Here is a 48,336-nt window from a genome sequence, read left to right on the forward strand (position 1 = left end):
ACGGAGCGACACGATCTTGCCCCCCGCAATGCCGATGTCCAGGCGTTCGGCACCGGAGGGCGTGACGACCAATCCATTGGTCAGGAGGAGATCAAACATCGGAGACCTGCGCATTCTTAGTGTCGGGAGAATTAAGGGTGAAAGGTTCGGCGCTGAAATAGCGCGAGGCCAAGGTGACTTTGGCCGAGACACGGGCGTTGACCAGTTGCGAGACGGACACGTCCGCGGCCGCGCTGAGCAGCATCGCGGTCTTCTCCCGCGCCCATTGCCGGTCTGTTTGAAGCAGTTCCAGCATGTCGTCCAAGGCGAGTCTCGCCGCCTCGTCCAGGGTGTCGCCGTCGCCAATGGTGATGACGGAACCGCCGCTGAGGACCACCGGCCGCCGGATCCCGCCATCAGCGTTCGGAACCGCAGTCTTGGGAACGACCGTGCAGGAGAGCCGCACACTGCCTTCAACCTCGACGGCGGTCAGCGAGCACTCGCCGTCGCCCTGTGCCGCGTGCAGATCCCCGGCGTACAGCATCGCTTCGGGCACCTGGACAGGAAGAACGACGGCGGAGCCCGCCGTCACGTCCTTGCAGTCCATGTTGCCGCCGTGGATTCCTACGGTGCTGGAATTCGGGCCTGCGCCGACGGGCGCCACCCCCAGCTTTCCCACCATTGGCTGGACGGGGATGGTGATGCTGCCGTCGAACACCACTTGGCCGTCCACGATCTCCAGCACGTGGCCTGCCCGTCCGAGGCCCCCGGTGAAGCCGCCCCGGCCGGGCATGGTGACCATCGCACCGCGGTTGGCGATCCTGATCTCGTGAATGTCCACGCGCAGCGCGTCGCCGGGATGTACCCCGCGGATGGCAACCGGTCCTGTGACCGGAATGGACAGCTTCTCGTACTCGCCGGTCCCTTCGAAGAGGCTTCCAGTAAGCAGGCTCCGCGCCTCCAGCCAGAAATGCTCGCCCTGGTTGACGGTGAGGACCGGCTCGGCGCTCGCTTCGAAGGACAGCGATGCGTCTTGGTAGCCGGCGCGCGCCAACTCCCGGCCCGGAACTTGCAGCGCCTGGGATTCTTGCATGGGTGTCTCCTCTCAGGACGGGTAAACGGGCGTGGCCCAGTTCTGGTCCGCGGCTACACGTCCGAGGACGGCCTGCCGGTACAAATCCTGGAGGCTGCGGGTGATGTCGCCGGCTGATCCCTTGCCGATGGTGGTGCGGTCCACGGACGCGACGTGGTTGACCTCTGCCGCGCTGCCGCAGACAAAGACCTCGTCCGCCGAATACAGCTCGGTGCGGTCGATGGGGCGGATGTCGACGTCGATGCCCAACTCCGTGCGGGCGAGGTGCAGGACGGTGTCCCGGGTAATTCCCTCGAGAATGCTGTCTGTCATTGGGGGAGTGCACAGCCTTCCCTGGCGGACCATGAACACGTTGTAGCCGGCGCCTTCGGCAACGTGTCCGTTCTCCGTGAGCAGCAGCGCAGCGTTGTAACCGTTGCGCTTGGCTTCCAGCAGCGCGAGCCGGCCGTTCTGGTAATTGGCAATCGACTTCACCCGGGGCGGCATGGACCGGTCCGAGAGGCGGGCCCAGCTGCTGATCTGCACATTCAAGCCCGTGGAACCGAAGTAGTTACCCATGGGAATGGCCGCCATGAATACGGTGGAGGGTCCGGTGTCCTCCGGCTTGCCATCCTTGGAATCGACAAACACCTGGGCCCGCATATGCAGATTGCCACGCAGATCGTTGGCCCGGATAAGCCCCAGCAGCTGATCGCCGAGTTCGCCGATGTCCTGCGGGCCGTCAATCTCCACCACCCTCATGGAATCGATCAGGCGCTTCATGTGGTCGGCCACCCTGAACGCGTACAGCTGCTGCTCGTCCTCGCTCCAGTACGCGCGGAACCCCTCAAAGACTCCGACGCCGTACTTCAGCGAGGTGCTCAGCACATGGAGCCGGGCGTCGGCGTAGTCCACCAGCTCGCCATCGTGGAGCAGGTATTTCACCGGTTGTCTCTGTGCGGGCTGCTGGGTGGCTACTGAGGCTGCTGCTTCTTGGAAGTTGGGCATCGTGGGTTCCGTTTCTCATCTGTTCCGTGGGTGCTGGCGGCGTCGACAGCACCCCAGCTTCATCACGATCGGTACTTGCTCACTATATTGAAGACACTTGAGTGCTGTGTCAATGGCCTGTTTATGGCTGGCCGGGTCATGTGGAGACCATCGAGGGTCTCCTTGACAGGACTATGGAAGACCCGGCAGGAGCACAGTCACTTCCGGTTGGATCCCTGTTTTCCCAGAAAAAGAGTGCAATTCGTCACACTTGACGCTACAGTCCATTTCAATAAAGTGATGAGACTTTGATATGAGCCAGTTGCCGATCAAGGCCCGAGCAGGGAGCTGAACATGCCACAACCACAGGTCCTGAAGCAGGACGATCTTCAATACATTGCGAGTGGACTCATTGCGAGCTTTGGCGTCCACCTCGACCCCGTCTCCATTGCCGGCCGGCTCCACGCGGAGGCCTCATGAGTATCCAAGGTCTTCCGCGCACCTCACCCGGGCTCCGGGCGGTGGCGTGGGCCCGCCGCGGCCAGACCCTCCTGGTCAACCGTTCCAGTCCGATCATGGCTGCCATTGCGATGGTCATCATTGTCGGCCTGCCCCTTATGGCGTTGGTGGCCCCGCTGCCGCACGACCCCATGCGACCGGACACCGATGCGATCGGCATCGCGCCCAACGGGACGCACTGGTTCGGCACCGACGGAAACGGGATGGATATCTTCTCGCGGACCATCGAGGCCGCAAAGCTGGACCTGCCCGTCGCTCTCGCCGCCACAGCACTGTCGCTGCTGGTGGGCGTCCCTCTGGGGCTGTTTGCCACGAGCGGCAGGCTGGGCGAGGCCATCATGCGCGTCATTGACGCCTTCGCCGCACTGCCGATCATCGTGATCGCTGTCGTCTCCATCAAGCTCATGGGCGGCGGGGCAACGGACGTGGTCCTCGCGATCGCTATTGTTGCGGCGCCACGGTTCGTGCGCCTTTCCCGGGCGGCGGCCATGGCCCTTCGCTCGGCGCGCTACGTGGAGGCCGCGGCGGCGATCGGTTGCTCGCCGGTCCGCATCGCGTTTAACCACATTTTCCGCAACGCGTATGGCGTGGTCCTGGTGCAGGCAACACTGACGGCGGCCAACGCGCTGGGAACCATTGCCGCGCTGAACTTCCTCGGCGTGGGCGTGAAGCCGCCGACACCGACGTGGGGAGCCATGATCAACGACGGCGTCACCATGCTGATCCGGGGCGAATGGTGGGCGGCAGCATTCCCCACAGCCGCCATGCTCCTGGCCATCGGCTCACTCAATGTGATTGCCGGAGCAATCGAAACCAAGATCGAGCGAGTGGAGCGGGCACGATGACGACAGGACTTCATGTGCGGGACCTGGTGACGGAGTTCCACTCCCGGGATGGCGTCACGCGCGTCCTCCATGGGATCTCTTTCGACGTCGGCGCCAACGAAATCGTGGGCGTCGTGGGCGAATCGGGATCGGGCAAGTCCACTGTGGTGCGGTCAGTGGTCAAGCTGCTGATGCCGCCGGGGCGCGTCATGGAGGGCAGTGCCGAGTTCCACGGCCGGGATCTGATCCGCCTACCGGAACGGGAGATCCGCCATATCCGGGGCAAGGAAATCGGCTTCGTGGCGCAGAACCCTTTTAGTGCATTGAACCCGGTGGTGCGCATCGAAAAGCAGTTCGCGAACATCGCCAAGGCGCATGGGCTCAAAACTGTCGCCGAATCGCGCGGCCGGGCCCTCGGACTGCTGGCCTCCTCCGGGGTCAACGATCCGGAACGCGTCATTCGCGGCTACGCGCACGAGCTCAGCGGCGGCATGGCCCAGCGCGTGGTCATCGCCATGGCCTTGTACCTCAACCCCCGCTTGGTCATCGCGGATGAACCGACGACGGCGCTCGACCTCACCGTGCAGCGGCAGGTGTTGGACACCCTCGCCCGGCTGACGAAGGAGAGCAGCCGGTCGATGCTGATCGTCACCCATGACCTTGGGGTGGTGGCCAATTACTGCGACCGCGTCCTGGTGATGCACCGCGGCCGCATCGTTGAACAGGGTCCGGTGTCCGATGTGTTCGTCCGGCCCCAGGATCCCTACACCGTCTCTCTGCTCAATTCCGTAGTCCAGCCGAAGGCTATCTCAGTCAGCGCGGCGCGCCTCCCCGTTGGCTCAACCTTTCCCACCGAACTCTCCGAATCCAGGAGCATCTGACTATGCCCATCATTGAATTGAAGGACGTCCGGAAGACGTTCCGAAGTCCGCAGGGACTGCCCGTGGCAGCAGTAGACGGTATTTCTCTTTCCGTCGAACGCGGTGAGACCTTGGGGATCATCGGCGAAAGCGGCTCCGGCAAATCAACCCTTGGCCGCCTCATCCTCAGGCTCAGCGAGGCTGATTCCGGCATGATCCTCCTCGAAGGCGAGGATATCCGTGCGTTGTCGAAGGCGCAGCTGCGGAACCGGCGAAGGCGCTGGCAGATTGTCTTCCAGGAGCCGTTCGCATCCTTGAATCCGCGCCTGACCATCCGTCAGATTGTCGAGGAACCCCTGATTGTCGCGAAGACGTACGGATCCCGGGCCGAGCGCCTGCGACGGGTCGCGGACACGCTGGAAGAGGTGGGGCTCTCGCAGGAATTCCTGAACCGCCGCCCCGCCAACCTCAGCGGAGGGCAGCAGCAGAGGGTGGGCATCGCCAGGTGCCTCGTCACGGATCCCACCTTGGTGGTCCTGGACGAGCCGACGTCGTCGCTGGACCTTACTATCAGGGCGTCCATCCTTCGGATGCTCGCGAAGCTGCAGCTCGCGAGGGGGCTGACCTACGTTTTCGTCTCGCACGACATTGAGACGGTCCGGCACTTCTGTTCCCGCGTAGCCGTGATGCACCGGGGACGGTTCGTTGAAACAGGCACCACCGACGATGTTCTCTCCAATCCGCAGCAGCCCTATACGCAGGCCCTTATGTCCGCGGCAATGCCTCCCATCCCATACGCCCCTGAAGAAAAGGCGGCCATGGCATGATCCGCTACGTCCTGTCCCGCCTCATCATTGCCTTCGTGCTCCTCCTGGGCCTCATTACCCTGAGCTTTGGCCTGGTCTCCCTGCTTCCCGGAAACCCGGCAGTCGCACTGCTTGGCGAATATGCCACTCCGGCAGATGTCGCCCGGATTAATTCCCAGCTGGGCTTGGACAAGCCGTTCTGGGAACGCTATCTGGAGTACATGGGCCGCACATTGAGCGGGGATCTGGGAAATTCTTTCTTCACGGGAAGCCCGGTTGCGGGGGAGATCTGGATCCGTCTGCCCAATACCCTGGTCTACTTGGTTCCTGGCCTCGTGTTGGCGCTGCTCATCGGCATGGGAATGGGCACTCTGGCGGCCTACCGCTATGGGCGGGGAGCAGACAAGGCCTTCACCGCCGGCGTCTCGGTCCTGATGGCCATGCCGGAGTTTGTCCTGGCACTCCTCCTGCTGTTCATCTTCTACCAGCAGCTCCATCTGGCGCCTGCCCCATTGGGCATGCTGTCGAGCGCCGATATTCCGCCACCCAGGGTGACGGGATCCGTTGCAATCGACGCGGTGATCGCCGGGCAGTGGGGAACGGTGCAATCCATCCTCAGCAGGGCCGTCCTGCCCATCATCACCATGGGCCTGTTCTTCGCGGCTCCGTTCGGAAAGACCGTGCGGACTGGCCTCCTCCAGGTCCTGAATTCGCCCCAGATCGAATTCGCCAGGGCCTGCGGACTGAGGCCGTTGCAGGTGTTCCGCTATGCGCTGAGTGACGTACGCGGGGCGTTGATGACGTACATGGTCCTCTTGTTTGCCGCAGCACTCAGTGGCGCGGCCATCGTCGAAAGCGTCTTCTCCTGGCCCGGCGTCGGCGGCTGGTCTCTGGATGGTGTCCTCAAGGGCGACGTCCCTGTCATCCAGGGGTTCGTCCTCATCATGGGTGCTACGAGCCTTCTGGGCTATGTGCTGCTGGACGCCCTCATCACGCTCTTGGATCCCCGCACGCGCAACAACGTCATCCGTGGTGTGAAGAGCCCGTCGAAGGTGCGCCCCGCGGCGGAACCGGCCGTACAGCAGGGGTAAGAACCCGCGCCGCAAGAAAATCCTTGACAACCGCTCAATATTCAATAGATTGAAGTTATGTTCACTACATTGCATTCAGACAAGTTGACGGTCCTTGGCGGAAGCATTCCGCTCGACGGCCGAGTGAGCTGGGTTCCGCAGGGTGCAACAGGATTCCAGCCGTCCAACGCTTACCTCCTGACCGAAGGCTCATCCAGGCTCCTGATCGATTCCGGATTGGCCATCCACGGCAACCAGATCCTTGACGACCTGGCAGGGCTCATCGGCGAAGGCGGGGGAGTGTCCATCTTCTTCACCCGGAGTGAGATGGACTGTGTTTCCAACCTTGAGCCGATCGCCGGCACGTTCGACATCGAGCGGCTCTTCACCGGAGGGGTCATCAATCCCTTCGATGCCTTCGACGACGTGAGCCGTCTGGCGTTGCGGGGACGTCGCCACCAGATCGACGCCCAGCGCACCGAAGAGGGTGACTCCATGGCACGGACGGCCGAGATCGCGATAGCTCCCGGCCGCGTGCTGGAAGTCGAATCGCCCCTACTGCGCCTCCTGCCCACCTTCTGGGGCTGGGACAAGGAAACCGGCACTCTCTTCACCTCGGACACCTTCACCCATGGCGTCATGGACCGGCCGGACGGTCAGCGGATCATCGACTCCACGGTCGAGGACACCACCACGGTGGAACAGGTGGCCAGCCACCTGTATGCGAAATATGAATGGATCCCGCGCTCCACCTGCGAGCCCCTGAGGGAATGGCTCCAGGACAAGTTCGACACCCTTGACCCCGAGGTCATCGCCCCGTCCCGCGGCTGCGTTCTGAAGGGACGCGATGTGGTCCGGCGCCACCTCGATTTCATGCTCGACGCGCTCACCCCGCAGCTGGTTTAGGAGACCATCATGGAAGAACTACTCGTAGAAACAATGAGCAGCGACCTCCCTCGCAGCGTTGCGAACGGCGTCACGTGGATGAGCTCCTGCCTCCCGTTCCACCTGGCGGACCGTGTGATCCATGGCCACAACTCCACCTACCTCGTCCAGGGCGAGCACTCGTCCATCCTGGTCGACACGGGCAACCCGTCCAGCTGGCCCATCATTTCCAGCACGCTCGATGAGCTGTTGGACGGCCGGCAGCTGACCTATGTGTTTCCCACACACCCCGAGCTTCCCCACACCGGAAACCTTCCGCGGCTCGTGGAGAAGTACCCGGACATCCAAGTGGTAGGCGACATCCGCGACTACCACCTCTTCTACCCGCAGATCGTTCCGAACCTCCACGCAAGGGTGCCTGGAGACCGGATCGATCTGGGCGGGCAGGAGTTCATGGTCGTGGAGGCCCTCATCCGGGACCTGCCCAACACCCAATGGGGTTTCGCACCTGGAGCCGGCGTGCTCTTCACCGCCGACGGCTTCTGCTACATGCACCGCCCCGAGCTCGATGACGAAGACCCTGTACACCTCCCGGGCGAATGCGGATTGACCACCGGCGAGCTGCATGTGCCCATCGCCGTCGAGAACGCCGCCTTCTTTACCGGAAGCGCCCTGTACTGGGCCCGCTTCGCCAACGACGCCGACGCAGTCTATGACCGCGTTCTTCATCTTATTGATGAGATCGGCGTCAAATCCGTGGCCCCCACCCACGGCAACTTCATCAGCAACATCCGCGACGTGGAGCCCATCATCCGGGCCGGCCACAAACAGGCTTACCGATACGAAACTGTTCAGCCGTAGCTTCCCCAATAGACGGAGTCACTGTTATGAAACGTTTGCGTTTGCTCACCGGGGGCGCCGCTGTCGCCCTCGCCACATCCCTTGTCGCCTGCGGCGGTTCACCGCAGGCTGCAGTCAACCCGTCCATCGAAAGTGTTGTTGTTGCCGTCGGGGCATTGCCGGACAGCCTCACGCCGTCGCCATGGGGAGGCAGCGCCTCGCACGTGGTGCTGAGCGGACTTGGCTCGCAGCTCCTTGAGTACAAAGCGGGAGTCAGCGACGGCAAGACGTGCCCCACGCCGTCCACGGAATTGTCCGGTCGGCTGGCAGAGAGCGCCAAGCCCAGTTCGGACGGCACAGGCGTTGTGGTCACGCTCCGCAAGCTCACCAGTCAATTCGGGAACACGCTGTCGGCCGAAGACATTCGATGGAGCTTCGATATCGGCATGAAGCGGCAGCCTGTTATGAAGGGCACGCTCAAGAGCAGCGGCTTCAACGTGGACAACCTGGTCAAGGTGATCGACGAGCACACCGTCCAGCTCAACACCAAAGCACTGACCTCGTACACCGAAGAGTCCCTGCAAAACAACCTGTTCTACGTCCACGACAGCACCGAGGCCAAGAAGCACGTCACCTCGGAAGATCCGACCGCAAATGCCTGGCTGTCGAAGAACCTGGCCGATTACAGCGGCTGGAAACTTGAAGAATTCACGCCGGGCGCCTCGCTGACCGTGACGGCTGATCCGACATGGGAAGGTAAGCGCGGGACTGTGAAGCGCGTGGCCGTCAAGGCCGTCCAAAGCACCGCCACCCGCAGCCAGCTGGTCGAATCCGGCGAAGTCCAGGTGGCCAACGGCTTCGAGTACGACCAGTACAAGTCCCTGGAGAAGTCGCCGGGCGTCACTGTCCTCAACTGCGCCAGCCAGACCCGCGACACGATGATGATCAACACAAAGACCGGCCCGCTGGCTGATCCCAAGGTCCGTCACGCCGTCTCCATGGTGATCGACCGTGAAGCACTGATCAAGGGTGCGTATGCCGGCTTCGGCGAACCCGCCGGGTCCATCTTCCCCATGGTCGAGGATTCCGCAATCTACAAGTTCAACAAGGACGAAGCCAAGAAGCTCCTGGCCGAGGCCGGGTATGCCAATGGGTTCCCGATGACGCTCAGCTACAGTGCCACCCGCCCGGGCCCGGTGGCCGCCAAGTCGGCAGTCTTGCTCCAATCCATGCTCAAGGACGTCGGGATCGACGTCCAACTGCAGAACGTGGCCAGCTCGACCGACTTCTCTACGGCGCTGATCGAAGGCCGCTACCAGGCGGTGCTTTACTCCGAACCGATCGTGATCGCCGACCCGGCGTTCTACAGCTACGCCTTCTATGGAACAGGCGCCCCGAGCAACAGCACCGGCTGGTCCAACCCTGAGTTCGACAAGGCTCGCAGCGAACTTGCCGCCACGCCTGACACGGAGGCAGACAAGCGCACCACCCTTCTCAAGAAGATGGCCTCCCTGGTTGACGACGGGGCAGCCATCCTGTCGCTCGTCGAAACCAGGGGAGTGCTCGTCACCAAGACCGGACTGTCAGGGGCCGTGCCTCTGGCCAACGGCCAGATCTACTTCAACGCCCTCGGCCGCTAGACCGCCAGCAGTCCCGCGTGGTGCCGGCCGGCCGACGTCGAATCCGGCCGGCATCACCTCCAAGAAGAAGGAACCTCCCATGATTGAAATCTGCGGAAAGCAGGTCCGCGACACCCTGCAGGAACTGCTCGACCCGGCCACGACCGCCCTTGTGGTGATCGACATGCAAGAAGGTGCCGTGTACGCCGGCGGCGCAATCGGCGACTCCGGCCACGACCTCAGCATGATGCCCACCGTCGCCAAGCGCTGCGGACGGGCCATCGAGTCGGCGCGGAAGAACGGTGTCCCCATCTTCCATATCCGCGTCGAAAATCTGGCCGACGGCGGCAGCTCACCTGCCGCGTGGCTGCGGGCTCTGTACACGGCCGCCAACGGCCGGCCCATTGACCTGGGCAGGCTCAGCCTCAAGGGCGATCCGGCCACGGAGTTCTGTGCCGAGTGCCTGCCCGAAGACGGCGAGGTCATCATCACAAAGCGCCGCCCCAGCGCATTCGTGGGCACGGAGCTGGCGCTCCTGCTGCGAAGCCAGGGCATCGAATCCGTCGCCCTGGTTGGCGTCTCCACCGGCGGATGCGTCGAGGCCACGCTCCGGGACGCCGTCCACAACGACTTCTATGCCGTGCTACTCGAGGACGCTGTCGGCGCTTACGACACCGTCGTCCACGAATCTGCATTGACCGTGATGAGGGCCCGCCACGATGTCTGCACTCTGGACGAGGCAATCGCCGTCTGGGACTCGGCCAGCGCCTCCTAGGTGGGCCGATTCGGATACGAGGAGAGGAGAAGTCGTTGAATCCCCACACAGCCCAGGCAGCGCTCGCCGTTAACGGCGCCCACAGCCTCATCGGAGACCGCATCCATCGTTTGGGGGCAAACATCATCCTGGACGAGCAGGTGAGCTGGTGCCCGCAGGGTATCCGCGTCACGCAGCCCGTCAATTGCTACCTCATCAAAGGAAGCGCCGGCTCGGTGCTCGTGGACACCGGCATCCGGCTCCACGAGGTGGAGATCATCCGGCAGCTGGAAGCGCTTCTCGAACCAGGGGAACGGCTTGGCGTCGTGCTGACGCGGACGGAAATGGAATGCTGCCTGAACCTTCCCGCCATCGAGGCGCGCTTCGACGTCGAGTCCGTCTGGTACACGGGCGGAATCACGGTTCCGAGGACCACGGCGACGCCGCGGCGCATCATGGTCAACCCGGGGACGTCGCTTGAGGTGGAGGTCATGGACGGGCTGACCTTGGAGTTCGTGTCGCCGCTGATGCGGCTCCTGCCGACGCTGTGGATCTTCGATCCCGTCTCCAAGGCGCTCCTGACCTCGGATGCCTTCACACACGGCTCGTACGGCAGCGCAAAGGCGCCGGCCGGTTTGCACAAGTTCCAGTGGTTTGCCGAGGCCGATACCCGCGGCATTGCGCGGGACGTCGCAGAGGTCATCCGCGAACGCCACGTCGAGGCCATTGGACCGGGCTACGGCGAACCCTTTGTTGGCCTGGCCGAATCCGCTGCGGAGGCCACGGCATTGGCCGAGGCCATCAGGAAGGTGGGCATCCAATGAATCCCTACAACCACGGAGAGGAGCCCACCACGGGCCGCGTCCTCGCCGACGGCGTTCACTGGCTGGGCGGCTGCCTGTCGGCCAGCGCTGAAGGCCAGGAAGTCCACTACCACGTCTCGTCGTACCTCGTGATCGGCTCCCAAGCGTCGATCCTGGTGGACACGGGAGATCCGGCGCACCGGGATACGGTCCTGGCGCAGCTGGACCATGCACTGGGCGGGAGGCCACTTGACTACGTCTTCCCGACCCATCCGGAAATCCCGCACGCGGGCAATCTCCCGGTCTTGCTGGCCAAGTACCCCTCGGCTGTTGTTGTGGGCGATGTACGAGACTACGCACTCCATTTTCCGGAGTACAAGGACCGGCTGAGGGCCAAGGCCGCGGGCGAGTCACTGGATCTCGGCGACAGGGAGTTCCGCTTCTTTCCGGCGTACATCCGCGACTTGGAGAACACGCTCTGGGGGTATGACTCGGGTGCACGAATCATGTTCGTCTCCGACGGCTTTTCCTACATCCACGACATACCGGGTCCGGAGGACGAAGACGAGCCGGTACACCTGCCAGGGCAGTGCCGCTTGCTTTCCAGCGAGATGCCGTCGCCCCCCTCGGTGGAGCAGGCCGCCTACGGCACCGGACGCGCGCTCTACTGGACCAAATTTGTCGACGTCGGCAGGGCCTTCCAGTGCATTGAAGACACCCTGGAGTCCTATCCCGCCCTGATGATCGGGCCCGCGCACGGAAATGTTATTGACGACGTCGACAGCATGCTCAGGACCTCACTTGCCGCCCATCGGAAGGTCTACGAAGGACAGGCGTTGTGAAGTGAAGTCTCATCAATCTAATGAACAAGCAAGGAGAAGCCAATGCGGGACCTGATTGGATATGGGGAGAACCCTCCGGTTGTCACGTGGCCGCACGGCGCGAAAGTTGCTGTCTCCGTGGTGCTGAACTACGAGGAGGGCGCCGAGAGTTCCATTGAGGCCGGCGACGAGCGGGACGAGGACGTCTCGATCTTCGGCGGCTGGTCCGCCGACCCCTCGCGGCGCAGCCTCATGAAGGAGTCCTTCTTCGAGTACGGCAGCCGCGTGGGCATCTGGCGCTACCTCGGGATGCTGCGCGAGTACAACGTCCAGGCAACGGTAATGGCCTGCGGTGCGGCCCTTGAACGGAATCCGGACGCAGCCCTGGCCATGGTGCGGGACGGACACGAGATCTGCGCCCACGGCTACAAGTGGCGCGGAACCGTCGGAATGGAGCCGGAGGAAGAGCGGCAGGAGATCCGCAAGTCTCTGGCCGCAGTCGAGGCTGTTTCCGGAGTGAGGCCGGTGGGCTGGTACGTCCGGGAGGGCATCACCGAGAACACTCGGACCATCCTGGCCGAGGAAGGCGTGCTGTATGACTCGAATTCCTACGCAGACGACCTTCCGTACTACGTGCAGGCAGGCCCGAGCCGCCACCTTGTGGTTCCGTATTCGGGCGACACGAACGATGCCCGTTTCTGGGGCAACGGAAGCCTCGGCACGGGAGAGGACTTCTTCAACGTCTTGAAGGACTCGCTCGACTGCCTCCTCATCGAAGGCGAGACCGTGCCGAAGATGATGTCGGTGGGGCTGCACCTGAGGATCGGCGGCCGGCCCAGCGTTGCACACGGAGTGCGTAGGTTCCTCGAATATGCGCTTTCTAAGCAAGGGGTGTGGTTCGCGACCCGCGAGGAGATCGCGCGGTGGTGGATGGAGCACCCGCCTGTACGGGCCGACACTCTGCAGCCCGACACCGTCGCGGCCGAGGCCGCCTTCGAAGGCGCGGCATGATGCGCCCCGGCTCCAGCGGAACAGCCACGGTCAACATCGACCGGCTGGTGCACAACGTCCACGAGCAAGGCTTCACGGCCTTGGACAAGGTTGGGCTCAACGGTCAGCGCGACCAAGGCCTGGTCAGCACGCTCATCTCCCGGGATCTCAGCGGCTCCGACGATATGAGCGTCAGCTGGGGGAAGATCCTGCCCGGTCAACACCACCTGTGCCATCACCACCCGGACGCATCGGAGTTCTACGTCGTCCTGAGCGGAGCACCCATCGTCCATCTCGGGAGCACCAGCTACCGAGCAAAACCCGGCGACGGCATCTATATTCCCCGCGGAACCACGCATGGACTCACCAATGACAGTGAAGAAGACGTGGAGCTCATTGTGGGGGTCAGCAAGCCCGCGGACTGGCAGTTCGTCCCCGACGAGTGACCGCACCGGCACTTTGTCACCGCTCTTTCCCGCGCCACCACCTCCAGGAGGAACCTCCCATGACCCAGGAACCAGCCGCCGCCCTTGAACGCAGCGTCGGTATGATCACTGCCGATCCCACCCCCACTTTGCTGGCCCTCCTAGCCCACGCCACCGTGGACTTCCTGGTCCTCGATGCGGAGCAGACCGGGATCACCGTCCAGCAATGCAGCGATGTGGTGCAGCGACTGGCCGGCTCCGGGGTGAAGGTGGCCGTGCGTGTACCGGATTTGGAATGGAACACGCTCCTGGCCTTCGCCAACACCGGCGTGGCGGAGATCGTGCTGCCGCAGGTGCGGACGGTTGACGAGCTGGAACGCGCCTACGAGGCCACACGCTACGCACCTGAGGGATCACGTCCGCGGCAGGTGACGCCGGCCTCGGCCTTCGGCAGGGACTACTCCTTCGCCCCCGTGATCTCAGTGCTGTTCGAGACAGCGGAAGCCGTGGAACGCGTCAAAGAATTCGTTGGCAGCGACGCGTTCGGCGGGGGCTGGGTGGGCCCTACCGATCTCGCTGCCGACCTCCTTCGGCACGGGGATGAGCGGCCGGAGGCATTGCAGGAAGCCGTCCAGCGAGTTGTGGATGTGCTTGCCAGCGCTGGCTGCAGCATCGGACTTCCGGCACCCGGCATGGCTGCTGCTGCCAGCGTTTTCGATCGCGGAGCAGACCGCTGTGCCGTCTATTGGGAGAAAGAGCTTGCCTCTCTCCTAGCGGGCTACGTCGATCTGCGAGCCGCGTGAGTATCGTCGGCCAAAGCGGTGGGCTCGCCGAATTTAGGACGCCCAAAAAGCCTCCTGCGAGGAGTCATCTTCGATATACTGACGGAAACCCGAGGACTAGTGAAGGAGTCGGCGTGGACGGCACGGACACAGCAAGCAGCGAAGCAACCGAGTCCCTGGAACGCAACTTCTGGATCGCCCACCTCGGAGCCATGATCAAACACCAGCGCCTCGGCCGGTTCACCGTGGAGGAGCTCGCCGAACGCGCAGGTGTCAGCGCCGGGCTCATCAGCCAGATCGAGCGCGGAATCGGCAACCCCTCCTTTGCAACGCTCCTTCGCCTTGCAAACTCCCTCGAACTGCCGCTGGCCAGCATGTTCACGGATCCCAATGAGGGTCAGGACCACATGCTAGTCCGCCGGGCTGACCGCCGCCGCATTGAAATCCCCTCCCAGGGCATCATCATGGAGCAGATCGTTCCCGATTCGGAGCGCAAGCTGGGGGTCCTCAGCATGACCATTCCGGCCAATTTCGACGGCGCCCACGTTCCGCACTCCCATGAAGGCGAGGAATGTGTCATCCTCCAGACCGGCACGCTGGTGGCCACTGTCGGCGGCCAGGACTTCGTACTGGAAGCCGGCGACAGCCTCACCTACGACGCTTCCTACCCTCACTGGTGGAGTAACCACACCAATTCGGCCGCAGTGATGCTAGCAATCTCCACGCCACCGTCCCTCGGCAAGGCGCACTAAGCGTGGGCGTTCCCGGGCCGGGGACGCGGCTGGGAATTCTTGTCCCCTCGAGCAACTCGAACGCGGAGACGCTCACAGCGTCGATCCTTGCGGAGCAGCCGGATCTGGGCGTCCATTACAGCCGGTTCCGCCTCCCGCCGAGCCTTGTTGACACGGTGGACCTGGGTATTCTCGGCGAAGCTCCGGCATTGCTGAAGGACGCCGATCTGCAGGCCATCGCGTTCCACGGCACCTCAGGTTGCTGGACGGGGATCACCCGCGACCGGGCCCTCTGTGCCGAGCTCGAGGCAGTGTGCGGCGCGCCCGCGACGACCGCCTCCGTGGCCGTCGTCGAGGCCCTCGGCGCGTTGTCGGCAACGCGGATCGGCCTCGTCTTTCCGGGCCCTGGATCCATCGCGTCCCAGATACAGCGGGAGTACTCGCTCCACGGCATCGACGTGCAGGCGGTTTCGGTTCCGGAGGAGGTAATGAGCAACCCGGAGATCGCCCGTTTGGGCACCTCCGCCATCGGCGCCATCATGCGCCCGGCATTCGCGCACGGCCTCGATGCCGTGGTGTGCGTCGGCACCAACCTGCGCTCGGGCTACCTCGTGGAGGGGTTCGAGCAGGAGTTCGGCATCCCCATTGTGGACAGCGCCATCGCTACCTTGTGGCATGTGCTTCACCTGGCCGGCGTTTCACGCCCGATCCCTGGGTGGGGTGCGCTGCTCGCAGGGCAATAGCGACGCCGGTGGCCCTACGACGCCGCCGGTGATCCGTCCGTCGTCGTCTGCTCCGTCGTCGCCCGCTTCCAGGCGTTCACGATGTCCTCGCGCGTCGCGAACCAGACCGCCTTGCCGCTCGCATGGGCAAGGAAACGGTCGAGGGCAAAGGCGTACGCCGGCCGTCCGATGAGCCTAGGGTGCAACCCGACACTCATCACCGAGGGCCCGCCGCGGGGGTCGTCGAGCAGCAGCTCCAGTGCGGCGATCAGGTGGTTGCCGAACGATGTTGCGGTGGGGAACTGCTTGAACAGTCCGGAATCGTTGGTGTCGCCCGCGTAGGGCAGTACCGGGAGCCTCGGATTTTCCTGTCCAGAGCCCCAGTGCGGCATGTCGTCGTTAAAGCTGTTGGACTCGTAGGTGAATCCGTTCCCGGCGAGCACTCTGCGCGTACCTGGATTGAGTCCGTCCCGCGAGTACCAGCTCGTGGGGGCCTGGCCAGTACTGGCCTCGATCGCGTCGCGGGAGGCGAGGATGCGACGCTCCTCGGTGCCGTCGTCGAGGTCCGTGTGCGTGTCCCATTGGTGGCCGTGGTCGGCGATCTCGTGGCGGTCGCGGACGAGCGCCGCGGCGATGGCCGGGTTGAGTTGCAGCGCCACGGCGCAGCAGAAGGCGGTGGCCCGGACGTCGTGTTCCCGCAGGATCCGCAGCAAACGCCACACGCCTGCGCGGGAGCCGTATTCGAAGGCTGATTCCAAGGTCAGGTTCCGGGTAGTGGAGGCGCGAGCCGGAATCCAGTGCGCCCCCAGGTCATTGGCGTTGTCTCCGCGGGGGATGCTCCGCTCGGCGCCCTCCTCCACATTGATGACGAGGGAAACGGCCACACGGGCATCGCCTGGCCAGCGGAAATCAGTAGGAGTTTCGCCATATCCGACGAAATCCCGCTGCGTCGGTCGCATTGCCATCAGCTTCTCCTTCGGGGTTCCGACGCCGCACCGTTGCGGCTATAGTGAAGCGAACTTCGATATGATGAAACTAGCCGAGAGGGGAGCGAATGTCCACGCTCATTCGCGGAGGCACCATTGTTAAGGGGTCCGGGGACAGCGTCATCGAGGACGGTGCGGTGGTCATCCGCGACGGCCGCATTGCCGACGTTCTCGACCGCTGGGGTGCAGGCCGGGAGTTTGCCGGCGACGTCATCGACGCCTCGGGTTGCGTCGTGATGCCAGGCCTCATCAACAGCCACACTCACGGAGTGACCCCGGGTGCCCTGTTTCCCAGTGCGGCGCCGGCTTTGACCGCGGAGCGGTGGATGGGCAACCTGGACAGGCACCTCCTGGCCGGAACCACCACCGTCCTGAGCCTCTGTGGCTTCGCGTCCATGGACGATGTGCGCGAGGCCGACCGCCGGCACGCCGTGAACGTGCGGGGCGCCACGACGCACATGCCGCACTGCCTGCAAGCAGCGGCAATGGCAGACGGCCAGGGACTGACGGCCGAGGCCCGTGAACTCACCGTTGAGCGGATGCTCGATGACGGTGCTGTCGCCATCGGGGAGCTGGGCGGAGGGCAAACGCTGGGCGGGGGAGGTCAGGATCTCGTCTATATCCCCGCGGCGATCCACAAGGTTGCCGGGATCCGCATCACCATCGACCAGGCGAGGCGCATCAAGGAAGCAGTGCTGGGCCGGTTCATCGATGCCAGTGCGCTCAACGTGGTTGCCCTGGCCGAGGCGGCCAAGGAGGCCGGACTCGCGGAGGCATTCACCGCATCTCAACTCGCCAAGCTCGTCACGGACTCTGTGATGCCTTCGTTCGTTCCGGCCATCGAGGGGATCCGGGAAGGAGTCCAGGCGGCGGCAAAGTTCGGCGTGCCGGCCATCGTGCACAGCGCCTCGGCCACCGCCGGCGTCCTGCGGGAGCTCATGCTCGAGCTGGACGGCAGCGGGACCACCGTGATTTCCGCGCACGCAAACCACCCCTCCCACACCCCCGACGAAGCTCGCGAGCTGGCCGTCCTGGGCCGGAAAATGGGCTGGCCTGCCGAGGCCTCGGTGTTCGATCTCCTGCACCGCAAACACACCGTCACCACGCGCGAACACTGGGATCTGCTACTTCGGGAACCGGACCTCATCTCCGTCATCGGCACGGACTACGGGCACGACGGCGACCACGACGAGTTGATCACCGCCGTCCAGGACATCGCGGCACACGGACACCGCTCGTTGGCTGGCGCCGTCGCTATGGCGACCTCGGCCGTGGCGGGGCTCATCCCTGGCATCGCTCCTGGAAGTGGGCGGCTTGAGGTCGGCCGCATCGCGGATGTAGTTGTCGCCCGCGCTGACGATTTTCGCGACGTGCGGTTTGTCCTGGTGGACGGCGTCTGCGTGGTTCGGGATGGACAGCTGACACCGGAGGCTCACCGATGAAACAGTCATTGGACCGTTGCCCAGCACTGACCACTGAACAGCTGGTGGTCATTCGCGAGCTGGTGGGCGACGCAATCGCCCGTGAGGACCTACCGGCTCTGGAAGCCGCGTACCGGGACTTCAGGGCCGGGATGGATCAACTGAAGGCGTCCTTCGAACAGCTGACCCGCGCATCGGATCAGGCCGGCGCGCCGCACACGGCGGTGAATCCGTGACCGAACCGTGGGAGCTGGGCGTCGCCGAGGCGGCTGGCCGCATACGACGTCGAGAGCTGTCGGCGGTTGAGCTTCTCGACTCCGTCTTGGATCGGCTCTACGGCACCGAGGACTACGCCCACGCCTGGTCGTACGTGGACGAGCGAGGAGCCCGCGAGGCGGCCCGCCAGGCCGACGGGCAGACTGCTAGGGGTCAGTTCGGCCGCGGCCTCCACGGCGTTCCCCTGGGTGTGAAGGATGTCATCGACGTCCGCGGGATGCCGAGCGAAGGCGGCTCCGACAGCCTGCGGGGGAACGTCGCGAAGGACGACGCCCGCGTCGTGCATCAACTGCGGGCCAGTGGTGCCGTGATTCTCGGCAAACTTCAAACACATGAGTTCGCCTTCGGCCAAGGGAGGCCACCGTCACGCAACCCCTGGGATCCTGAGCGGTACGCAGGTGGCTCCAGCGTTGGATCCGGCGTCGCAGTCGCCGTGGGAAGCATTCCCGGGGCCCTTGGCACGGATACCGGCGGCTCGGTCCGAAACCCCGCATCCGTCAACGGCGTGGTGGGACTCAAGCCCAGTGCCGGCGTCGTGTCTTCCTCCGGAGTCCTGCACGTCAGCCACACGATGGACCATGTCGGGCCGATAGTCCGGTGCGTCGAAGATTGTGCGGCACTCCTTGACGGCATGGTGGAACCGCAGGCGCTGGCCCGGCTCGGAGGACCGGTGTCGGCCCGGATTGGGAACCTGCCTGCTCCGACAAGGCTTGGCGTTGACCGCCGGATGTGGTCTCAATGGGGAGTAACTCCCGGGGTCACGTCCACGGTGGAGAACGCCCTGTCCGTGCTGGCGGACCTGGGGATGGAGGTCGTGGAGCTGCGGCTCCCCGAACTGGACCTGGCCCTGCATGCCAGCGTCGCGATTTCACTCTCGGAAGCTGCGGACCACCACCGGGAGCGGCTGGGGCGTGCCTCCGGGCAGTATCTGCCCGGTACCCGCGTCATGATCGAAACCGGTGCCCTTGTGTCCCGGGACGATGTCCGTCTGGCCCGGCAGGTCCGGACGTACCTCCGAGCGTTCATACCCGAGGCCATGGTCCGCGCCGGCGTGGCCGGACTGGTTTCGCCCACCCTCCCGGCGATCGCACCGTCCGCGTCCTCGATGATCTCGGAGCTCACCGGCTCCACGGGCGAGGACTCCTTGGCAGCTGCCCTGCGCATGCTTTCCGCTGCGAACCTCACCGGTATGCCCGGCGTCAGTCTGCCTTGCGGCTTTGCGAATGGGCAGCCCGTTGGAATGCACATCATGGGACTTGAACACTCCGATGCCACGGTGCTCGCGATCGCTCGTGCTTACGAGAGCGCCACCCAGTGGTGCACGCACGTCCCGGTGCGGGTGCTGCCTGCCGTTACCGGCACGGGAGTCGAGGCGAGCAGGAAGGGCCGTGACACGGGCAACATCCGCGCTTCGGAGCCCGCCCCTAAAGGTGGCTAGTTTGAGGAACTCATTGACTCGACGGTCATCGCGACGCACATGCCAGGAGCAGCATCGTGGCCGCTCAAGCGATAGCTTCAGTGAGGCCGCCAAGTTACCCGGCGCAAGGAGGGGAGCTCAGGTGGGCCTCTAGGAGTGGCTGGAAAGGGTCGAAAAGGGGTGTGTACAAAGTACACGCTTCGGGCTTCGGACTGGGGCGTACCGGGGCCGGATCGGGCCGGACTCCGCATGTTTCCGCGGTTGCCCAGTGCTTGCAAGGGCTGGAATGCAGTTCGAGTCCCACCTCGGGCACGTGTTTTCCCTGTTCAGGGGCTCGTGGGCCTCTGGTGTGCACAAATTGTTCACTGATGGGCCCCTTCAGGGGCCCATTTTTGTTGGTTGGCTGCCTCCTCCCGTGTTTGGGTAGCGGCGTCACTCGTTATCTGTTCATGGCGGGGAGTGCCGCTCACTGCATGACCTGACGCTGCAATCGCTGGGGCGAGGAGTCCGTTTTACTTTTTCGCGTACTGCGGCGGCAGGCCCGAAAGAATCCGTGCTTCGTCGACGTATCGCGCGTGATCGACTCTTTTCCGTGCAGCATGTGGACGTGCTGAAACAGCTGATCGATGAGAAGTAATGAGACGTGCCAGATGGCCCGGCCAGCAGCCCCGCGCCCGACTCAAGTTCCGCCGGCGGTCCTTGGCCGAGGCGCCGACCATCCATTGCATCGTCTCGGAATCCATACCGGCCAAGTCCTCGCCGGCGAGATCCCGTGGATCCGGAACGCAGCCAAGGTCTTCCCAGTTCAGGCCCTGCATGCGATCGGCGTCGGCTCGACAGCAGTCAGGTCTCGTTCCCTGGCCATGCAGCCGATGCTAGCGCGACTACCATGCCTTCGAAAGATCTCAATGCCCCCCTGGACGGGCGTTGGCGTCCACAGGAAATTTTCGAAATTTAGTTGACACATGGAATCTAGAATCTAGACTCTAGAGAAGCGTCCAATGGAGGGCGCAGCAGAGAGGATTTCGATGTCACTTGCACTTGCCGCACTGTCACATGCTCCGTCGTTTGGAAACGTTGACCCGGGCGGGACGATTTTTGCCGAGATCAACGAAGCGATTGCCGGTGTACGGTCCTTCGTCGAGGACTTCGACCCAGACGTCACCGTTATCTTCGGCCCCGATCACTTCAACGGCGTCTTGTACTCGATGATGCCTCCGTTCGCTATTGGGGCTCAGGCAGTCGGCGTGGGGGACTATGGGACCTCGGAAGGTCCGCTCCCGGTCGATTCGGAAGTGGCACGTGAGTTGCACGCGCTGACCATCGCGCAGGGGATCGATATCGCCCGTTCGGAACGGTTGGAGGTCGATCACGGCGTGATGCAGCCGCTGGAATTCCTCTTCGGTGCGGGATTCACCCGTCCGTTCGTGCCTGTTTTCGTCAACGCGCTTGGTAAGCCCCTCACTCCCATGTCCCGTATTCGGATGATGGGTGAGGCGATCGGCCGGGCGGCCCAGCAGCTGGACAAGCGCGTTCTCCTGGTGGCCTCGGGCGGCTTGTCGCATAACCCCCCGATCCCGGTGTATGACGGTTCGCCTGAGCCGATTCAGCAGCGCCTCGTTTCTTATTCGCCGTCGAAGGCGGACCGGGCTGCCCGCGAGGGCAAGATCATTGAGGGCATCCAGGCCATTGCGGATGGCCGCGCCTCGAGTGCACCGCTTAACACTGAATGGGACCAGAAGCTGCTCGACGTGTTCCGTTCGGGCTCCCTGACCGACGTCGACAACTGGGATAACGAGGAGTTCATCGCCGAAGGTGGCAGTGCCGCCCACGAGATGCGGTCCTGGATTGCAGCTTTCAGCGCCCTGTCCACCGCGGGCGACTACAACCTGGTGGTCGATCGGTACTGGCCCGTCCGGACCTGGGGCGCCGGGTTCGGCATCACAGCGGCCATCCCCAACGCAGTATGAGCCAGAAGACAATGTGGGAGCAGATCGCGGATCTGCCCCACACCCTTGAATACGTGCAGGTGGGGGAGTGGAACACCCGCGTCCTGTCCGTCGGCGCGGGGGAGCAGACACTGGTGCTCCTCAACGGCACGAGCGGCCACATCGAAGCGTGGACCCACAACATACGGGTGCTGGCCCAGACGTACCGGGTCATCGGATACGACTATCCGGGGCACGGCTATTCGACGCTCGCCGACGCCGACCTGGAAATCCCAGACTATGAGGCACATTTGCTCGGACTCCTCGACGTCCTCGGACTGGATCGGGTGCACCTCATCGGGGAGTCCCTGGGCGGCTGGATAGCGATCAAGTTCGCTGCGCACCACCCTGAGAGACTGCGAAGCGTTGTCCTCAGTGCACCCGGCGGCCGAATGGTCAGCAACAGCTCGATGGCCCGGGTGAGTCCGGTGAGCCGGAAGGCTGTCGAGGAGCCGACGTACGGGAACGTCAAGGCCCGACTGCAAGTGGTCATTCACGATCCTGAACAGATCACCGACGAGCTCGTCGAGGTCCGTCGGGCCATTTATGGGCGCCCCGGCTTCATCAAGTCAATGGAGCACATCATGGCGCTCCAGGTGCCTGATATCCGGGCGCGAAACCAGGTCACCGAGGAAGATTATGCGGCCATCCCTGTGCCGGCATTGCTCGTGTGGACCGACCACGAGCCAACTGGTGGCGTAGCGACGGGCGAGTCTATGGCGGCAGCAATACCGGACGGTGAATTCGTGCTGATCCGCAACGCCGCCCACTGGCCGCAGTGGGAGGACCCGACCAGCTTCAACGACAAGACACTCGACTTCCTCCGCAGAAAGGCCTGACACAGATGTCGGACATCATCACGGAGATCGCTGGAGATCTCTACAACGCGCGCACACTGCGCACCCCTATCGAGTTTGTGCGCCATCGACTGCCGGACAACGACAAGGATGCGGCCTACCGCATTTCCGAGCTCGTGACGCAGCGGCGGGAAGCCGCAGAAGGCCGCTATCGCGTCGGCCGCAAGGTGGGCCTGACCAACCCGATCGTTCAGCAGCGCGCCGGGGTGGACGAGCCCGACTACGGGATCATCCTCGACAACATGACGTTTGAGTCGCCGATTGAGCGGCCGGCGTCGGCGTACTTCCACCCGAAGATCGAAGCGGAAATTGCCTTCGTCCTGAAGTCCGACATCCTGGATTCGGACCTGGCCTCAGTCGAAGCCGCCATCGATTACGTCACGCCGGCAATGGAGCTGGTGGATAACCGCTACTTCAGCTACAAGATGGGCATCGTGGACACGATCGCCGACAACGCAGCCTGCGAGGGTATTGTCACCGGACCGGTTCGCATCCCCTATGGCGAAATCGACCTCAAGCAGGTCGAAATGGTCCTGTACCGGGGAGAAGAAGAACTGACGCGCGGCATCGGCGGGAACGTTATGGGCGACCCCATCAACGCGATCCAGTGGCTGGCCGAAACCTCCCTCAGGATCGGCAAGCCCCTCCGGGCGGGCGAAATCCTGCTCTCCGGGTCCATTGGGCTGATCGTCGACTGGGACCCCAACGTGACGTACACCGCCAAATATTCACACGGGCTGGGAAGCGTCGTCGCCCTCCTGACGGAGGCCGTCGATGCGTGAGATCACCATGGAAACGCGTGTGGCCATCGAGCAGCTCATCTCGGAACTGCTGTGGCGGCTGGACCACGGCAAGGCTGACACCACGTGGGAGCTGTACACGGAGGACGCAGTCACCACCGGACCGCTCGGGAACATGGATGGCCGGGACGCCATCAAAGCCTGGGGCGAACGCCGCGCGAAGATTACCGGCGTCGTTGGACGACACATCATTGGTGGCATTCGGCTGGCATGGGTGGGTGAAGAACTCCACGGCTGGACGCAGTACATGACGTTCCGGGATTCCTCGGAGAACCCGTTGATGCCCGCCAGCGTAGGCGAATTCCGCGAGGTCTACCGGCAAGCCGACGGCGACTGGAAGATCGCACGGCGCGAGATCGCGCCCATCTTCGGCGGGCTGAACGCCGCCGCCCATGCGAAGCGGCTCGCAGAAAGCACAGCCGAATGAAGTGGGACAGCCGCGGCGGGCAAGCGCCGGCGCTTTTGCACCAGGCGCTTCCGTCCCTGTCGGTGACGGAGTGGGCTCTGGCTGCAGGCTACGACGGCGTCGTCGTGGACCTCCAGCATGGCGAGGTCGGGCTGGAAGCGGCGTGCACAATGTTGCGCGCTGCGCCCCGGGATTCGGCGTACACCTATGCCCGGGTGGGAGGTCTGGATCCGGCCCCCATCCTGCGGCTGCTCGACAGCGGTGCACGCGGGATCATCGCACCGACCATCGAGTCCGGGGAACAAGCGCGCATGCTCGTGGAAGCGACCAAGTATCCGGGGGTGGGGAACCGGAGCCTCGGCCCCAGCCGCCCCAACCTGTACCCGGGCCAGCCCTACACCGAGGCGGGGAACCGCGCGGTGTCTACGATCGCCCAGATCGAAACGGTCGCCGGCGTCGAACACGCGGAAAGTATCATCACCACCCCCGGGCTCGACTCGATCTATATCGGTCCCGCGGATCTCGCAGTCTCCTACGGACTCCCGGGGAGGGGGGACTGGGAGGACGGTCCCGTGCGCGACGCCATCGTGTACCTGTCCACGTTGACCAGGGCGCAAGGCGTCACGCTGGGCATCTACTCAGGATCGAGCGCCTACGCCGCTGACCTCTTGGACCGGGAGCTTGTCGACTACGTCGGCCTCGGCATCGACCTTATCTTCCTGGGCCGCGCGGCTCAGGACTCCATCAAGACCCTGAGGGGTACAAAATGAGCGACCGCAAGGACGTTATTATCATCGGAGCGGGCCCGGTCGGATTGACCCTCGCCAACCTCCTTGGACAGTTCGGCGTGAGCACGGTGGTCCTGGAAGGCCGTGACGAACTCATCGACTACCCCCGTGCAGTGGGCATCGATGACGAGGCGCTGCGGACCATGCAGACCATCGGGCTGGTGGAGAAGGTGCTTCCGCACACCGTCCCGGATCAGAAGATCCGGATCGTCAACGGCGACCGCAAAATCCTTGCGGAGATCAACCCCACCACCCGCGAGTTTGGCTGGCCCCGCAGAAACGGCTTCATCCAGCCCCTTGTCGACAAGGCACTCCTGGAAGGTCTCGCCCGGTACCCGCACGTCGAGGTGCGCTTCGGCAGCCAAGTGAGCGCCTTTGCCTCAGATTCCGACGGCGTGACGGCCACCGTCAGTACCGCGTCGGGCGAAGAACAGGTCACCGGCAGCTACGTCGTCGGCTGCGACGGCGGCAGGTCCATGACCCGGCAGCACCTTGGGCTGGCATTCGAAGGCGAAACGCGGTCGACCCGCGGACTGGTCATCGACGTCGCCAATGACCCCATCGGCACCCCTCATGCGGTTTTTGGCGGGGATCCAAAGCGTGGTTACGCGACACTTAGCCTGCCACATGGAATCCGCCGCTGGGAATTCACGATGTTCGAGGGTGAATCTGAAGAGCTTGCCGAAGACGATGCGTTCGTCTTCGACCTCCTTGCCCCGCACGTGCCCGATCCCGCTGGCCTGAACATCATCCGCCGTCGGGTTTACGCCCACCACGCCCGTGTAGCCGAGAAGTTCCGCGTAGGACGATTCCTGCTGGCCGGCGATGCTGCCCACGTCATGCCGGTGGTTGCTGGCCAAGGCTGGAACTCCGGCATCCGGGACGCGCTGAACCTGGGGTGGAAACTCGCTGCAGTGGTTCAGGGGAAGGCCAGCGACAAGCTGCTCGATTCCTATGAAGGTGAACGGCGTGAACACGTCAAGGCCATGGTGGCGTTGTCGTTGAATATGGCGAACCTCGTCACCGACCACAACAGACTGCGCACGGCGGTCCGCGACATGGCAGCGGCCGTAGTAGACAAGATGCCGAAGGCCCGCGCCCGGCTCAACAGCCAGGGCTACAAACCGATGCCCAAGTACGAGCACGGCGTCGTAGTTCCGTCCGAGCTCCCCACGTGGAAGGCGTTGCCTGATCGGGCGGATGCCCCGCGGGCAGTTGGCACGTTGTTCCCGCAGCCCACGGTCCGGAACGAGGAAGGCCGTTCGGTCCTCCTGGACGACGCCACCGGCCAGGGATGGCGGGTCATCGTATGGAACAACGATCCACGGGCGTTCGTCAGCGAGGCTGAGGCGCAGACGCTGGCAGGTCTCGGCGGAACCCTTGTGCACGCCGTGCCGGCCACGCAGCTGACGTGGGCGAAGGCTGCGGCAGCGCCGGGGGTTCGAGTGGTTGGCGACGAAAGCGGCCTGTTGAAGGCCTGGTTCGATGAGAGGCCCTTCTCGGCGATCGTTGTGCGGCCCGATCACGTGGTGGCCGCCGAGTGCATCGCCCAGGAACTGAACGACGTTCTCAAGAAAGTATTCAGCGTGGCCGACGTCACATTGGACTATCAAAACGCATAATAGGTTTAAGAATGCATAATTCGTTGACAAAGACTTAATCAAGAAATACTGTTGCTGCAACTCGTCAGTACAGGCGGTAGGCGGGAAGGCCCGCGCAGCATTCACTCAAGGGAGAGCGAATCTTATGAACATCAAGACAACCCATGCAGCGGCCGTTGGTGCCATGGCACTTGCCCTGACACTCAGCGGCTGTGCCTCCGGCTCTGTGGACGGCAGCGCCTCCACGGCGGCCGCGAGTGGCTCCGCCGGGCTCACCAAAGTCAACTACGGACTGTTTCCGTCCAGCACCGTTGCAGCGCTCCAGGTTGCCATCGACAAGGGCTACTTCGAAAAGCAGGGCATCGACCTCAAATTGGTCGTGGGTGCGGGCAGCAGCGCGGCACAGTTGCCCGCTCTGGCAACCGGGGAGCTCGACTTCATGCTGGCCAGCCCGGTCACAGCCCTGACGGCAACCACGCAGGGCCTCGATGTCCGCATCGTTGACGGTGTTACCCAGAACGATCCCAAGATCGTGGAAGACTCCACTGCCGTGGTTGTTGGCGCCTCCTCGGGCATCAAGAGCGCCCGTGATCTCGAGGGCAAGAAGGTCTCGGTCAACGCACTGGGCAGCATTGGAGAAATCGGCATCCGTGAAGCCGTCGCCCAGGATGGCGGGGACCCGAAGAAGGTGACGTTCGTCCAGTTATCTTTCCCCGAGGTTGCAGCTCAGATTGAAGCCGGCCAGATTGACGCCGGGATGGCGGGTTCGCCCTTCATGCAGCAGGTGGTGGGCAAGGGCGGCCGGGTGGTCAGCGACTTCATCCATGACACGGGCCTGGGCGCGAATGAACTCGTGACGATCTCCAGTGGCAAGGTCGTGGACGGCAACGCTGACCTGGTGAAGCGGTTCCATGCAGCCATGAAGGAAGCTCTGCCGTTCCTGACTGCGAACAATGACCTGATCCGCGCGGCAATGCCTGCTGCACTCGGCACCGATCCGGCCGCCGCGGCGAAAGCCCAGCTCTCCCTCTACAACGCGGACGTCTCGAAAGAGACCATCCAGTTGTTCGCAGATTTGCTCGTCAAATACGGCATCGTGAGCACCAAGCCAGACGTTGACACGGTGATCTGGAAGCCGTAACCCCGCTGTCGGGGCCGCTCGTCGGCCCCGAATGCCTATTGATCGCAACAACTGAGAGCAGAACAAAACCGTGGAAACGCAAACTCCAACCCTGAGCAGCGTGGCTGTGAGCACCCTGCCCACGCGGGAGCACAGAGTGCGTCGTGCTGCCCGGTGGACTGCTGTCGGGCCCTACGTCCTGGGTGTCACCGGCATCCTCGCCGCACTCATCGTCTGGGAACTCTACTCAGCCTTTGGCCCGGTCAGTCAGCACCACCTGCCACCGCCGTCGGTGGTGCTTCCAACATTCTTCACCAACCTGACCTTCACCCAATTCTGGCTGACCATGGGGCAGACGATGTGGGCGTGGTTCCTGGGGCTCGGCATCGCCACCCTTGGCGGTGTCGCAGTTGGCCTGCTCATCGGATCCAGCAGCTTCCTGCGGTCTGCGACGCACACGACTATTGAGTTCCTCCGCCCCATCCCGGCCGTGGGACTGATCCCATTGGCTGCACTGCTGTTCGGACCGAGAATCGGCGCCGAGCTCATGATCGTCGTTTACGGTTGCTTCTGGATCGTCATGATCCAGGTCCTGTACGGCATCACCGATATCGACAAGGTGGCAAATGACACGGTTCACACTATGCGGATGACATGGCTGCAACGGGTCCGCCACCTCGTACTACCCACGCTTTTGCCATACCTGATGACCGGCATCCGGATCGCGGCCACAGTCGCACTGATCCTCGCGATCAGCTCCGAGCTCATCGTCGGCACGCCGGGGATCGGCCGGGCAGTCGCCCAGGCCCAGCTTAACGACAACCCGCCAGCCATGATCGCCCTTATCCTCACAGCGGGCCTGCTGGGCATCCTGGTAAACCTGATGTTCCGCTTCATTGAGCGCAAAGTGCTCTTCTGGCACAGCTCAGTCCGTTCGGAGGTGGCGGTATGATCGTCTTCAAACGCCTGGGTATGTGGTTCGGCCTGCCGGCCATCCTCATTGTTATCTGGTGGGCGGCTACGGCCCAGGGGGTGAACTTCTTCGTCCCCAAACCAGACAAGCTGGCCAGCACGTTTGACAAAGTGTGGTTCAGCGAAAAGTTCTTCACAGACGTTCTGCCCAGCATGGGGCGACTGTCCATCAGCCTCGTGATCTCCATTGTGCTCGGGGTGGTCGTTGGGATTGCGATTGGGCTCTCACGGAACTTGCGCTGGCTTCTCGAGCCACTGCTCGAATTCATCCGGGCGGTACCCTCAACGATCCTCATTCCCGTTCTGCTACTGCTGATCGGTATCAATGACACGATGAAGGTCACCGTCATCGTCCTCGGCTGCCTCTGGCCCATCCTGCTGAATACTGTGGAAGGCGTGCGGTCCCTTGATGAAGTCCTGACCAATACCGCCCGTGTCTACCGCCTGCGTGGATTCGACCGCATCCGCTACCTCGTGCTGCCGGGCGCCTCACCGCTCATCATGGCCGGCATCCGCCACAGCCTCGCGGTCGGCCTCATCCTCTTGGTCGTCTCGGAGATGTTCGCTTCGACCGACGGCATTGGCTATTCGATTATTAACTTCCAAAACCGCGTCGCGATCCCGGAAATGTGGAGCGGCATCGTTCTCCTGGGAATCATTGGAGTGCTGCTATCGGTAGCTTTCCAAGCGATCCAAAAGCGCGTTTTGAGATGGTACTACGGTCTAAAGGAGGCCTCGAATGACGGCTAACAAGTCGGAAGTCCGACTCAGTGTCCAGCAGTTGCGCAGGGTCTATGGTGTAGGCAGCCGCAACGAAGTAGAGGCCGTACGGTCCCTCACCTTCGATCTGCATGCCGGCGAGTTCGCCTGCCTGGTGGGGCCGTCCGGTTCGGGGAAAACGACGCTGCTCAAATGCATCGCCGGCCTCCTGGACCCCACATCCGGCGACGTGGTGCTCGACGGCCGGCGCGTTGCCGGCCCTGCCGAGGGCATGGCGGTGGTCTTTCAGGAGTACAGCCGCAGCCTGTTCCCGTGGCTGAGCGTTGAAGACAACGTCGAGCTGCCGCTGAAGACCTCCGGGGTGCCCAAGGCTGAACGCAAGGCACGTGTCAGTGAGGCTCTCGAGGCCGTCAGTCTCTCCCACGCGACCAAGAGCTACCCGTGGCAGCTCTCCGGTGGCATGCAGCAGCGCGTCGCAATTGCCCGTGCTGTCGCCTCCAACCCCAGCGTGCTTCTGATGGACGAGCCCTTCGCAGCAGTCGACGCGCAAACCCGCGGCGAGCTCGAAGACCTCGTCCGCGACGTCTGGAAGCGCCTCAATATGACGATTCTCTTTGTGACCCATGATATTGACGAGTCCGTCTATCTTGCGGAGCGGGTGCTGGTGCTCTCGAGTTCGCCGACCATCATCCAGGCCGACCTGCACATTGACCTTCCGGACGTGCGCAGCCAGGCTGACACCAGGTCGCTGCACCGCTTCGGCGAACTGCGCCATCAGGTCTACGAGGAAGTCCAGTTCGCCAAGATCAACCCGGGCGGCGAACGGGCGACGGCCCGCGGGGAGTTGCGTTCATGAGTCCCCGGGCCGGCGCTGACGTCAGCACTAATGGAGCCGTCAAGCCGGAAACGGGCAAGCGCCGCCGGGTCCACCAGTCCACGCCGGAAAATGAACGTGCCATTCTTGAGGCAGTCCTGCAGCTCGCTGTCAAGGTGGGCTACGAGGGCACCACGATGGCTGAGGTGGCCCGCGTCTCCGGTTTGCCGATCGGCTCGGTCTATTGGCACTTTGAAAACAAAGAAGGCTTGTTCGCCGCGCTGATCGACTATTGCTTCGAAAACTGGAAGACGCGTCACCGGGGACCGGAAAACAGGGTCATTCTCCGTACGAGCATCGCCGGATCTGCGGCTAATTCCGCCGACCCGGCGAACGCGCAGGAAGCATTCTGGATCATTGGACTGCTCTTTGCGTTGGAGAAGCGGTTGGCGGGGAACGCTGCACGCCAGAAATACCTGGAGGTGCGCGAGGAGATGTACGAACTTATGGTCCAGGCTGTCACGCCGGGGATCCCCGCTGCAGCCTTGCGGGTGAAACCGGACCTCGCCCGTAAGATCGTCATGCTTGGCCGGGCACTGACGGACGGTTTCTACATATCGGCATCCGCGGGGGACGAGATCGACTTTGCCGAGGCGGCGGAGCTCTCTGCGCTGGCCATGGAGAAGCTCGTCCAGCACTACGCCGACCTCGGGGCTGCGGCGGATCAAGCATGAGCGGTTCGGGCCGGGTGGCCTTGGTGATTGGCGGCGGCCGCGGCATTGCGGCCGCCGCGGTCCGCGCGCTGGCCGGCGATGGGTACCGTATTGCCGCGCTTTCGCCTTCCGGGAGCGCGATGGAGCTGGCCCGCAGCCTGGGCGGGGTTGGAACCAAGGGTTCCAACCGGTCCGTGGCGGACCTAAAGGCCGTCACGGACTTGGCGCTGACCACATACGGACGCATCGACGTCGTGGTTAATAGTTCCGGACACGCTGCCAGAAAACCTGTGCTGGAGATCAGCGATGACGAGTGGGCAGAGGGTTACGAGATGTACCTTCTCAACGTCATCCGCATGAGCCGAATCGTTACCCCTCACATGGTTGCCGCAGGAGGTGGGGTGATCGTCAACGTCTCCACGAGTTCCCCCTTCGAGCCCAACCCCAACTACCCGGTCTCAGGCACGTTCCGTGCGGCGCTGGGTACCTTCACCAAGTTGTACTCCGACGAGTACGGACCTTCCGGAATCCGGATGAACAACGTTCTTCCAGGCTTCACCAAAGAGGATCCGAGCACTGTTCCGGGGGAATGGACCAACCGAATACCTTTGCGCAGGGCTGCCAGTACGAAAGAGGTGGCCCGCGTCATCCGGTTTCTCGCCAGCGAGGAATCCAGCTACATCACAGGCCAGAACATCCGAGTGGATGGCGGCGCGTCCCGCTCCGTTTAGGGGCCGACGCTGAAAGAAAGGTTTTAGCTATGTCACTTGGTGTGATTACCGAAATGGGTTATCTCGCAATGCGGACCCGCGACTACGATGGGTCGCTCGAGTTGGCGACTGACGTCCTCGGTCTGCGCATGACACACAACGACGACAACAGGGCCTATTTGTCCGCGGCGGACCGTCACCACGAGCTCGTCTACGTGAAGAGCGAGGAGGACGGCATTGACCATATTGGCCTTGTCGCCGACAGCCCCGAGGGTTTGGAGATCATCCGAAAGCGCCTTGAGGCCGGAGGGTTTCCGATCCTCACGCGGAGCCCCCTGGAACGGGAAATCGGTGAGGGCTTCGCCGTCCTGGGCCCGGAGGGATACGTCTATCACGTCTATGTCGGCATGAAGGCGTTCCGGCATGGTCCAGCGTCCTTCGGGCCGGACCGCTACGGCCACATCAACATCCACCCCCAGAATCCGACGGCGATGAAGGACTTCCTGGTGGAGTTTTTCGGCTTCAAAGTATCCGACGTCATCGGTAAGGACTTCGGCTATTTCCTGCGCTGCAACCCGGACCACCATGGAATCGCGCTCATCAAAGGACGCGGCACACTGCACCACCACGCGTGGCAGACGCAGTCCGTGGCCGACCTTGGACGACTCGCGGACCGCTTGTTTGCCCGGGGCCGTCGTCTGATCTGGGGCCCGGTCCGTCACGGCGCAGGCCACAACATCGCCGCATACTACGTCGAGCCCAACGGCACTGTAGTAGAGCTCTACACGGACCTTGAGCAGATCCACGAAATTGATCGTCCTCCCATCGAGTGGAGCCAGGACGACCGGACGTGGTTCAACCGGTGGGGCGTCTACAACGGCGAAGATTTCCGCTCACATGGGGTCTTCCCGGTTTCCATGGGCTAGCGGTCGCCGTGCCGTTCCTACTCCTGGGACGGCGCGGCCTCTGCGGCGGCGCGGAATTCAGCGTCTTCAATGATGTCGATGGTCCGCATGTAGTGCTCACGCAGCAGTTTGGTGGCCGTCGGCGCATCCCGCGCGATGGTCGCCTCGAGGATCGCACGGTGCTCGGCCTCGATGTCCCGCGATTGCGCACGCTGATCCGGGGCGGTCCACAGCCGATAAAGGGCGGTGGCTTCACCCAAGGTTGCAGCAAAGTCCTGCAGCAGTGGGACAGAGCAGGGTTCCAGCAACTTTGCATGGAACGCCTGGTGGGCGAGGAACCATTCGGACGTGATGTGGTTCGGATCTTCAGTCCCTCGGCGTGGAGTCCGTTCCAGCCGATGGTGGACAGCGAGGAGGTCGGACTCCCACGTGACGTCGCCTCGCTCGATGGCCAGTGTCAGACCGTATTCCTCCACGCGACAACGGAGCTCGCCCAGGCCACGCAACTCTTCCAGCGTGTATTCCGAGATGAAAAAGCCTCGGTTGGGGCGGAACTGAAGGAGTTTTTCGCCGGCCAATCGCACCATGGCTTCGCGGACCACTGTGGAGCTGGCGCTGTATCGCTTGGTCAGTTCGCCAACCTGCAAGTTGGTACCGGGGGCCCATTGTGCAGCGAAGATATCGGCCCGCAGCATGTCGCGGACCCCCACGCTAATCGTCTCTGCATTCGCTTGTCGTGCCATGGATTAAGACTACACATACGCACTGACCATTTGAAAGTGCGTTATTGACCGGAGAATGCATTCTGCGTACAGTTCAAGCAACACCAAGATTCCCCGACGGCGAATGCCGTCGGCACCAGAAAGGACTTACATGCGCTACGCCAGTTACCTCACCCCGGCAGGACAGCCCACCTGGGGTCTGGAGATCGACGGCCAGCTGTTCGACCTGGGTCCCAGCGGCGTCAATCTTTCTCCTTCGCTTCAGTCAGCGATTGTGGACGGACTACTGGCCACGACGCCGGAATCCGACGGTGCGCCGGTTCAGGAAGTGGAAGGAACCCAGTTCCTCCCCCTCCTGGCTGCGCCCGGCAAGGTGATCTGCATCGGTGTCAACTACCGCAGCCACCGCGAAGAGACGGGGCGGGCAGACGTTGGAAAGCCGACGGTGTTCGCACGTTTCTCCGACACGCTTGCCGCGCATGGAGCCGACTTGCCGATTCCCAGCGAGAGCGACATGTACGACTACGAGGGCGAGGTCGCCTTGGTCGTGGGAGCTCCCGCGGATCACGTCCGCCCGGAGGATGCATTCAAAGTCGTCGCCGGCTACGCCGCGTTTAACGATTTCAGTGCCCGTGACTGGCAGCGCCACACGGGACAGTGGACCCCCGGGAAGAACTTTCCGCTCAGCGGCGCATTTGGCCCTTACTTCATGACTGCCTCCGAGGTCGGAGACGTGACCGAACTCGTCGTTGAGACGAGGGTCAACGGAGAAGTCAGGCAGCGCGCTGCGGTTGCGGACCTCATCTTCGACATTCCCGCGATCCTCGAGTACGTGACGGCATTCACCCCGCTGTCCCCGGGTGACGTCATTGTGACCGGCACGCCCGGAGGCGTGGGACTGTTCATGGAGCCGCCGACGTTCCTCGCCCCGGGCGACGTCGTTGAGGTTGAGGTCGGCAAGCTGGGTACCCTGCGCAACGTTCTCGTCGCCTAAAGATGCGTGACGTTAATGCCATGGACCACTTCGATGTCGCGGTTGTCGGCGCCGGGCCGGTGGGACTGACTGCGGCGCTGCTGCTCGCCGACGGCGGCGCCCGTGTCGCGCTGCTCGACGCCGCCAGCGCGCCGATGGACCTGCCGCGGGCCATCAGCATCGCCGATGAAACCTTTCGGACCATGGACCGTTTGGGCCTTGCCGATGCGCTGAAAGAGGAGTCGCTGCTGGGCACCGGGAGCCGTTATTTCGGATTGAACGACAGGCCCCTTGCCTCGTCGAAACCGGCTCCTTCCCGCATCGGACACCCGGCCAAGTCACAGTTCGACCAGCCGGTGCTGGAAGACCTCCTCTGGACAAAAGCAAGCAATGACGAGCGCATCTCATTTCTCACAGGTGCCCAAGTCAACGCGATCGCCCAGGACAAAGACGGGGTCACCGTCGGTTTTCACTCCGAAGCCGGCGACGGCACCGTGGCTGCCTCATGGCTGATCGGAGCCGACGGCGGCCGCAGTTTCGTCCGTGAAGCCCTGGGCATTGACCTGGTCGGATCAACCCAGGAGGAACGCTGGGTTGTCATCGACCTGCTCAACGTGCCCGAGGACCGCGAGCCCTACGCCGAGTTCCACGGCAACGGGACGCGTCCCTACGTTCTGGTCCCCGGGATCAAGGGGCGGCTGCGCCTGGAGTTCATGCTTTTCGACCACGAAAACGCGGACGAGATGACGTCTCCTGCACAGATTCTTGAGCTGTCCCGGCCCTTCCATCCGCGGGTCGGACCGGAGGATGTCAGGCGCGCCGTCGTCTATGTCGCCCACCAGCGCATCGCGCGTACCTACCGCTCCGGCCGTTCCTTCCTGATCGGTGACGCCGCGCACCTTATGCCGCCCTTCTCCGGGCAGGGGCTAAACGCCGGGCTGCGCGACGCACTCAATCTCAGCTGGAAGCTGTTGGAAGTGCTGCGCGGCGCTGGCACGGACCGCCTCCTGTCCACCTACGAATCCGAACGCCGCACCCATGCAGCGAAAATGGTGAAGGTGTCGCGCCGGACCGGGGCCGTCGTCATGGCTGTGGGCGCAGTGAAGACCAACGTCCGGGACATCGCCTTCCGCACGGTCAGCCTCATTCCCGCCATTCATCGGTATCTGGGCTCAATGCGTTTCATCTCACCGCCCGATTACCGCAACGGCGTCGCCATCAAGGCGGGACGGGACGTCGATCGCCGGTTGGCGGCATCGGTCGGTTTCGCACTGAGCCAGCCGTCGGTGACCGGCCCGGACGGCGCGACGACGCCGCTCGACGCCCATCTGGGCGACGGCTGGTCCCTGTTGACCCTAGAAGCCGTAAGCCCGTCAGCGCACAGGCCGGATCCGTTCTGGTCCCTGCTCGGCGCCCGCCGGCTTGGACTGGCAGGCACGCAGGTTCCGCCGGCTGGGCAAGACAGTGCTCCGCTGCTGCTCGACGCCAGGCGGGTCCTCGCAGTCCCACACCTCGGGAAACCCCACACACTGGTGGTTCGTCCGGATCGCTACGTCGCAGCAGTGTTCACCGACGACAGCGAACAGTCAGTCATCCAAAGTCTGCGTTCGTACGTCAATCCACTCTCACGTCGATAACAATTTCAAGGAGTCACGAAATGCCCAGCATGCAGGAATCGCGGTCCGAAACCGCCCGGTTCGATGATCTCTATTGGGAACCTCGCGCGGACCCCATCGTCGAGGACGATGGCTTTTTGGCGAGGATCATCGCGCAAGCGGAACTTCCCGTGCTGCTCGTCGCGATCGCGGCGGCGCTCGGCGATACGTCGTCACTGAGCACCGACCTGCAACCTCCGCTGAGCCCGGTGGACACCCAACCCCATCCGCACGGTGGCATGTCGGCCGATCAGCAGGAACGCGCAAGGGCGGTGGCGTTGGCCGGGTTGCGCGAGCTCCGGGACAACGGGATCACGACAGTTGATCTGCTCCCGGATGAGATCATCACAGATCTCCTGAGTTTCCTCACGGCGGGGCGTGAGCATTGGTACGGTTCGCTCAAGCATGAGCTTGACCTCGCCGCGGACAAAGGTGGAGCGCCGCAATGGCATTTCAATGACGTAGCTGATGGTCGCGAGTTCCCCGTGCTCATCGTCGGGGCAGGGATCGCCGGTGTAGCTGCGGCACACAGGTATAAGCAAGCTGGGGTGCCCTTTGTCGTCGTCGAAGACGCCCCAATGCTGGGTGGAACGTGGGCCAAGAACTCCTACCCGGGTGTCCGGCTGGACACCCCGACGTTCGGGTATTCGTACTCGTTCGCTCAGCGGGGCGACTGGCCCCACCAGTTTGCGAAGGGAGGGGACGTCCTCGACTACGTCCGCGACGTCGCCGAGCGCGCGGGAATCGTTGAGGATATCGAGTTCTCCACCCGGCTGAACCGGTTGCGCTGGGACGAACGGGCCCGCAGGTGGGCGGCCACCACCCGGGATGCCGCCGGGAAAGAGCAGACCAGGAGCTTCGCGGCCGTCGTGAGCGCTCTCGGTCAGTTGGACCGCCCTCACATCCCTCACTTCGAGGGCATCGACCAGTACAGCGGTGTGACCATGCACTCACAGGAGTGGTCACACGAGGCGGACTACGCGGGAAAGCGCGTGGCCGTTATTGGCACGGGCGCCAGCGCCTACCAGATTGTGCCGGCACTGGCAGCGGACGTTGAGAAGCTGGTGCTGTTCCAGCGCACCGCACCCTGGATGCTGCCGGCACCGAACTATCACGATCGCGTCACCGACGCTTTCACATGGTTGCGACGCAAGGTGCCGCACTACGCCCAGTGGAACCGGCTGTGGGCGACGGTCCAGGGTATCCCCGGCCGCTCGCACACCGTGACGGCAGAGGAAGGCTGGGCGGGCGCACCCTTGAGCGTCTCCCGCAAGAACCATGAGGTCCGGGAGGTGCTGACCGGGCTGCTCGCAGCGCAATTCGCGGAACGCCCGGACCTGCTCGCTCATGCTGTTCCCAACTACCCCCCGGGCGCAAAGCGGATGCTCCGTGACAACGGGGTGTGGGCCGCCGCCCTCAAATCCCCGCACTCAACGGTTGTGACTGCGGGTATCGAACGGTTCTCCGAGCACGGGATCATCGACAATCTTGGCGTGGAGCATGAGGTCGACATCGTCGTTTTCGCGACCGGATTCAAGCCGTCGGACTACCTCGACGAGGTGGAGGTCATCGGCCGCGACGGTGTGGAGATCCACGACTTCTGGAAGGGCGATGCGCGAGCCTACAACGGCATCACGGTTCCCGGCTTCCCCAACTTCTTCCTCATCTACGGCCCCAACGTCGGAGGTGTCGTCGCCGGGAGCCTGCACTTCATGATTGAACGTGCCGTCGAGTTTTCCCTCAAGTCTGTTTACGAGATCCTGCAAAGGGGTGTCTCCGCCATCGACGTGAGGCCCGCGGCCCTGGACCGCTTCGTGGACTGGATCGACGCCGGCAACCGCCGGATGGCCTGGGGGCAACCCTACGTGCACACGTGGTATCAGAACGCGCACGGCCGTGTTTCGCAAGTCTGGCCCTACACGAACGTGGAGTATTGGCAGATTACGGAGGCGGTCAGCGAGAGCGATCACGAGTTTATTGCGTGAACCCCATGCTCAAGATTCCCACAGCTCAAGGTGCCGTGCGCGCGCATCTCCACGCAGGAGTGATCGATGCGCGGGGAGTGCGCTACGGGTCTCCGGGGACTGATCCCCGGTTCGGTGAGATCGAAGCGATTTCGTCAGGCGAAGTACAGAGTCCGCCGATAGCCTTCCCACAGACGCCAGGTATGCTCGACAACTTGCTTGGGCCAGCCCTCAGCGAGCTTGTGCAGCAGGAAGATGCGTTCACGCTTCGGGTCCAGGCGCCGGCGGGTGCCGACGGACTCCCTGTCGTGTTCTTCATTCCCGGAGGGGGCTTCACGACAGGCTCGGGCGAAAGCCGATGGTACGAGTCGCCAACCTTCGTGCGTGACGCGCGCATCGTCCTCGTCACGGTGAACTACCGGCTCGGCGTGTCGGGGCACTTCGGTCCGCTCGGGGACCCGGCAGAGTCCACCAAGCCGGTACGTGATCTCCAGGCCGCATTGGAGTGGGTGCGAGAGAACATCAGCTCCTTTGGCGGGGATCCCGGGAGAACAACGATCGCGGGAGATTCTGCGGGGGCGTGGTACGCATACGCGCTAAGTACCGACCCCCGCATGCGCGGTTTGGCCGCGCGGACCCTGCTGATCAGCATGCCTCGGTTGGCACCGCTGCCCGTGGACATCTGGCTTCGGCATCGGGCGGCCGTCATCGACGCCGTGGGCTCAGAGACGTCTCTGCTGACCGCGCCGGTCGGGGCGCTACTTGCCGCGCAGGGACGCGCCCGGGCCGGCCTCCAGGCCTTTCCCTACATGCCCGCGGAATCACAGGAGACGCCAAGCGACCTTGCACGTTACGCCTCCTCCGCCCAGAGAATCCATACCGACGCTGTCCTTCTCATCACGACAGCCGAGGAGTCTGCCGGCTTCCTTCGTAACCAGCCGCGCACAGATTATTCGAAGGCAGACGTGGAACGGTTTATCGAACGGACATTCACGGACCCGGCACGCGTGGCGGCCTTTCTACAGGCCGATGACGATCCCGATGCCTACTTATGCATGGTACGTGCCGCGACGTTGGCGCAATTTCGTACTTCCGCACTCGAGATCGCTACGAATGCGCCCGTCTCCGCCCAGGTCGTGCGGCTGGATCATCGGAGCAAGCTCGAGGCAGCCTACGCGCCACACTGCTTCGTTCTGCCGTTCATCTTCGGTGACGTCGCCCAATGGCGCGATTCCCCGATGCTCGACGGCGCTTCGATGTCAGAATCGGCGCGGGTAACCGCCGCCATGCGAAAGCTGGTGACTGATTTCGTTTACAGGGGAGTGACGACGTCCGATCGATTCGACCCTCTTACTCCACAGACACTCAGGCTTGATGCTGACGGTATCCGCCTGGAGCCGGCGCTCGAGGCCGGGCTGGGCGTGCGCGAGACTGACAGTAAATAGGCCACCGGTTGGAGTGCGGTCTTAAAAATCGTTGAGTCTTCCCCGATCAAGGGATGACCGACACGGCAAGGCAGTGAAAGCCGCAACAAGGTAAAGGATTCCTAGCTATGCATGCAGAGACAGAATGTCTCCTCGTTACCATTCACGCTCGAAGAGAATTGGATGCCGCTATGGACCAGGCTGTCGATCTTTTGAAGCCCGTAGCCATCTTCAGACAGGTCGGCATCTCGGTAACGCGCTTGGCCCCTGGCCGCTACGAAGTGTGTCTGAAGGGCGACATCCCACCGGGCACAACGATGGAAAGCTGGGGCACGTTCCGCAGGCGGGCAGGCGGAAGGTCCGGCCATTCACGCTACATCTAAGAGGAGAGCAAAGTGACACGTATAGGAATCGTGGCCGAGCTAGGTCGCGAGACAAGGGTGGCGGCGACGCCAGTCACCGTCAGGCAAATGGTGGAGTTGGGCTACGACGTCGTAGTCGAGAAGGGTGCGGGGGAGGCGGCGTCCTTCCGCAATGACGCGTATGCCGAAGCGGGTGCGCTCATTGTGGGTGCCGATGAGGCGTGGGGCAGCGAGGTGGTGCTCCGGATCAACCCGCCCACCGAAGAAGAGATCGGCCGCCTGGCCGACGGGGCGACGCTGATCGGGTCGCTGAGCCCGGGTCTGCGGCCGGAGCTGGTGGAGGCGTTGGCGGCACGTCCGATCACGGCGCTGGCGCTGGATGCGGTGCCCCGGATTTCGCGGGCACAGTCCATGGACGTGCTCAGTTCCATGGCGAACATCGCCGGGTACCGGGCCGTGATCGAGGCCGCGCATGAGTTCGGGCGGTTCTTCACCGGCCATGTGACCGCGGCGGGCAAGGTCCCGCCGGCGAAGGTCCTGGTCGCCGGCGCCGGCGTCGCGGGACTGGCCGCGATCGGGGCTGCGAGCAGCCTCGGCGCGATCGTCCGCGCGACCGACCCGAGGCCCGAGGTCGCCGACCAGGTCAAATCCATCGGCGGGACCTACCTCAAGGTCGAGGTCGCCGAAGAAATGAAGTCCACCGACGGATACGCCAAGGCCACATCTGAGGCGTATAACGCCCGGGCCGCGGAGATCTACTCGGAACAGGCCCGGGATGTGGACATCATTATCACCACCGCACTGATCCCGGGCCGTCCCGCGCCGAAACTGCTGACAGCCGAGGACGTGGCGGGCATGAAGTCCGGCAGCGTCATCGTGGACATGGCCGCCGGGCAGGGCGGGAATGTCGAAGGCTCCGTGGCCGGGGAACGGGTGGTCACGGACAACGGCGTGGTGATCTTGGGTTACACGGATCTCCCGGCCCGGTTGCCCGCCCAGGCCTCCCAGCTGTACGGGACAAACATGGTGAACCTGCTCAAACTCCTGACCCCGGACAAAGATGGGCAGCTGCGGATCGACTTTGACGATGTGGTGCAGCGCTCCGTGACGGTGGTGCGGGAGGGTGAGAAGACCTGGCCCCCGCCCCCGGTCCAGGTCTCCGCCGTACCCGCGGCCACGGCTCAGGGCCCGGTAGCGGAAAGCACTGCGCCGAAGAAGAAGGCGGGCCTGAGCGCCGCGGGCAAGGCGGGCTTGTTTGCTGCGGGCATTGCTGCGCTGTTCCTGGTGAACGCGGTGGCTCCGGCGCCGTTGCCGCAGCACTTCACGGTGCTGATGCTCTCGGTCGTGGTCGGTTTCTACGTGATCGGGAAGGTCCACCACGCCCTGCATACCCCGCTGATGTCTGTGACGAACGCGATTTCCGGGATCATCGTGGTCGGTGCGCTGCTGCAGGTCACGTCGGACAACATCGTGATGCAGGTCCTGGCCGCTGTCGCGGTGCTGCTGGCCAGCATCAACATTTTCGGCGGGTTCGCTGTGACCCGGCGGATGCTGGCGATGTTCTCCCGTGGTGGGAAGGCCCGTTCATGAGCGCCGTCATTGAAGCAGCAACAACACTTACGAGGAGCCTTACCGTGTCTGACACCGTCTCCGGTCCGTTGACCGCCGACTCCATTGCCGGGGCGGCCTACATCGTCGCGGCCCTGCTGTTCATCCTGAGCCTTGCCGGTTTGAGCAAGCACGAGAAGGCCCGGGCAGGTGTCGTCTACGGCATCACCGGGATGGTCATCGCCCTGGCCGCGACCGTCTGGCTGACCGTCCAGGGCGCCTGGGGGTCAGGTAACGGCCTGACCGGGCTGGTGCTGCTGGTGGCCGCGGTGCTCATCGGCGGGGCCATCGGGCTCTGGCGTGCCCGGGTTGTGGAAATGACCGGGATGCCGGAGCTGATCGCGCTGCTGCACAGCTTCGTGGGCCTCGCCGCGGTGCTGGTGGGCTGGAACGGGCACCTGGACGCCCCGGACCTGTCCCCGGAGCTGATGGCTGTCCACCATGCCGAGGTGTTCATCGGCGTGTTCATCGGCGCGGTGACCTTCACCGGTTCGATCGTGGCGTTCCTGAAACTCTCGGCCCGGATGAAGTCCTCACCCCTGATGCTGCCGGGCAAGAACGCGATCAACCTCGGCGCCCTGGCCGCGTTCATCGCCCTGACCGTCTGGTATGTCAACGATTCCCAGCTGTGGCTGCTCATCGTCGTCACCATCCTCGCCCTCGGGCTGGGCTGGCACCTGGTGGCCTCCATCGGCGGCGGCGACATGCCCGTCGTCGTGTCCATGCTCAACAGCTACTCCGGCTGGGCCGCAGCCGCCGCAGGTTTCCTGCTGAACAACGACCTGCTCATCATCACAGGCGCCCTGGTCGGTTCCTCCGGTGCGTACCTGTCCTACATCATGTGCAAGGCCATGAACCGGTCCTTCATCTCCGTGATCGCCGGCGGCTTCGGCATCGCAGCACCGTCAGCGGCGGACGCGGAATATGGTGAGCACCGTGAAATCACGGCCCAGGCAACCGCCGAGATGCTGACCAACGCCTCGTCCGTGGTCATCACCCCCGGCTACGGCATGGCCGTCGCCCAGGCCCAGTACCCCGTGGCTGAACTCGCGCATCAGCTCCGCGAACGCGGCGTGAACGTCCGGTTCGGCATCCACCCGGTCGCCGGGCGCCTGCCCGGACACATGAACGTACTCCTCGCCGAAGCGAAAGTCCCGTACGACATCGTCCTGGAAATGGACGAGATCAACGAGGACCTCGGCGACACCTCCGTGGTCCTGGTCATCGGCGCCAACGACACAGTCAACCCCTCCGCAGCCGAGGACCCGTCCAGCCCCATTGCCGGCATGCCCGTCCTCCGCGTCTGGGAAGCAGACAACGTTGTGGTCTTCAAACGCTCCATGGCCGCCGGCTACGCCGGAGTCCAGAACCCCCTCTTCTACCGCGACAACTCCCAGATGCTCTTCGGCGACGCCAAACAACGCGTCGAGGACATCCTCCGCGCGTTTTGATGGTGGCCCCATCGCCGGTCCACAACATAACCGGCCCGCAGTGACCAGGGTTCATGTGGCCCGGACCAGAACCTTGAAAGATGAGAGCAGACCATGCCGAGACGTCAAATTCCACCGCCACGCATTCAGCAGGAGGCGGTCAAGCCACCTTTGCCGGAACCGGCAAGGAGAAGTGCGGGGCCAGCGCGGACCAGAGGCATTGAAATTGACGCGTACGATTCATTGCCCTGGATCGGTCTCCACCACAGGCACGAGTTCTTGCTCCACCACAGGCACGAACTGCTGGAGCTCAACGGCGAGGGGCACCCGCATATGGCTAGACATAGTAGTGACGGTGATACCGAATGAGACCGCCTCGAAGAGCCGGGCATCCGACGTCCTCCATCGGCCATTGAGCGAGAAGGCTGCGGCCCGTCCTTCAATTATGCAAGATAACGGCGGTGTTTAAGCGAGACGACCGTCAACCTGATGCCCGAACCATGCCCCACTGCCTGCAATGGGCTGTCACCTTGAGCAAGGAACGAGACGTGGGGAGTGCTAAAACGAGGGGGTCCACGTGAACAATACTCCGGGCGAGAAGGCAGCCCGTCGACCCAAGGGTATCGACGATCCCGAAGGACCGTTCACACACCAGATGCATCCGGCGGTGCCGCCCCGCATGCGTTCGTGGGAGAGCCCCGAAAAGGAGCCCGCGCTCTGGGGCAGATCGACAAGCCGGGCGAGAACTCAGCCACCAGATCTGCGCATTCTCAAGACGATACGAGGCGGTAAGGAGGCAAACGCGTGGGCCGCCGACTACCTACGTCAGGCGATCCGACCCGACTCGGGCGATGGCAATTACACCATGCTATTTCTCTGGATCAAGTTCTGGTCAAATGGAGGCGGTGCCAGTTTGGCGGAACTGAACGCTTTTCTCCAGGGTTTGCAAGAGATATCAGAAGCTGACTCGCTCGTGTTGGGCCTCGTCGTCCACGAACTCCAAAGCCCCTGAGTCCATGGTTGTGCGTCGGACCCAAAGCGTTAGGTCAACTCGCGGGTATAGGACTTCTGAAGCAGGCGCCATGCCGCCGACAATTAATGCCGATAATGGACCTTCCGTCGTTCTGGGGACCCGATGGACTAGGCCGTGCTCCCGCGCAGAGGGGTTCTGGTCATGCGGGGCTCCATTCATTCCGCCATGAGATGTAGGAAGGAGGTGCAACACCATGGCGCTCGTTGATTCCCAGTCTTCTTATAGCCCGGATGTTGGTGCTCGATCGAGGCCGAGCCCCGGCCCCGGCTCGGGCATTTGGGTTAGACAAGGCGGAATGACGGCGCGGATCAGACCGGCTTCTCCATTCGGACAGGGCTGCGGCCGTTTTTCTGGTTGTTGCATGAAAATGGTCAAAGAAGAGGGTGTGCACAATGTGCACACCTTGGGCTTCGGATCGGGTTGTATATCGGCCGGACTGGGCCGGATTGGCGATGTTTGCGGGGAAGCGGCGGAAATTCAAGGGCTGGAACCCGGTTCGAGTCCCACCTCGGGCACGTGTTTTCCCTGTTCAGGGGCTTGTGGGCCGCTGAGTGTGTACAAATCTCCTTTTATGGGCCCCTGCGGGGGCCCATTTTTGTTGATGCCCGTTGCGGTCTGGCGGCTCCTCCTCTTGCCTTGGACAGCGGTGTTGCTGCTAACTCCTTCATGGCCGGGAGCGCTTGGAACTGCATGACCTGCTGCGACTTCGGGATCAAAAACTCTATGGTCATCCCTGTCGGCAGCCAGAACTCCAGGGAAATTTTCGTTGTGTCCTCGGCAATGTTCTCGAGCAGCGGGCAGGAGCCGGGCCAACCTATCGCGTTTGGTGACGACAAGGGGCCTCGCCGGCTCGAACAGCCGCCACGGCTTTCGCTTGGTCCTGGCCGTTTCTTTTTCCTATCGGTCAGCCATTGTCGAAATAGATCGGGCCCCCTGGGGACACCCAGCCAAAAAGCGCATTGCGTGGCGCTGTCAGGTCCTGTTCGTTGGTGGAGATCCGGGCGTAGCCCGATGATCTGCGCGGGCAGGGGTGCAACTGTCGCGATTGTCCAACCTGAGCGGGACAGTTTTGCGGGCGGGGATGCGCGAATCCAAGTTTCCAGTATCTGTATCTGATTTCTCGCAGCGCCAGTGCGGGCGGACGGTGTCGCGGTGGGGGATCGTCTAACGGGCGGTTCGCAAACCTGGAGCCGGCCCACCGATGTCATTTTCCGAAGTCGTCTGCACGGAACGTCACGAGTCCTCTGCACTACAGGAACAGCTCATCTGGGGCGGGGCGGGTCGAGCAAGGATCCAGCGGGCCCGCAGCCAAGTGTTTCGGGTGCATGCCACAATGAGGCCCATGACTCGAATCCTCATGATCGGCATCCACGCGCGAGCCCTCGACTATAGCAAGCTGCCTCTTGGCCTCGACGAGGCCACGATGACCGAACGGATCGAAGCGGGGTTCGGGGCCACTACGGCCGCCGGCTTCGACGCCGTCAACTGCCTGATCGGCACCTCCCCGGACGAGGCCGAAGCAGAGATCCGCTCGGCATTCGGTCGTGATCGTTTCGGCCTCGTGATGATCGGGGGCGGCATCAGGATGATCCCGGAGTACACCGAGCTCTTCGAACGGATCATCAACGTGTGCAATGCGGAATCGCCCGGAATCACCTTCTGCTTCAACACATCGCCCGAGACGACTCTGGACGCGTTGGAGCGTCACGCCCAGCCGTGAACGTCTGCGACGCGATCCGGTGCGTCGACTAGCCTCGGCGTTTCGTGTCGGCATAAGATGCGCCTCTGCTCACGTGCGGCTGCGATGTATTGGGAATAGGTGCTCGCCTTACGGGCACTGTTGCGACACGGAGCGACCAAAAAACGCCGCCACAGAGCGACCAACTCCACACAATAAACCCTGCCGTACATGGGCATCCTGATCTGAGCAAAAATTTGTGCACGGTAAGGACTGGCTTACGGGCGGTACATCGTCACTTCCGCCGGCTGAGATCCTCAGCTATCCGTTCGGGAAGCCGCCGCTGCAGCACATTGCTCCACGCGACCAGGGCGAATGTCAGGAGGGCGGTCGCCCCAAGATAGATCAATGTCCCGGGGAAGCCGAGGGAGATGCCGAGGACCTGTCCTGTGAAGACCTTCGCGCCGATCAGGACCATCAGCACGGCCGCAGCAAGGTAGCCGATCTTGGATCCGCGGGAAACCGTGCTCCCCTTCGGAAACCGCTCTGCGTACTCCTTGGGGCTGCCGAAAGCATCTTCAGGACGCGCACCCGTCTCCTGCAGGTGGCTCTGGAGTTCCCGGAGCAATTCGGCGACCTGGTCCTCGCTGAGCTTGCGCTGGCGGAGTCCCAGCGCAAGGGCTCTAAAGTACTCCAAGGTGGTCATGCCGGGTTCCCTTCCATTGTCAGTATCGCCGCTACCCTTGCCGTGAATTCTTGCCAAGCACCGGAGGTCTCGCTTAGCCAGGTCTCCCCTTCGGGGGTGATGCTGTAAAACTTGCGGCCGGGGCCTCCGTTGCCTTCGCGCCATTCGGAGCGGACGCGTCCATCGGCCTCGAGTCTGTTGAGTACCGGGTAGACGGTGCCGCCGGCGATGCCGGGCAGGCCCCGCGCGCCCAGATCCTGCACAATCTGGTAGCCGTAGGACTCGTTCCGGGTCTGGACCTGCTGCAGGATGCACGGTGCCAGGACAGCCCGGATCCAATCTCTGGGCAACTTTGGATCATCACTCATGACTAGACGGTAACATCGTCTAGTTTGCCTGGCAATCTAGTATGGCGGTCGGGATCGCTCGCCGCGCATACGCGGATTTTCATGATCCGGACCAATGTCGTCCCTCCAGTGCATGCCTTTACCTCCCACGGTGGTAGCCCCGCAGGCGATCGGATGAAATCTCGGCCTTGGTGCCCGATGAACGATCGGCTTGCGGGCACCTATGGGCGCGCAGCGTCGAGTTGCTCAAGTGCCGGATCGAACGCAGACCCGGAGCCGACGTTCACGCTATACAAGACGGTGGTTCCGCCATTCCAGCCGCCGTGGACGGCCATGCCGTTGCCGACATAGACCGCGATGTGGGCCATGCCCAGACCGCCGTTCCGGTAGTAGACGAGGTCCCCCGGACGTGCTTCGGCGGGGCTCACGATGCGGCCGAGGGACAGGTAACCTGCCGGCCAGCCGTGGTAGTGGATACCTGCCGCGGTCAGGGCGTTGGTGGCAAGAGCGGTGCAGTCCTGCGCCACGCCGAGCTGTGCATAAGCCGCGGCGGCGATGGTCGCGCCGGCGCTGCCTCCTGTGCCGGCAGGTGCCAGCGCAGCTGGGCCGCCGCCGACGCCGGCCTGGGTAGCTGCGGCGTCCTGGACCTTCACGACGGGCTTCTCGTAGGAGATCGCGATGGTGGACGCGGCCGAGGTCGTGGCCGGAGCGGCCGACTGGACTTCCAGCGCCGAAGCGGAGGTGGATTCGCGCTGAACGTTGGTCTCAGCAGCGTTGGCTGCGATTCCACTGGTCAGAACCAGACCGGACGCTGCGGCGATGACCGCGGCCTGACGGCCCATGCCGCAGGCGTTGTCGCCGACTGCCTTGGCAATAGCAGCCAGCGAGTTGGTCCAGGTGACCTCGGCGCGGTGCCGGGCAATGGTTGAACGAGTGGTCATTGAGTTCTCTCTCTTTCGTGATCCTTGGATCGCGCGTTTTTGGGCGCGGGCTGAGGACGCTCCGGCATCTTGGGGGCACGCCGGATCGCGCAGAAGTGGGTTACTTAGCGGGGGTTGTACTGCTGGGTTGTTTAGTGAGACCAATCCTTCCGCGCGGATTGAACATCCAGATCACCCCCAGCTCGATTCGATGTCTCGAAACCTCTGCGCCTCGAAACGATAGGGAACGTGAGCGCATGGTTGTCCAGCAGGCAGTCCATAGAGCGGTTAGCAGGAGCAGGGGCTTGGGATGACGAGGGTTAGGCGGCCAGGTCCAGCTCATGTATGAGTCCGAACGGAACGTCGGGTGTGACGGCGACGGTAAAAGTCGAAAAGTCGTGACGTGTGATGAGGATTCCGCATCGCCTATAACTCGCCACGTCGGCAGCAACTTCCACTGCCAGGTCCAATTCGATGTCCCGGTGGCTTACGTCCTCTGCGAAGATGGCGGCAATTACTGAATGCATTCCAATCCTTTCTGTTGGTGATATCTCGCTGTCTCAGTGCATCTACGAGCACTGCCGCAGCGGTGGTAATGGGCCGCATCCCAGATGGGGACGTGACCCTTATTCGTCTTTGCTCCGGGTCTTCCTGGCCTGCGCGACGGCATGGGTCTCATCGTCCGGGGCTTGGTACAGCGGAAGTAGACCGGGACTTCCCATTGAAGGGGTACGGGCAGTGTCCGGCTCCTGCTCCTCGGCGGTGCCAGGGCGGGTGGATCGGCCCCATTGGGGCAGACATCCATGTATGCCTACCCGGAGAGGAGTGAGTGGTTTGGCCCCGCTAAGGCAGGACGCTTGGTTGAGGTTTATTGAAGTGGGAGGATCCGCATCTCGATGAGTGTGGCGGTCCCGCCGAAGAGTTCCGGACAGATGATTGTGGCCGGAACTCTTCGTTGTTCGTGCTGGTCGTGGTTGGAATTGTTCGACAAGCTGCTCAGATTCCTAGTTCTGCCGGGTGGCGGTTCTGGCGGGCAGGCGCCGGCGGAGCCGCACGGTGCCGTAGAGGGCCAGGAGCATGGCGAGCAGGCCCAGGGCCCAGAAGAGGCCCGGCTCGGCGGTCACTTCCATCCAGACGGTGACCACCAGCAGGACGACCGTCCAGAATCCGAGGAAGCCGATGATGATGTCAAAGTCTTCCCCGGAGCGGGCCCGTTTGTGCTCGCTCCGGACGAATCCGTGGTTCTGCTTGCCTTCGGCCGAACCTGTCACTTGACGGCTCACTTAACCGCGCCGGCCGTGAGGCCGGCGACGATCTTACGCTGGAACACCAGCACCAGGATGACCAAGGGAATGGTCACGATGGTTCCCGCAGCCATGATCGCGGTGTACGGGATCTGGTTGGGCTGCGCACCGGCGAAGCTTGCAATGGCCACTGTGACCGGCTGCGTTGCGTCGGACGAGAGCTGGCTGGCGATCAGGAATTCATTCCACGAGGAGATGAAGGCCAGGATGGCGGTCGTGAAGATGGCCGGTGCGGCCAGCGGCATGAT

Annotated in this window: 51 protein-coding genes (1 of these 51 cut by a window edge); 40 read left to right on the forward strand and 11 right to left on the reverse strand. The window is 63.4% G+C overall.

The window, feature by feature from the left end:
• The 3 genes in view from AC1D0A_RS11715 to AC1D0A_RS11725 are tightly spaced (at most 12 nt apart) and all read right to left on the reverse strand, a layout consistent with a single transcriptional unit that may run on beyond the window.
• Nucleotides 1–99 carry the 5' end (the start) of a dihydroorotase gene (locus AC1D0A_RS11715; protein ID WP_476945857.1) on the reverse strand. Its footprint begins 1,326 nt before the window's first position, so 99 of the gene's 1,425 nt are visible here — the first part of the coding sequence; its start codon is at nt 97–99; its stop codon lies beyond the left edge, outside the window.
• Nucleotides 92–1,072 (reverse strand): acetamidase/formamidase family protein, encoded by a 981-nt coding sequence (locus AC1D0A_RS11720; protein ID WP_476945858.1) that lies wholly within the window; start codon nt 1,070–1,072, stop codon nt 92–94. Before AC1D0A_RS11720 ends, AC1D0A_RS11715 begins: the two co-directional genes overlap by 8 nt.
• Nucleotides 1,073–1,084: 12 nt before the next feature.
• Entirely contained in the window at nt 1,085–2,059 is a 975-nt protein-coding gene (locus AC1D0A_RS11725) for a branched-chain amino acid transaminase (RefSeq protein WP_476945859.1), read from the reverse strand.
• Between the two features lie 333 nt (nt 2,060–2,392).
• Here AC1D0A_RS11725 and AC1D0A_RS11730 point away from each other — a divergent pair, with 333 nt between their 5' ends.
• The 16 genes from AC1D0A_RS11730 (at nt 2,393) to AC1D0A_RS11805 (ending at nt 15,510) form a co-directional block, all read left to right on the forward strand.
• The gene (locus AC1D0A_RS11730) at nt 2,393–2,518 is read left to right on the forward strand and encodes a hypothetical protein (protein WP_476945860.1); all 126 of its coding nucleotides are present in this window, start codon (nt 2,393–2,395) and stop codon (nt 2,516–2,518) included.
• Nucleotides 2,515–3,402, forward strand: coding sequence for an ABC transporter permease (locus AC1D0A_RS11735; protein WP_476945861.1), 888 nt, complete (start codon nt 2,515–2,517; stop codon nt 3,400–3,402). The genes AC1D0A_RS11730 and AC1D0A_RS11735 overlap by 4 nt, the downstream gene beginning before the upstream one ends.
• Complete coding sequence (locus AC1D0A_RS11740) at nt 3,399–4,262, forward strand: ABC transporter ATP-binding protein (protein WP_476945862.1); 864 nt, start codon at nt 3,399–3,401, stop codon at nt 4,260–4,262. The genes AC1D0A_RS11735 and AC1D0A_RS11740 overlap by 4 nt, the downstream gene beginning before the upstream one ends.
• A gap of 2 nt (nt 4,263–4,264) precedes the next feature.
• Entirely contained in the window at nt 4,265–5,068 is an 804-nt protein-coding gene (locus tag AC1D0A_RS11745) for an ATP-binding cassette domain-containing protein (protein ID WP_476945863.1), read from the forward strand.
• Nucleotides 5,065–6,138, forward strand: a complete 1,074-nt coding sequence (locus AC1D0A_RS11750) for an ABC transporter permease (protein ID WP_476945864.1) — start codon at nt 5,065–5,067, stop codon at nt 6,136–6,138. Before AC1D0A_RS11745 ends, AC1D0A_RS11750 begins: the two co-directional genes overlap by 4 nt.
• Nucleotides 6,139–6,195: 57 nt before the next feature.
• On the forward strand, nt 6,196–7,023 hold the full coding sequence (locus AC1D0A_RS11755) for a hypothetical protein (RefSeq protein WP_476945865.1): 828 nt from the start codon (nt 6,196–6,198) through the stop codon (nt 7,021–7,023).
• Between the two features lie 9 nt (nt 7,024–7,032).
• A complete protein-coding gene (locus AC1D0A_RS11760; protein WP_476945866.1) occupies nt 7,033–7,863 on the forward strand; it encodes an MBL fold metallo-hydrolase in 831 nt (276 codons plus the stop codon).
• A gap of 26 nt (nt 7,864–7,889) precedes the next feature.
• A complete protein-coding gene (locus AC1D0A_RS11765) occupies nt 7,890–9,482 on the forward strand; it encodes an ABC transporter substrate-binding protein (RefSeq protein ID WP_476945867.1) in 1,593 nt (530 codons plus the stop codon).
• Between the two features lie 79 nt (nt 9,483–9,561).
• Nucleotides 9,562–10,236 (forward strand): cysteine hydrolase family protein, encoded by a 675-nt coding sequence (locus AC1D0A_RS11770; protein WP_476945868.1) that lies wholly within the window; start codon nt 9,562–9,564, stop codon nt 10,234–10,236.
• 35 nt (nt 10,237–10,271) lie between these two features.
• A complete protein-coding gene (locus AC1D0A_RS11775; protein WP_476945869.1) occupies nt 10,272–11,039 on the forward strand; it encodes an MBL fold metallo-hydrolase in 768 nt (255 codons plus the stop codon).
• Nucleotides 11,036–11,860, forward strand: a complete 825-nt coding sequence (locus AC1D0A_RS11780) for an MBL fold metallo-hydrolase (protein WP_476945870.1) — start codon at nt 11,036–11,038, stop codon at nt 11,858–11,860. The genes AC1D0A_RS11775 and AC1D0A_RS11780 overlap by 4 nt, the downstream gene beginning before the upstream one ends.
• Before the next feature lie 42 nt (nt 11,861–11,902).
• Nucleotides 11,903–12,850, forward strand: a complete 948-nt coding sequence (locus AC1D0A_RS11785; protein WP_476945871.1) for a polysaccharide deacetylase family protein — start codon at nt 11,903–11,905, stop codon at nt 12,848–12,850.
• Complete coding sequence (locus tag AC1D0A_RS11790) at nt 12,847–13,275, forward strand: cupin domain-containing protein (protein WP_476945872.1); 429 nt, start codon at nt 12,847–12,849, stop codon at nt 13,273–13,275. Before AC1D0A_RS11785 ends, AC1D0A_RS11790 begins: the two co-directional genes overlap by 4 nt.
• Before the next feature lie 59 nt (nt 13,276–13,334).
• Nucleotides 13,335–14,057: an aldolase/citrate lyase family protein gene (locus tag AC1D0A_RS11795; protein ID WP_476945873.1), complete on the forward strand. Its 723-nt coding sequence runs from the start codon at nt 13,335–13,337 to the stop codon at nt 14,055–14,057.
• A gap of 113 nt (nt 14,058–14,170) precedes the next feature.
• Nucleotides 14,171–14,788, forward strand: a complete 618-nt coding sequence (locus AC1D0A_RS11800) for a cupin domain-containing protein (RefSeq protein WP_476945874.1) — start codon at nt 14,171–14,173, stop codon at nt 14,786–14,788.
• 2 nt (nt 14,789–14,790) lie between these two features.
• Nucleotides 14,791–15,510 (forward strand): maleate cis-trans isomerase family protein, encoded by a 720-nt coding sequence (locus AC1D0A_RS11805; protein ID WP_476945875.1) that lies wholly within the window; start codon nt 14,791–14,793, stop codon nt 15,508–15,510.
• A 14-nt stretch (nt 15,511–15,524) separates the two neighbouring features.
• Here AC1D0A_RS11805 and AC1D0A_RS11810 read toward each other — a convergent pair whose 3' ends face one another.
• Entirely contained in the window at nt 15,525–16,454 is a 930-nt protein-coding gene (locus tag AC1D0A_RS11810; RefSeq protein WP_476945876.1) for a polysaccharide deacetylase family protein, read from the reverse strand.
• A gap of 89 nt (nt 16,455–16,543) precedes the next feature.
• Between AC1D0A_RS11810 and AC1D0A_RS11815 the strand changes: the two genes are divergently transcribed.
• From AC1D0A_RS11815 to AC1D0A_RS11890, 16 genes are all read left to right on the forward strand, one after another.
• On the forward strand, nt 16,544–17,917 hold the full coding sequence (locus tag AC1D0A_RS11815) for an amidohydrolase family protein (RefSeq protein WP_476945877.1): 1,374 nt from the start codon (nt 16,544–16,546) through the stop codon (nt 17,915–17,917).
• Nucleotides 17,914–18,132 (forward strand): hypothetical protein, encoded by a 219-nt coding sequence (locus AC1D0A_RS11820; RefSeq protein WP_476945878.1) that lies wholly within the window; start codon nt 17,914–17,916, stop codon nt 18,130–18,132. The genes AC1D0A_RS11815 and AC1D0A_RS11820 overlap by 4 nt, the downstream gene beginning before the upstream one ends.
• Nucleotides 18,129–19,610 carry an amidase gene (locus AC1D0A_RS11825; RefSeq protein ID WP_476945879.1) on the forward strand — a complete coding sequence of 494 codons (1,482 nt, stop codon included), beginning with the start codon at nt 18,129–18,131 and terminating at the stop codon, nt 19,608–19,610. Before AC1D0A_RS11820 ends, AC1D0A_RS11825 begins: the two co-directional genes overlap by 4 nt.
• 980 nt (nt 19,611–20,590) lie before the next feature.
• Nucleotides 20,591–21,559, forward strand: coding sequence for a 3-carboxyethylcatechol 2,3-dioxygenase (locus AC1D0A_RS11830; protein ID WP_476945880.1), 969 nt, complete (start codon nt 20,591–20,593; stop codon nt 21,557–21,559).
• Entirely contained in the window at nt 21,556–22,416 is an 861-nt protein-coding gene (locus tag AC1D0A_RS11835; protein ID WP_476945881.1) for an alpha/beta fold hydrolase, read from the forward strand. The genes AC1D0A_RS11830 and AC1D0A_RS11835 overlap by 4 nt, the downstream gene beginning before the upstream one ends.
• Before the next feature lie 5 nt (nt 22,417–22,421).
• Nucleotides 22,422–23,216, forward strand: a complete 795-nt coding sequence (locus AC1D0A_RS11840; RefSeq protein WP_476945882.1) for a 2-keto-4-pentenoate hydratase — start codon at nt 22,422–22,424, stop codon at nt 23,214–23,216.
• On the forward strand, nt 23,209–23,661 hold the full coding sequence (locus tag AC1D0A_RS11845) for a nuclear transport factor 2 family protein (protein WP_476945883.1): 453 nt from the start codon (nt 23,209–23,211) through the stop codon (nt 23,659–23,661). Before AC1D0A_RS11840 ends, AC1D0A_RS11845 begins: the two co-directional genes overlap by 8 nt.
• Complete coding sequence (locus tag AC1D0A_RS11850) at nt 23,658–24,410, forward strand: HpcH/HpaI aldolase family protein (protein ID WP_476945884.1); 753 nt, start codon at nt 23,658–23,660, stop codon at nt 24,408–24,410. The genes AC1D0A_RS11845 and AC1D0A_RS11850 overlap by 4 nt, the downstream gene beginning before the upstream one ends.
• Nucleotides 24,407–26,050, forward strand: coding sequence for a bifunctional 3-(3-hydroxy-phenyl)propionate/3-hydroxycinnamic acid hydroxylase (locus tag AC1D0A_RS11855; protein WP_476945885.1), 1,644 nt, complete (start codon nt 24,407–24,409; stop codon nt 26,048–26,050). Before AC1D0A_RS11850 ends, AC1D0A_RS11855 begins: the two co-directional genes overlap by 4 nt.
• A gap of 124 nt (nt 26,051–26,174) precedes the next feature.
• Nucleotides 26,175–27,170: an ABC transporter substrate-binding protein gene (locus AC1D0A_RS11860; protein ID WP_476945886.1), complete on the forward strand. Its 996-nt coding sequence runs from the start codon at nt 26,175–26,177 to the stop codon at nt 27,168–27,170.
• A 70-nt stretch (nt 27,171–27,240) separates the two neighbouring features.
• Nucleotides 27,241–28,101, forward strand: a complete 861-nt coding sequence (locus AC1D0A_RS11865) for an ABC transporter permease (RefSeq protein ID WP_476945887.1) — start codon at nt 27,241–27,243, stop codon at nt 28,099–28,101.
• Nucleotides 28,098–28,871 (forward strand): ABC transporter permease, encoded by a 774-nt coding sequence (locus AC1D0A_RS11870; RefSeq protein ID WP_476945888.1) that lies wholly within the window; start codon nt 28,098–28,100, stop codon nt 28,869–28,871. Before AC1D0A_RS11865 ends, AC1D0A_RS11870 begins: the two co-directional genes overlap by 4 nt.
• Nucleotides 28,861–29,697, forward strand: coding sequence for an ABC transporter ATP-binding protein (locus AC1D0A_RS11875; RefSeq protein ID WP_476945889.1), 837 nt, complete (start codon nt 28,861–28,863; stop codon nt 29,695–29,697). Before AC1D0A_RS11870 ends, AC1D0A_RS11875 begins: the two co-directional genes overlap by 11 nt.
• Nucleotides 29,694–30,389, forward strand: coding sequence for a TetR/AcrR family transcriptional regulator (locus AC1D0A_RS11880; RefSeq protein ID WP_476945890.1), 696 nt, complete (start codon nt 29,694–29,696; stop codon nt 30,387–30,389). The genes AC1D0A_RS11875 and AC1D0A_RS11880 overlap by 4 nt, the downstream gene beginning before the upstream one ends.
• On the forward strand, nt 30,386–31,099 hold the full coding sequence (locus tag AC1D0A_RS11885) for an SDR family oxidoreductase (RefSeq protein WP_476945891.1): 714 nt from the start codon (nt 30,386–30,388) through the stop codon (nt 31,097–31,099). Before AC1D0A_RS11880 ends, AC1D0A_RS11885 begins: the two co-directional genes overlap by 4 nt.
• A gap of 29 nt (nt 31,100–31,128) precedes the next feature.
• Nucleotides 31,129–32,004, forward strand: a complete 876-nt coding sequence (locus AC1D0A_RS11890) for a VOC family protein (RefSeq protein ID WP_476945892.1) — start codon at nt 31,129–31,131, stop codon at nt 32,002–32,004.
• 17 nt (nt 32,005–32,021) lie between these two features.
• Here AC1D0A_RS11890 and AC1D0A_RS11895 read toward each other — a convergent pair whose 3' ends face one another.
• Nucleotides 32,022–32,726: a GntR family transcriptional regulator gene (locus AC1D0A_RS11895; protein WP_476945893.1), complete on the reverse strand. Its 705-nt coding sequence runs from the start codon at nt 32,724–32,726 to the stop codon at nt 32,022–32,024.
• A gap of 130 nt (nt 32,727–32,856) precedes the next feature.
• On the opposite strand from AC1D0A_RS11895, the gene AC1D0A_RS11900 reads away from it, so the two are divergent.
• The 8 genes from AC1D0A_RS11900 to AC1D0A_RS11935 all read left to right on the forward strand — a co-directional run bounded on the left by AC1D0A_RS11900 (nt 32,857) and on the right by AC1D0A_RS11935 (nt 44,874).
• Nucleotides 32,857–33,699, forward strand: a complete 843-nt coding sequence (locus AC1D0A_RS11900; protein WP_476945894.1) for a fumarylacetoacetate hydrolase family protein — start codon at nt 32,857–32,859, stop codon at nt 33,697–33,699.
• A gap of 20 nt (nt 33,700–33,719) precedes the next feature.
• Nucleotides 33,720–35,315 (forward strand): FAD-dependent monooxygenase, encoded by a 1,596-nt coding sequence (locus AC1D0A_RS11905; protein ID WP_476945908.1) that lies wholly within the window; start codon nt 33,720–33,722, stop codon nt 35,313–35,315.
• 20 nt (nt 35,316–35,335) lie between these two features.
• A complete protein-coding gene (locus tag AC1D0A_RS11910) occupies nt 35,336–37,318 on the forward strand; it encodes a flavin-containing monooxygenase (protein ID WP_476945895.1) in 1,983 nt (660 codons plus the stop codon).
• A 5-nt stretch (nt 37,319–37,323) separates the two neighbouring features.
• Entirely contained in the window at nt 37,324–38,742 is a 1,419-nt protein-coding gene (locus AC1D0A_RS11915) for a carboxylesterase family protein (protein ID WP_476945896.1), read from the forward strand.
• 374 nt (nt 38,743–39,116) lie between these two features.
• Nucleotides 39,117–40,673, forward strand: coding sequence for a Re/Si-specific NAD(P)(+) transhydrogenase subunit alpha (locus AC1D0A_RS11920; protein WP_476945897.1), 1,557 nt, complete (start codon nt 39,117–39,119; stop codon nt 40,671–40,673).
• A complete protein-coding gene (pntB, locus tag AC1D0A_RS11925; protein WP_476945898.1) occupies nt 40,670–42,142 on the forward strand; it encodes a Re/Si-specific NAD(P)(+) transhydrogenase subunit beta in 1,473 nt (490 codons plus the stop codon). The genes AC1D0A_RS11920 and pntB overlap by 4 nt, the downstream gene beginning before the upstream one ends.
• A gap of 556 nt (nt 42,143–42,698) precedes the next feature.
• Complete coding sequence (locus AC1D0A_RS11930; protein ID WP_476945899.1) at nt 42,699–43,133, forward strand: hypothetical protein; 435 nt, start codon at nt 42,699–42,701, stop codon at nt 43,131–43,133.
• 1,363 nt (nt 43,134–44,496) lie between these two features.
• The gene (locus AC1D0A_RS11935) at nt 44,497–44,874 is read left to right on the forward strand and encodes a hypothetical protein (RefSeq protein ID WP_476945900.1); all 378 of its coding nucleotides are present in this window, start codon (nt 44,497–44,499) and stop codon (nt 44,872–44,874) included.
• A gap of 253 nt (nt 44,875–45,127) precedes the next feature.
• On the opposite strand, the gene AC1D0A_RS11940 is transcribed toward AC1D0A_RS11935, so the two are convergent.
• From AC1D0A_RS11940 to AC1D0A_RS11965, 6 genes are all read right to left on the reverse strand, one after another.
• Nucleotides 45,128–45,538, reverse strand: a complete 411-nt coding sequence (locus AC1D0A_RS11940; protein WP_476945901.1) for an HAAS signaling domain-containing protein — start codon at nt 45,536–45,538, stop codon at nt 45,128–45,130.
• The gene (locus AC1D0A_RS11945) at nt 45,535–45,885 is read right to left on the reverse strand and encodes a PadR family transcriptional regulator (RefSeq protein WP_476945902.1); all 351 of its coding nucleotides are present in this window, start codon (nt 45,883–45,885) and stop codon (nt 45,535–45,537) included. Before AC1D0A_RS11945 ends, AC1D0A_RS11940 begins: the two co-directional genes overlap by 4 nt.
• A gap of 200 nt (nt 45,886–46,085) precedes the next feature.
• Nucleotides 46,086–46,805 (reverse strand): NlpC/P60 family protein, encoded by a 720-nt coding sequence (locus tag AC1D0A_RS11950; protein WP_476945903.1) that lies wholly within the window; start codon nt 46,803–46,805, stop codon nt 46,086–46,088.
• A gap of 299 nt (nt 46,806–47,104) precedes the next feature.
• On the reverse strand, nt 47,105–47,311 hold the full coding sequence (locus AC1D0A_RS11955; protein ID WP_476945904.1) for a hypothetical protein: 207 nt from the start codon (nt 47,309–47,311) through the stop codon (nt 47,105–47,107).
• Between the two features lie 477 nt (nt 47,312–47,788).
• Nucleotides 47,789–48,055: a hypothetical protein gene (locus AC1D0A_RS11960; protein WP_476945905.1), complete on the reverse strand. Its 267-nt coding sequence runs from the start codon at nt 48,053–48,055 to the stop codon at nt 47,789–47,791.
• An 8-nt stretch (nt 48,056–48,063) separates the two neighbouring features.
• A partial coding sequence (locus AC1D0A_RS11965; RefSeq protein ID WP_476945906.1) for an ABC transporter permease subunit occupies nt 48,064–48,336 on the reverse strand: 273 nt, incomplete at its 5' end.

It is taken from the genome of Arthrobacter sp. P1_D4, from assembly GCF_056406115.1.

Excerpts from the sequence above, each read along its gene's own strand:
- AC1D0A_RS11720 (WP_476945858.1), bottom strand. The coding sequence starts at position 1,072 with ATGCAAGAATCCCAGGCGCTGCAAGTTCCGGGCCGGGAGTTGGCGCGC.
- AC1D0A_RS11725 (WP_476945859.1), bottom strand. The coding sequence starts at position 2,059 with ATGCCCAACTTCCAAGAAGCAGCAGCCTCAGTAGCCACCCAGCAGCCC.
- AC1D0A_RS11730 (WP_476945860.1), top strand. The coding sequence starts at position 2,393 with ATGCCACAACCACAGGTCCTGAAGCAGGACGATCTTCAATACATTGCG.
- AC1D0A_RS11735 (WP_476945861.1), top strand. The coding sequence starts at position 2,515 with ATGAGTATCCAAGGTCTTCCGCGCACCTCACCCGGGCTCCGGGCGGTG.
- AC1D0A_RS11740 (WP_476945862.1), top strand. The coding sequence starts at position 3,399 with ATGACGACAGGACTTCATGTGCGGGACCTGGTGACGGAGTTCCACTCC.
- AC1D0A_RS11745 (WP_476945863.1), top strand. The coding sequence starts at position 4,265 with ATGCCCATCATTGAATTGAAGGACGTCCGGAAGACGTTCCGAAGTCCG.
- AC1D0A_RS11750 (WP_476945864.1), top strand. The coding sequence starts at position 5,065 with ATGATCCGCTACGTCCTGTCCCGCCTCATCATTGCCTTCGTGCTCCTC.
- AC1D0A_RS11755 (WP_476945865.1), top strand. The coding sequence starts at position 6,196 with ATGTTCACTACATTGCATTCAGACAAGTTGACGGTCCTTGGCGGAAGC.
- AC1D0A_RS11760 (WP_476945866.1), top strand. The coding sequence starts at position 7,033 with ATGGAAGAACTACTCGTAGAAACAATGAGCAGCGACCTCCCTCGCAGC.
- AC1D0A_RS11765 (WP_476945867.1), top strand. The coding sequence starts at position 7,890 with ATGAAACGTTTGCGTTTGCTCACCGGGGGCGCCGCTGTCGCCCTCGCC.
- AC1D0A_RS11770 (WP_476945868.1), top strand. The coding sequence starts at position 9,562 with ATGATTGAAATCTGCGGAAAGCAGGTCCGCGACACCCTGCAGGAACTG.
- AC1D0A_RS11780 (WP_476945870.1), top strand. The coding sequence starts at position 11,036 with ATGAATCCCTACAACCACGGAGAGGAGCCCACCACGGGCCGCGTCCTC.
- AC1D0A_RS11785 (WP_476945871.1), top strand. The coding sequence starts at position 11,903 with ATGCGGGACCTGATTGGATATGGGGAGAACCCTCCGGTTGTCACGTGG.
- AC1D0A_RS11790 (WP_476945872.1), top strand. The coding sequence starts at position 12,847 with ATGATGCGCCCCGGCTCCAGCGGAACAGCCACGGTCAACATCGACCGG.
- AC1D0A_RS11795 (WP_476945873.1), top strand. The coding sequence starts at position 13,335 with ATGACCCAGGAACCAGCCGCCGCCCTTGAACGCAGCGTCGGTATGATC.
- AC1D0A_RS11810 (WP_476945876.1), bottom strand. The coding sequence starts at position 16,454 with ATGGCAATGCGACCGACGCAGCGGGATTTCGTCGGATATGGCGAAACT.
- AC1D0A_RS11815 (WP_476945877.1), top strand. The coding sequence starts at position 16,544 with ATGTCCACGCTCATTCGCGGAGGCACCATTGTTAAGGGGTCCGGGGAC.
- AC1D0A_RS11820 (WP_476945878.1), top strand. The coding sequence starts at position 17,914 with ATGAAACAGTCATTGGACCGTTGCCCAGCACTGACCACTGAACAGCTG.
- AC1D0A_RS11830 (WP_476945880.1), top strand. The coding sequence starts at position 20,591 with ATGGAGGGCGCAGCAGAGAGGATTTCGATGTCACTTGCACTTGCCGCA.
- AC1D0A_RS11835 (WP_476945881.1), top strand. The coding sequence starts at position 21,556 with ATGAGCCAGAAGACAATGTGGGAGCAGATCGCGGATCTGCCCCACACC.
- AC1D0A_RS11840 (WP_476945882.1), top strand. The coding sequence starts at position 22,422 with ATGTCGGACATCATCACGGAGATCGCTGGAGATCTCTACAACGCGCGC.
- AC1D0A_RS11845 (WP_476945883.1), top strand. The coding sequence starts at position 23,209 with ATGCGTGAGATCACCATGGAAACGCGTGTGGCCATCGAGCAGCTCATC.
- AC1D0A_RS11850 (WP_476945884.1), top strand. The coding sequence starts at position 23,658 with ATGAAGTGGGACAGCCGCGGCGGGCAAGCGCCGGCGCTTTTGCACCAG.
- AC1D0A_RS11855 (WP_476945885.1), top strand. The coding sequence starts at position 24,407 with ATGAGCGACCGCAAGGACGTTATTATCATCGGAGCGGGCCCGGTCGGA.
- AC1D0A_RS11860 (WP_476945886.1), top strand. The coding sequence starts at position 26,175 with ATGAACATCAAGACAACCCATGCAGCGGCCGTTGGTGCCATGGCACTT.
- AC1D0A_RS11870 (WP_476945888.1), top strand. The coding sequence starts at position 28,098 with ATGATCGTCTTCAAACGCCTGGGTATGTGGTTCGGCCTGCCGGCCATC.
- AC1D0A_RS11875 (WP_476945889.1), top strand. The coding sequence starts at position 28,861 with ATGACGGCTAACAAGTCGGAAGTCCGACTCAGTGTCCAGCAGTTGCGC.
- AC1D0A_RS11880 (WP_476945890.1), top strand. The coding sequence starts at position 29,694 with ATGAGTCCCCGGGCCGGCGCTGACGTCAGCACTAATGGAGCCGTCAAG.
- AC1D0A_RS11885 (WP_476945891.1), top strand. The coding sequence starts at position 30,386 with ATGAGCGGTTCGGGCCGGGTGGCCTTGGTGATTGGCGGCGGCCGCGGC.
- AC1D0A_RS11890 (WP_476945892.1), top strand. The coding sequence starts at position 31,129 with ATGTCACTTGGTGTGATTACCGAAATGGGTTATCTCGCAATGCGGACC.
- AC1D0A_RS11895 (WP_476945893.1), bottom strand. The coding sequence starts at position 32,726 with ATGGCACGACAAGCGAATGCAGAGACGATTAGCGTGGGGGTCCGCGAC.
- AC1D0A_RS11900 (WP_476945894.1), top strand. The coding sequence starts at position 32,857 with ATGCGCTACGCCAGTTACCTCACCCCGGCAGGACAGCCCACCTGGGGT.
- AC1D0A_RS11905 (WP_476945908.1), top strand. The coding sequence starts at position 33,720 with ATGGACCACTTCGATGTCGCGGTTGTCGGCGCCGGGCCGGTGGGACTG.
- AC1D0A_RS11910 (WP_476945895.1), top strand. The coding sequence starts at position 35,336 with ATGCCCAGCATGCAGGAATCGCGGTCCGAAACCGCCCGGTTCGATGAT.
- AC1D0A_RS11915 (WP_476945896.1), top strand. The coding sequence starts at position 37,324 with ATGCTCAAGATTCCCACAGCTCAAGGTGCCGTGCGCGCGCATCTCCAC.
- pntB (WP_476945898.1), top strand. The coding sequence starts at position 40,670 with ATGAGCGCCGTCATTGAAGCAGCAACAACACTTACGAGGAGCCTTACC.
- AC1D0A_RS11935 (WP_476945900.1), top strand. The coding sequence starts at position 44,497 with ATGACTCGAATCCTCATGATCGGCATCCACGCGCGAGCCCTCGACTAT.
- AC1D0A_RS11940 (WP_476945901.1), bottom strand. The coding sequence starts at position 45,538 with ATGACCACCTTGGAGTACTTTAGAGCCCTTGCGCTGGGACTCCGCCAG.
- AC1D0A_RS11945 (WP_476945902.1), bottom strand. The coding sequence starts at position 45,885 with ATGAGTGATGATCCAAAGTTGCCCAGAGATTGGATCCGGGCTGTCCTG.
- AC1D0A_RS11950 (WP_476945903.1), bottom strand. The coding sequence starts at position 46,805 with ATGACCACTCGTTCAACCATTGCCCGGCACCGCGCCGAGGTCACCTGG.
- AC1D0A_RS11955 (WP_476945904.1), bottom strand. The coding sequence starts at position 47,311 with ATGCATTCAGTAATTGCCGCCATCTTCGCAGAGGACGTAAGCCACCGG.